This is a genomic window from Streptomyces sp. NBC_01410 (assembly GCF_045040195.1).
Taxonomy (GTDB): Bacteria; Actinomycetota; Actinomycetes; order Streptomycetales; family Streptomycetaceae; genus Streptomyces.
Genome location: NZ_CP109530.1, coordinates 6,702,692 through 6,760,362, shown reverse-complemented (window position 1 = coordinate 6,760,362; position 57,671 = coordinate 6,702,692). Strand labels below are relative to the sequence as shown.

Below are 57,671 nucleotides of genomic sequence, written 5' to 3'. Positions count from 1 at the left end.
CCGGTCCGATGCGTGGAGGACCAGACCGGCGCTCTGGTGGTGCGGGATGTGCTGCGCGCCGGGCCGGGCGGCCGATGGGCCCTGCGCCACCCGCTGGTGCGGGCACTGGTCTACGAGAACGTCGCCCCGCACCGCCGTGCCGAGGTCCATCGCCGCGCCGCGCAGGAACTGGCTCGCAGCGGTGCTCCCGCCACCGAGCGGGCCCACCATGTCGAACGGTCGCTGACCGACTGGGATCCCACGGCCGCGGCCGTACTGAGCGAGGCCGCCGCGCAGTTCGCGTCGACCGCACCGGCCACCGCCGCCCACCTGCTGGACGTCGTCCTCAGGGTCATGCCGGACACACCCGCCCACACCCGGCGGCGCGGCGAACTCGTCCTGGCCCGCGCCCGTGCGCTCGGCGTCAGCGGGAACCCCCGGGAGAGCCGGAACCTGCTGCACACCCTGATCGAGGCATCGGGCAAGGACCATCCCGAACTGCGGACGCAGGCCATCGCCCAGTGCGCCGTCATGGAACGGCACCTCGGCCATTCCCCCGAGGCCACCGCCCTGCTGCGCCGGGAGCTGGCCAGCCAGCCGGGCCCGTCACCCGGCCAAGCGGTCTCCCTGAGGCTCGCCCTCGGCATGTCCGCCCTGCTGACCGCGTCCTACCCCGACGCACGCGCGGACGTCGCAGAAGCCGTCGCGGTCGCGCGCTCCGACGACGACCCCACGGGCGAAGCGGCGGCCCTGGCCCTCGCGGCCCTGGGAGAGGCCTACGAGGGCGAGACGGAAGCGGCCACCCGGTTCGCCGACGCCGCCTGCCGACTCGCGGACGCGCTGACGGACCCCGGCCTGACGGATCTGTGCGAGTCACTGGTCTGGCTGGGCTGGGCGGAAGTCGTGCTGGAGCGCTACACCGACGCCGAACGGCACATCACCCGGGGCCTCGACATCGCCCGCCGCAGTGGACAACTCCATGTCCTGCCGCACCTGCTGACGAGCAGGGCCTTCCTCCACCTCAACACCTGCCGCCTGCCGTCCGCGCTGGAGGCGGCCGAGGAAGCGGAGTCCATCGCGCGGGCCGCGGGCAGCCGTGACCTCCTGGCGTTCACCCTCGCCATCAAGACGCTGGTGCTGCTGCTGGCCCGTCCGCTGGGGGACAACAGCGCCCTGACCACCGGTGAGGAGGCCGTCGCCGCAACCAGCGGGAGCAAGGGCTGGTGGTCCGCCCTGGCCTGGTGCATGCTCGGGCACGCGACGTTCGTGAGCGGCGACCCGCACCGCGCCCAGGAGGCCATCATGACGGCCGGCGGGGGCACTGAACTGCCCCTGCTGCAACCGTCGGTCCGTCCGGGCCAGCTGGACAGCCTCGCGGGCGCGGCCCTCGCCGCCGGGAACATCGACCAGGCCGAACGCTGGGCCGCACAGGCGGAGCGCGAGGCCGACCGGCTCGGCCTCGGCGGTCAGCGCGCAGCCGCGCTGCGCGCCGGTGCCGCGCTGGCCGAGCACCGCGGCGACACCGGCAAGGCCGTACGCCTCCTCGACGCGGCCACAGAGGAATACGTCCGCTGCGGCCAGCCCCTGTGGGAGGCGTACTCCCTGCTGCGTGCGGCGCCCTTGGTGCAGCGCGCCGGTCAGGGCCCACGCGCCGCCGCGATGTGGCACCGCGCCCACCGGATCGCCGTCGGCGGCGGCGCACAACTGCTTGTGGACCTGGCCGAGTTGATCCGAGCTCAGGTGATGGCGGAGGCGACGGCGATACCGGCGGCGCTGGCGGAACTGACGCCGCGTGAGCTGGAGGTGGCGGGACTGGTGGCGGAAGGCCTGAGCAACCAGGACATCGCCGCCCGGCTCCACCTCAGCCGGCGCACCGTCGAAACGCACCTGTCGTCGATCTACCGCAAGGCTTCCCTACCGTCCCGCTCGGCGCTGGCCGGCCTCATGACCCGCATAGGGCTGGACTCGCAGAGGAATACGTAGCCGGTTACGTGTTTCCACTGAGGCTGCTTCCCTCGCAGCCGTCTACGTTCGGGGAGTCGGACGACGCGAGCGGTTTCGGGGGGCTGCGTGAAGAGCAACGCCGTGGGCGTGCTGGGGAGTTGGGTGGCCGTCCTGGTGGCGGGGAGTCTGCTGGGCGGCTGTGCGGGCGGTTCGGAGGGGTCGGCGAAAGGGGCGAACGAGCGGGCGTCACGGAAGACCGGGTCGCCCTCGCACAGCGCCTCGCCCGCAAGCGGGGCGACCCCTTCGGACGGCTCGAGCGCTGCTTCCGGCTTCACGCCCGACGCCGCGCTTGTCCCCAGGACCTCGAAGGACGCGCGAAGACTGGTCGACTCCGTCGTGTTCGCCCCGGGCGACTGGGGCCGGGGCTTCGTCGCGCAGAATCCGGCCAAGAGCACTCCGAATACCTGGGCCGTGCTGGACAGCAGCTGCCGCTGGCAGCGGGAGAAGCTCCCCCACGGGGTACTGGCCGGCGTGTCCCGGTACAGCCGACTGCCAGGTGCCGGAGGCAAGGGCACTGTCAAGGTGTCAGCCACGGTCACCGCGCACGCCTCCGTCCTCGGCGCCGACGAACAGCTGAGCACCACCCTCGAGGAAGTTCTCCGCTGCCCTGAACAGCAGCCCCGGACCGACGAGCGGATCACGGGCCTGATGTCGCTCGGCACCCCCTTCGGCAACCGCGAGCAGCAGTACGCCGACGACTACGTAATCGAGGAAGGCAAGTACGTCGAGAAAGGCGGCGGCACCCAGCCGTACCGGTGGACGGTCGCCCGGCTCGGCACGGTCGTCGTGGCCGTCTCCGTGACGGGCGCGAAAGGGCGCCCTCAGGCGGAACTCAATCAACTGGGCGCCACCGCCGTGGCACAGATGCTGACGCGCATCCAGCGGCAGTTGAAGGAGAAGTGATGGAACCGCTCCGTACGTCCGACCCGGCCAAGCTGGCGGACTATCGGCTGCTCGGGCGGCTCGGCGCGGGCGGCATGGGTGTGGTGTACCTGGCACGCTCGGTGGGCGGATCGCTGGTCGCGCTGAAGGTGATCCAGGCCGAGTACGCCGAGGACGCCGACTTCCGGGAGCGGTTCCGGCGAGAGGCGGACACGGCGCGCCGGATGACCAGTCCGTGGGTGGCATCCCTCGTGGACGCGGACCCCGGGGCGGCGGCACCCTGGCTGGCCACCACCTTCGTGCCGGGGCCTTCGCTCGGTGAGGCGGTCGCCGCGCACGGGCCGTTGCCCGCGCGGAGCCTGCGGGTGCTGGGCGCCCGGCTCGCTCAGGCGCTGCGGGACCTCCACGGCGTCGGTCTCGTGCACCGGGACGTCAAGCCCGGCAATGTGCTGCTGGCGCTCGACGGACCACGGCTGATCGACTTCGGTGTGGCCCGCGATCCGGAGGACACCGCGCTCACGTCGACCGGCATCGTGGTCGGCACTCCCGGCTTCCTGTCACCGGAACAGGCCCAGGGCGGGCGGGAGTTGGGACCGGCCGCCGACATCTTCTCGTTGGGCTGCGTGCTCGCCTACGCTGCCACCGGCCGCCCTCCGTTCGGTACCGGCACACTCGACGCGCTGCTGTTCCGCGCGGTGCACGACGCGCCGGATCTGGAGGGTGTTCCGCAGGAGCTCGCCGAGGTGGTGGGCGGCTGCCTGGAGAAGGACCCGTCCCTACGGCCCACGGCCGAGGCGCTGTCGGGGACCCTCGCGGCCGCCGCACCCAGGCCGGGCGTTTCGCCTCCCGACCCACGGGAGGCCCTGCGGGTGCGTTCTCAGTCCTGGGACGCGCCTGCGAGCCACGTCTCCGGCGACGAAGCCGACTGGTTGCCCGAGCCGTTGATCCGGCTGATCGCCGAACGGTCGGCTGCCGGGCTCGCGCTGCCCGGCATCGACGACACCGAGGTCGTCCCCGGGGCAGACGCTTCCGGTGCGGCAGGAGCCCTTCCGCAGAGCCGCGCCGTCGGCAGACGCCGCTTCCTCCTTCTGGCCGGTGGCGCGACGGCTGTCACGGTCGGAGGCGGCCTGGCCGCCTGGGCGACGCTTTCCGGTGACGGCAAGGACAGGGGCGACGGTTCCGGCTCGGCCCCGACGGCCGCCCGGCCCGTGTACACCATCGGGCTGCACGCCGACCTGACCGGTGATCAGAAGCTGGTCGGCCGGGCTCAGGAGAGGGGACTGCGGCTCGCGGTCGACGAGTTCAACTCCCTTGGGGCCAAGCCCTTCACGCTCGACGTGAAGACCGTGGACGACGGCGGCGATCCGGCAAAGTCGCCCGCTGTGGCCAAGAAACTGGTCGCCGACCGTTCCGTCCTGGCCGTGATCGGTCCCACCACGGATGCCACCGCCCAGGCCTCGCTCGCGGCGTACGACGCCGCGCTGCTGCCCGTGATCGCGGTGTCGCCCGGCGCCACCGTGCTGGGGGTGATGGGCAGCCGGTCCTTCCTCCACGCCCGCGTGACGGACACGATCCTGCCCTTGTATCTCAGCGTGTATCTGCGTGGCACCGCGAAATCGCGCACGGTCGGGATCGTCGACGACCGGGCGGCGGACGCGTACGCCTGGGAGATCAGCAGCACTCTCAGCCATATCCTGAGGCAGGGGAGACAGCCGGCCGTGCCGAAGGTGGTCAGCGCATTGCGGACCGACTTCGGGCCGACCCTCGACGCTCTTCTCGACGGCGGCGCGGACTCCCTGGTCTTCGCCGGCCACCACGACCGCGCCGCGCTGCTGGCCAGGGAGCTGAGGAACCGTGACTTCCCCGGGGCCAGGGCCGCCGCCCAGGGGGTGCTCGACACACGCTTCCTGTCCGCTGCCGGGGACGCGGCCGAGGGCTGGGTGATCGTCGCCCCCGTCATGGACTCCTCCGTGGCTCCCGAGGCCAAGGCGTTCGCGGCCGCGTACCGCAAGCGTTTCGGTGCCGAGCCGGAGCGGTATGCCGTCGAGGCCTACGACGTGGCCCGTCTGGCAGCGCAGACCCTCAGCACGCTGCCCGCCAAGAGCGTCACCCGCAAGAACCTGACGACGGCGCTCCGTTCGGCGACGTACAAGGGGATCACAAAGAACTTCGCGTTCAACAAGCAGACCGGGGCCCTGGTCATCGACGGCAGCGGGGTCTTCCTGTGGAAGGTCACCGGCGGCCGGTTCCGGTACCAGGGCGTGGCGCCGTACCAGGTGTCCACCTGATGGGGCGCTGATGGAGCCGCTGCGCGGCGCCGACCCTGCCAGGATCGCGGGCTACCGGCTGCTTCGCAGACTGGGCGCGGGCGGCATGGGTGTGGTGTATCTGGCCCGCTCCAGCGGAGGTTCGCTCGCCGCGCTGAAGGTCATTCGCGCCGCGCATTCGGGCGACGCGGGCTTCCGGGCCCGTTTCCGCCGAGAGGTGGAGACAGCGGGCCGGGTCTCCAGCCCCTGGGTGGTGCCACTACTGGAGGCGGACCCGGACGCGGAGTCCCCGTGGCTCGCCACGGCATTCGTGCCGGGCCCCTCGTTGGCGGAGGCGGTGGAGGAGTGCGGGCCGCTGCCGTACGGCTCGGTCCGGTTCCTGGGAGCCCGCATCGCCGAGGCGCTGGAGGCCGTACACGGGGCGGGACTTGTGCACCGGGACGTCAAGCCCGGCAATGTGCTGCTCGCGGTCGACGGACCGCGAATGATCGACTTCGGTATCGCCCGCATGCCGGAGGACACCGCGCTCACCGCCAGCGGGATGGTGGTCGGTTCCCCCGGGTTCCTCTCCCCCGAACAGGCCCAGGGAAGGGGCAGGGAGATCGGGCCGGCCAGTGACGTCTTCTCGCTCGGCTGTCTGCTGGCGTACGCCGTGACGGGCGAACGCCCCTTCGGCCGGGGCTCGGCGGCCGAAGTGCTGGTGCGTACGGTCCACGACGAGCCGGACCTGGACGGCGTTCCGGAGAACTTGCTGCCGCTGCTGCGGGACTGTCTGATCAAGGACTCCGGCTCCCGCCCCACGGTGGCCGAGATACGGCGGACCCTCGACGAGGCGGAGCCCCACGGCCCGGACGGCGGGGGCGAGGGCTGGTTGCCGGAGTCGCTCACCCGCTTGATCGCGCGCGGTTCGACGGCCGTCCTTTCCCTGCCCGCCGTCGATGCGACGGAGGTTTCCGGGGTGACGACGGCCGGTGCGCTGCCCGGCGACGAGACCGTACCCGTTCCGGAGGGGGCGCCGAAGGGCTCCACGCGTCGCCGCTTCCTGGTGCTGGGCTCGGCCGCCGCGGTGCTGGCGGCGGGCGGAACGGCGGCCTGGTGGACCGCGGATCGTTCGGGCCGCGGCCCGACACAGACCCGCACACGGCTTCCGCAGCTCGTCGTCGCCCTGCACGCCGACCTGAGCGGAAGCCATCGGACGGTGGGCCGCGCCCAGGAGAACGGCGTCCGGCTGGCCGTCGAACACCTCAACTCCCGCACCGGCCGCGGCTTCGAGCTGGCGCTCCAGGTGCACGACGACGCGGGCAGCACGACCCGGGCGGAACGGGTGGCACGGCAACTGGCGGCCGACGACCGGGTCCGCGCGGTCATCGGGCCGACCACCGACGCCTGCGCGAAGGCCGCCCTCGACCGGTACCAGCAGGCGCTGCTCCCCATGGTCTCCGTGTCGGTCGGACTCGACGACGTGTCCGCCTTCACCTACCGGGTGTACGCGGCCACCCGCCCCACCGACGGCACCCTGGCGGCGCCTCTGGTCGCCCATCTCGTCCGCACCGCGCGGGCACGCAGGACGGTGCTGGTCGACGACACGGCCGAGGGCGACTTCAGCTGGGAGATCTGCACACGCGTCAGTGAGGCCATGCGCTCCGGGCAGCACACCACGACCCGGCGCACCCTCGCCGCGAAGGACGACGCAGCCGACGACTTCCGTGCCCTCGCCGAGACGCTGACCGACTCGGGAGCGGATGCCGTGGTGTTCGCGGGAGGGTATGCGCGCGCCGCGAAGCTGGCCCGTGAGCTGCGGTCCGCCGGCTACTCCGGTACGCGGTTGGCCACTCAGCGGGCCCTCGACCCCCGCTTCCTCACCTCTGCGGGCGACGCGGCCGAGGGTTGGGTCTTCTCCACCGCATTCCTCGATCCGACCCGCGTGGCGGCCGCGAAGCCGTTCGTCGCCGCCTACCGCAAACGCTTCAACGGCGCCGCCCCGCCCTGGTACTCCGCCGAGGCATACGACGCGACGCTCTTCGTCGCCCGCGCCATGACGACGCTGGGCGCATCCCGCGCAGAACGGGGTGCGATCGTGGACCGGCTGCGCGACACCGACTACCGGGGGATCGCCAAGCGGCTGCACTACACGGCATCGAGCAGGTGCTACACCGTGGACGGGCTGTATCTCTTCCAGTCGTCCGGTGGCCGCTTCCGCTGTCTGGGCCAGTACGAGAACGCCACGGCCTGAACCCGGGCAGAACCTAGCCGCGAGGCGGGGTCTCGTGGACCGTACGCCGCGACGGGTACCACTCACTGCCCGCCGGGCGGCCCTCCATGTTCCAGCTCCAGGAGACCGTCGGCGTGATGCGCATGTAGAGGCCCGGGCCGACCAACCCGACGCGCTCGACCGGATCTTCGGCGCGGCCGTAGACCCGTACGCCCCGTGCGACGAACGGCTCGAGGGACACCAGATCGTCGATGACGAGGGCCACCTCGTGGTGGCCTGCCCGGACGTTACGGAACTTGCGGGTCCCGGCGACCGCCGCGCCCGTCCCTCCGACCCAGAAGTACGTTCCGTCGTACTCGAAGGCGAGCGGGACCACGTCGGGCTGCCGGCCGTCGGGAGACAGCGTCGCGACGCGGGCGAGCGGCTGTGAGCCCATGTAGGCGATCTCTTCGTCGGTGAACGACATGGCATTCCTCCGGGTCTGCGTGAAGGGTCCTCCACCTTCCCTACGGACGGCGTCCCTCCGGATCGACACCGAACCGACACGCCTTGAGGTGAACCCCGACGGCCGACGCCGGTGCGCCGGTGACCTGAGTACGGGTCAGTGTCCTTGGTGCGTGAATGCCGCCCAGATCTGCGGGGTGTCGAGGGGTAGTTCGGGGTTCGCCTTCACCAGGTGGGCGATGGCGGGCGGCACGATCCGGTTCGGGTCGAGCATCCACAGTTGGGCGGCACGCAGGGCGTCGGCGGGTGATCCGGCCGTCTCCGGGTGTGCGGGCAGCCCCCGGCCGGTGAGGTAGTGGTGGAACATGTACATCACCAGCGATGTACGAACGTCGTCGGAGATCGCCCAGAGGGAGCCGACCACCGACGCCGCACCCGCGGTGAGGAACGCCGTGGACAGGGTCAGTGCCTCGTCGTAGTCGGCCAGGGTCAGATCGCTGGTGCAGTTGGCGAGCACCAACAGGCCGCCCGGGGCCCGGGCGTCGCGGCCGTGGGCGAGCGCCTGGATCTCCGCGACGGTCAACGTCTGGGGCGGCGCCGCGGCGGGGTGCAGGTCGAGACTCGACCTGGCGGGTGTCGCCCGCGCGGTGGCATGGCAGTTGATGTGGCAGACGGCTGCGCTGGACCCGCCGCGGCCCGGCAGGAACGGGCCAACTGCGGCCGCCGTGGCTGCCCGGGAGGGCGGACGGGTACCCGGGCCGGCGGGCTCGGGCACATCGTCGACCGGTCCGAGGACGGTGGCCTTCGGATACTGTGCCGCGATCAGCCGCGCCTCGTCGTGCATCACCCGTGTGCCTCCCGGGTCGGCGACGACGACCTGCGTACCGTCCCACGGCAGCCGGGAGCGGGCCGCCACGTCCACGAGCTGCCGCAGTGTGGAGCAGTACGAGATCACTGCCTCCTGGCAGGCATAGACGGGGCCGCCCGGACCGTCGGGCAGCCGTGCCGCGTGCCAGGGCACCATCCCCAGCATGCCCACCGGCGACAGGACCAGCCGCGGCAGCCGGTGGGGCCGGCTCGACCGGAAGTGTTCGATCAATGGGGTCATGGCCACCTCACCGGCCCATGAGCAGAGCGGCTCCAGAGCCTTGCGCCACCGGTCCGACGCCCTGCGCACGCGCTTCCTGCTGCGCCGGTGGAGTTCCCACATGACGGGCGGATCGTTCTCCGCCGGGAGCACGCCCGGCTCGCGGGTGGCCGCGCTGAACTCCAGGAGCGCCTCGCCGTAGGCGGCCGCCGGCCCGTCGTCCGGGACGGACAGTCCCGGCAGTCGCACCCGCTCCACCCGGCCGGTGGCCGTCACGACGAGCGCGTCGCCCGTGCCGTCCGCGCCCGGTATCAGGTGGACCAGGGCGTCGGCACGGACGGCGCGCAGGGCACGGCCGATCTCGGACGGCGTGGGGGCGGAGTGGATGCGCCGTTCGGCCGGGCCTCCCTCCAGCGCCTGCAGTACGCGCAGCCGCAGTCCGTCGGGAACGGCAAAGGGGGCACCGGACGGCGTTCCGGGGGTTCGCCCGTGGTCTGACGTGCGCCATTCCTCGGCGAGTTCGGCCCGGCCCGCCTGCTCCAGCAGGTCGGGCACGGTGGCGGCGACGGTCGCCGCGTTCTGTACGAGTCCGCGCCCCAACTCCAGTGCGTCCAGGGCTGCTTCGGTACAGCCGTCGGTGAGGCACCAGTCGACCAGGCGCATCATGTCGGTGCCGGCCGCGCGGGCCGAGTCGAGGGCGGCTTCGGTGCCGGTCTGGAGCAGAACCGCCCGTCCGTGCGCGGCCAGCACCGACTTGGCCGCCTCACGCGACTGTGCGCGCCGGTCCGTGTCCTGCGGACCGTACGCCCGCAACGCCTCGGCCAGGGCGCGGGTGAGGAGCACGGTGAAGGGGTCACCGGGCCGGGAGTGCACGGCCGTACGCGCATCCTGCAGGAGCCCGACCGCCCGCTGAAGGTCCGCCTTGTCGTGTGTCCGTCGGAAGCGGGCGAGCAGCAGGCGTCCGAGGCCGTACCGGCAGCGGGCGCGGGCCCCGTGGAAACCCTGGCCCGCCTCATCAACGGCTGCGGCCAGCAGGTCGATTCCCCGGTCGAGGGAGGTCCGAGCGGGAGAGCCGGCGGCGGCCGGGCCGCGTCCGTCCAGCGCGTGGGAGTGCGCGCAGAGCACGGCGGCCGCTCGGAGCAGCAGCGGCGCCCGGTGCGCGCTGCTGGGTGAGCAGAGCGAGGCCGCGCGGACGACATCCTCGACCGCCGCGCGTAGCGCCGTGACGTCGCCGTCGTGGGCCGCTCGGGTGGCGAGGAACAGGCCCGACTCGCTGACCACCGCGGGCAGCAGCGGGTGGTCGGCGGGCAGCGCGGAGGCTGCTTCCGTGAGTGCCCGCACAGCCCGGTCCGCCTCGTCGCCCGCGGGTACCGCCTGAGCCGTACCTCCGTCCCTCCGGGCGGCGAGCAGACCGACCAGCCCCGAGGCCGCGAGCAGTTCGGCGGAGAAGGTGCCGGGCGGAGCCGGTCGGCCCGGCCGCAGCAGGGCCCCGAGATCAGGCTGTCCCACGGCGGACCCGGCGGCGGGCCGGGCCAGCAGAGTGACGAGTTCGGGGTGGGCGTCGCGGGGGTCCGAACGGTCACGCAGCCGCCCATAGGCTTCGCGAGCGGCGGCGAGATCCATCCGGTCGCCGAGCAGCAGGTGGCGGTCGAGCAGCATGCCCGCGAGGAGCATGGCCAGCCGGTCGGCGAGGGGTCTGTCGCTGCCGTCCAGGGTCGCGATCGCCTGCTGGGTCAGGGCGATGGCGTCGGTCAGGTCCGAGGTCCCGCTCTCGTGCAGCCAGCGCCGGTGTAGCGCCAGAGCGTGCACGGCGATGACGGCGGCCGGCCGGTGGCCGTCATCGTGGCCGCCTCGCCGTGTCGGCTGTGTGACGATCTCGATGATTCGGCCGACCGGTTCGGTGAAGGGATAGCCGCTCCCGTCGCCCGGCAGGATCGCGGCGGCGGACAGCGGAATGTCCTCCGGCTCGGCGTCAGGCACAAAAGCAGGCACGAAAGCAGGCGTTGGGGCAGGCGCAGGGTCAGGGGTCGTTCGCTCGTGGCCCGGGGCACGTGCAGGGGAGCCTACGGATGCGTCTTCGCCGTGCACCACTCCCCCACCGGCAGCCCCAGCGCCCCCTGCGAAGGCGCCCAACAGCCCCTGGAGCAGGCCTGCGTAGCCGGCCGGCCGCAGTCGCTCGGACCACGGGGTGATGTCGCTGTCCGGCGGCATGTACCGCAGGCCCTCGCGCAACAGCCGGTCGGCCGACGCGATCTCGGCCGGGTCTGCCGACCCGCGCCGCCCGAGCTCGTGACCGAGTGCCCCTGCCGCTATCAGCAGGAACCCTTTCAGCGGCTGCTCGGTCGAATCGGTGTGCGCCGATGCCCGGTGGAGCCGGTCCCGCCAGTGCCGGCATGCCCCGTCGTCCAGCTCGCCCCGGCTGCGTACGAAGGTGACCAGGAGCAGCAGTAGTTCGTACGCGGGCACGGGCTGTTCTCGCCGCTTCGCCGACGTTTCGAGCAGGTGCCTGAGGGTCTGGAGGTCGTCCTCGACGCTGGGGTGGCGGGAGACGTCGGGGCCCCATGTCGGCTCTCCCCAGGAGGTGAAGTGCGCCGGGTCGAAGGGGTCGCTGGTCCAGATGCTGTTGGCGAGTGCCCCGATGAAAAGTGCGTCGAAGTCCGGATCCGGGGCGAAGCTGTCTCCGTTCTCGTGCGCGCGATCGAGCACGATACGGAACCAGCGCACCGATTCCTGGATGAGCGCGCGGTCCCGCACCGGCAGCCGGATCGCGTAGCCGATGAGAAGGCTGATCGCCAGCGCACACGCTGCCGCTTCGTACAGGTCGTCCTCGTAGCCGTAGAGGCCGACGCCGGTCCGCAGCAGGCTGATCGTCAGCTCGTTGTCCTCCCGTACGCCGGGGGCGCCGGCCGCCAGGGCGATCTCGGGGTCCGCCCGGCCCGGCGTCATCGCCCGGAGCAGCAGCTCGTGCAGATGCGGCAGGGCGCGACGGTGTGTCCGTTCGAACAGGGCAAGGGCGAGCCGGAGGCAGGCATCACCGCGGTCGGTGTCGGCGTCGGGGATGACGTCGATCAGCTCCTGCCCCCGCCGGACCAGGCGGTCGAGCCGCGCATCGTCGGTGCTGCCGGGCAGGAGCATGCTCAGCACGGTCACCAGCGCCAGGAGGATGTTGAGCCGTTCCTGGGCGCGGTCCTCGTCGGTCTCGGGTGGTTCGCCGGTCTCCGGCCACTCGCCGGGCCCGGACCGCAGGGCCAGCCCCTCCAGTGCCAGGTCGAGGTGCTCGGCGGCTTCGCCGAGGTCACTGTGCCGGGCGGGATTCCCGGGCGTGGGCGCGGTGGTGTTGCGTTCGGCCCGGTCGATGAGCAGGAGCGCCAGGTCGACCCGGTTGGCGCGTACTTGGCGGCGCGTAGTGCCCGGATGGTCGATCGCCCTGCGGTGCCACGCGATGAGGGCTTCCTCGGCGGCCCGTCCGTTGTCGTGTTCGTACAGGTGACGGGCGACCATGACGGCCAGTTCCGTCGCGTCGCCCCCGTCGGTCGACGGGTCTCGGGTGAGCGGCGCCAACAGGTCCAGCACGGGGCCGAGTTCATGGGCCGGCCGCGAGCGCGCGCCCTGGTCGCCGGGCCCGCCGGTCGGGTCGCAGCCGTCGTCGTGCTGGAAAAACTGGAGCAGCGCCAGTTGGAAGGTGACCTCGGGCAGGGGCCCGGCGTCCGAAGCGGCGGCGCGGGCTGCCCCGAGCCGGGTGATGGCCCGGCCCCGGTCGGCCTGCCGTGCCGCGGGGGGCGAGCTTGGGGCGCGCGAGCGGTCGGCGAGCGCCAACCCCAGGCAGGCGAGCGCCAGTTCGGGGTCGTGGACGAGTCCTGCCTCCTGGCCGTCCACGACAGGTGTCAGGAGCGTAATGACCCGGTCCAGTTCCCCGCTTCGGCGCTCGCCCGGAAGGGTGCGACTGCGGTGGAACAGTGCCAGGGCCAGATCGCACCGTGCGTTCGCGGCCGCACCCGGCGGCCACCATTCCGCCTCCCCCACAAGCGGCGGGAAGACGGCGTGCCCGTGCGGGGGTAACGGCGCGATCGCGGTCTCGAAGAGTTCGATCGCCGTGTCCAGCGCGTCCGGGTCGCCGGTCAGGTCGGTCTCGAACTGGGCGCACCGCGCGGCCAGCAGACAGGCCCAGTGGTAGGAGGCGGTGCCGGTGCGGTGCCCGGCCCGCAGGCGGTCGAGCAGGGCGCGCGACTGGACGAGGCCGTCCGGGAGTTCCCCGGCCGGCGCCGGCGAGAGGTCGACGGTCTCCATGGCGTGCAGAAGCAGCAGTTCGGCGATGTCGGCCTCGGTGTTCCAGCGATCCTGACCGCCGGGCTGCAGTACGGCGGCCCGCTCGCGCAACCGGGCGATCTCCGCCTCCAGCGCTGCGAGGTCGTCGCTCATCGCGGACCAACTCCTCGGCGCGGGCGGAGCGGCAGCGCGCCGCGGACGTCATTCGGTGGTGCAGCCATGGTGTCCCCCGTTCTCCTGCCGCAGCACCATCACGCAGCCGGAATTCCGTTCCGGTGAAGACCTGGCGCCGCCGGCGGCAGTTTTCCCGCAGCACTGCGCGGCACTGCGATGTCGTGATTCTGCCCGGTGACGTACGAGCCTGGCAATGCATTACGCACCCCGGGGCCACTCCGGTGCATTTCCAGTACGCTCGCGGGGAGAACTTCCGCTGCCTTGAACCGTGAGGGGAGACGATGCATGGACGATATTGATCTTTCGATTCTGACCGACCTCGAATCACATCCCGATGAATTACGCGAACGTTTGACGGAAGCTGATCGCGTACAGCTCGACCTGCTGCTGGGGCTGTTCGCGAATGTTTCGGACGAGGAAGGGCTCCGGGCGATCGGCCTGGCGGTGGCGTCCCATGTACGCAGCCATCTCCCGGCCGACGACCCGGCACTGAGGCAGTGGCGCTCGACCATGGCACCCGACCGGGCCGGGGCGCCCGGACTGCTTCGCCGGATGGCCGTACGCCACGGTCACCGCCCCGCGGCGGCCCGGCCCGCGACCGCACGGCGGGCGGCCCCCCGGCCAGGACCGGAGCAGCAGGGGTCGCTCACGCCGTCCCCGTGGGACCTCATCCGCGACCGGCTGCTGTCCGCCACGTCCCTCTCCGAGGCCCAGGTCAGGGACGTCCTCGGGCAGGATCCCCGGCATCCGCACCTGATCCGGCTGACCCGGAAGGGCGGGGAAGTACGGCTGCCGTCGTTCCAGTTCCAGGAGGACTGCACGCCGGTGCCGCTGGTCCTGGCCATCAACGAAGTACTCAGGGCTTCCAAGGACCCGTGGGGTGCTGCGGACTGGTGGCTGGGCCGCAACTACTGGCTGGGCACCGCGCCGGCAGAGGTCCTGGGCAGCGTCCCGGACGACGAGTTGATGGCAGCGGCGCGAGCCGTGGGCGAGGGGGACTGACGTGGCACGTCCGGCGAAACTCCCCGACAAACTCGCGGGCACGGCGCACCAGGTGATCTGGCCCGCCGGGACCAGGCTCTACCGGGTGCACAGGAAGACCCGCACGGGAGCCACCTTCAACCCGACCGTGGTCGATCATCACTTCGGCGGCACCCGGTTCGACAGCACCAACAACGACGTCTACTCCTACCTGTACGTGGCGCCCACCGCTCAAACGGCCCTCGTCGAGAGTCTGCTGAAGGAACTGCCGATCGACGACGGCGTGCCGCGCACCGTGTCGTACAGCGCCATCGAAGGCCGGTGCCTGTCCCAGCTGGAGCTGCTCACCGATGTCACGCTCCTGTCGCTGCTCGACCGCCGCGCGATGAGCGCGGCCGGCCAGGGCACCTGGCTCATCCAGGCGGATACACCCGACTATCCGTTCACCCGCCGCTGGGCGCACTGGCTGCGGCAGCAGGCCGACTGGGCACAGGGGTTGATCTGGACCTCCAAGCAGGATCACCCGGAGCCGACCGCCGTGCTCTTCGGTGACCGCTTCGGTCCGCTGCTCGGCGACAACGTGAACAAGGTCGTGGCTCCTGTCCCGAACACGACGATCGATCTCGACGACAGCGCGGGGATGCGCTGGCTCGACAGGACACTGTCCGACTACTGCGTACGCGTCGGCGCACCCCCGGACTGAGCGGCGGACGGGCTGCCCCCGCTCCGTACGGGCGGACCGGCATGCACCGGCATGCACCGGCCTGGCTGGTCAGACCCGGGCGTCACCCGGGCCCGACCGGTCAGACCCGGGCGTCATCCGGGCACAACCTGGGCGAAGTTCGGGCCACGTCCGGGAATTATCGCGCAAGTAGGCAAAAATGAGCCGGACGCACCTCCCGGTCGTGCATAGTCGAGCGAAGCGCCTTCGAAAGAGATAATCGGGGGACTCCGGGGGATGCGGAGCCGCAGGGCACAGAATTCGTGGTTTCGCGCGAATCGGCCGGCCTCATGAACCCGTTGCCCATCGCTCTGCGTTTCGATTCGCGCTCGTTTCTCCGTCCGCTTTCCCTGCGATTCTCTCGCGCCCGAAAACTCTGGGGGTTCTCGTGTCTCAATTCGCCGAATCCGAACGACCTGCGATCTTTCCCGTCTGTCTTGTCATCGATGTGTCCGGCTCGATGTCGGGCGGCCCGATGGCAGCGATGAACACGGCCCTGCCCGCCATGCAGAGAGCGATCCTGGACGACCCGACGACCGGTGAGATCGCCCGCGTCGCGGTGGTCACGTTCTCCGACTCGGCCGCCTGCGTTCTGCCGCTCAGCGACATGGCCCATGCGCAGATGCCCGCCCTCTCGCCCCAGGGCGGCACCAACTTCGCCGAGGGGTTCAGGGTCGCCCGTGAGGCTCTCGTGGACGGCATCGGGGCGCTGGGCCGGGGGGCGAGGTACCACCGGCCGGTGGTCTTCTTCCTCAGCGACGGTCAGCACAACGCCGGGCAGAGCTGGAAGGACGACTTCGACCGGCTGCGGAGCAGGGAGGACAAGTACGGCGCGGAGGTGGTCAGTTTCGGATTCGGTCAGGCGAACCGGGACGTGATCGCGCAGGTGTCCACCCAGCACGCCTTCTTCGCCACCGACATGGATCCGGCAGTGGCGGTGAAGGAGATCCTGCACACCGTGCTCCTGAGCATCAAGACGACCTCCGGCTCGTTCCGGGCGGGTGGCGCGGCGGGGCTGAGCGTTCCACAGTCCACGGGTCTGACGCCGCTGCCGGTCCTCTCGAACTGACGGGCGCGACGATGGTTTCCAAGTGGTGGCCCAGGGGCAACCGGCAGGAGCCGGTTGCCCCCGCCGGCGCGGCCTCCTCGGCGGATCGGCCCGGGGCCACCCCGGAGTCGTCCGGCGTGACGGGCGCCCGGGCGGCCTCCGCCGCCCGGCCGGGCCCGGCACAGCCACCGGGTGCGCTGCTGCCCGCCCAGACGTCGGCGGATGCGCCCGCTACGGACGGAACACCGGCGCTACAGCACGAACAGGGCTACGAGTACCAGGAGTTGCCCACTTCCGCCCCTCGGACGGGACAGCTGGCGAGCCTGCCCGTGCCCCGTCTCACCGACGTGCCCACCAGCCTGCCCGGCATGCGCGCGGACGGCGGAGTTCTGCGGGGCTGCTGGATCGCCGCGGCCAGCATGACCGGCACCTCGCATCTGGTGCACGGCACATCGGGCCAGGACGTCTACCGGTACACCGTCACCAAGGACGGTTCCGGGCTGATTCTCGTCGTCTGCGACGGCCTCGGCTCCCGGCCGGCCACCGCGCAGACCGGCGCGGAGCTGCTCGCCTCGTATCTCTGTGAGGCCGCCTCGCACATCACCGGGCGGCAGATGGCCCTGGCACCGCAGGACGTTCTCCGCGATGTCCTCGCGGCGGGCAGTGTCGCGGTGCAGCGTCATCGTGTCGCGGTCCTGGGGTCTTTGACGGACTCGGACCTCGCGTCCACCGTCGCCGTGTGCTGGCTCCCGCTGCCCGCCGACGACGACGAAGCCGCCGGCGACGGAGTTCAGGGGACCGATCCGGGCGGGGAATCTGCGGGCAGCGGTCAGGGACATGCCGTACGGGTGGGTGACTGCAACGTCTTCACCCTCTCCAGCGGCAGGTACGAAACCGCCTTCCCGGCGGACGAGGGGCCGGCCAACCTCGTCACGGGGTATCTGCCGGACGACGACGCGCACCGGCTGGCCGAGTACGCCCCGGTCGTGCTGGACGGGGTGGAAGCCGTGATCCTCACCACCGACGGTCTTGCCATCGACCTGTTCGACTCGCCCTCGGTACGGACGTGGCTGGCGTCGTGCTGGTCGGTGCCCTGCAGCGCCGCCCGCATGCTCGACTCGCTGCGTTACCGCCGCCAGGGCTCCCACGACGACCGGACAGCGCTGGTCGCCTGGCCCACGGCATCGGCTTCGGCGCCGCCTGCGTCCGAGACACGCGTGCCCGGCCAGGCCGATCCCTCGGCCGCGCATCCCCGTCCCAAGCCCTGAGGTACGGTCATGCGCCATGTCATGGGCGGCTCCGGCCGCCAGTACGCCGTGGAAGACACCGAGTTGAACAGCGGTGGCCAGGCAAAGCTCTATCGCTGCCGTGACGGCAAAGGCCTGGTACGGGTCTACAAGGATTACCTGAAACCGCTGCACGACAGCGCCGACATCGCCCAACTGAGCCGCCTCCAGCGGATGGGCCACGACATCGTGGCCCGCGCCGAGGCCCAGCGCTCGCTCGCCGGGACGGCGTCCTCCTCGGTGAACTGGCCCATCGACCTCGTCCGTTCCGGACACGAAGTCAAGGGCGTCGTCCTGCCCCTGATACCGGGCGAGTTCATGCGCGACGGCAAGAGCCCCCGCACGCTCGACTTCCTCTCGCTCGCCCGCGCGAACCCGCCGCAGGCATCGGTCCGGGTGGGTGTGCTGATCCGGGTCTGCGACATCTTCGCGTACCTCGAATCCGAGCAGTTGGTGCACGGCGATGTCTCCGCGAAGAATGTGGTCTGGCGGCCGTCACCCTCGCATGCGTACCTGATCGACAGCGACGGCATGCGCTCCTTCTCACCCACCCCGACGAACGGTGTCTGTACTCCCGGGTGGGAGGACCCGCGTCTGCAGGCCGGGAAGATCAAAGCCCACGACCGTTACAGCGACCGGTACGCGCTGGCGCTGGCCATGTACAAGGGCCTCTTCCTCAACCCCGGCGCTCCCTTCTATGACAACGGAACCTGGACCGGGGCCTCCGGCTTTCCGCGCCGGCTCGACCCGCGGCTGCGGGACTTGTTCACCCGCGCGCTGGGCAAGCCGCTCGCCACGGACGGACGGCCCACGGCGGCGGAGTGGCGGCAGACCCTCACCTCCGTCTTCCTGGACGGCACAGGCAACTTCCAGCGCCAGCCTCTCGACGTGCTGGACGCATACGCGAAGCAGCACCGGGACGCGCACACCCAGAAGTTCCGGGCCGGGGCCGCGGGCAGAGCTACGGCGACCCCTACGCCTGCGCCCGCCCCCGTGGTCGCCGCTCCGCCCGCCGCACCGCGCCCGGTCCCCGCGCGCCAGACGCCCGTTCGACAGCTGATCGCCGCACCGGTCCGGGCCACGCCGGTACTCGCCACACCGATTCGGGCCACACCGGTCCGCGCGGCCTCGAACAGCACCTCCCCCTGGTGGGCGGTCATGCTGATCCTGGTGCTCGCCGCGGGAGGAGGCGTCGCCTACAAGGCAATGAACGAGCAGCAAGAACAGGCGCAGGGGGACCTGAGGTCGGACACCGCCGCGGCTCCGTGCCCGGCCGAGATCGCGGCGGACATCCCTGACGGCGACGGCGCGGTACTGCTCCACCACTACGTCACCGACTGGCATGACATCACCCTGTGCCGCACGGCGGGCGACACCGTGTACTACCACGGGGCGCTGCTGAAGAGTCCCGACGCAGACACGATCACCATCCCCGCCACCGAGACGAGCACCGGTTACCGGGCCCCCAAAGGGGACTATCTCTACGAGATCGACGGGTCACAGGTCCTGGTCACTCTGCCGTCCGGCAAGACGAAGACGTACCGCCTGACGGAAGTGATCGATCCGGGCTGAAGCCGTGAGGGCGGTTCAGTCGGCCAGATCCGCTCTCAACCCGGCGCGCAGTTCGCCGAGTTCGTTCCAGAGTCCGGCGATGCGGAGCCGTGCGCCCTCGACCGTCTCACCCGTGCGGGCCATGCCGTGGGTGAGCCGTATCAGCACACCGTAGGTGGCGTTCAGCGAGCGGTTCATCGTCCGCACATCCGCCAACAGCGGTTCGGGCAAGGTCAGCTGAAGCTCCGCGTAGCAGTCCCGGTAAGCCGCCCGGGCATGCTCCAGCTGCGACGCCTCCCGTGCGGTGTGCTCGCCCGCGGACCCCCGGCCCAGCGCGTGCGCGTAGTCGGAGAGCGCCGTCAGGTACTGACGGGCGGAGGTGTTGAGTACGGCGTACTGAGACCGGCGGGCGCCGAGAGCCTCGTGGCGCTCCTGGAGGAACCGTTCGTCCAGCAGGCGCCGTTCCTCCTCACGCCGACCCTCACGGCGGGAGCGGTCGATCCGGCTCTGGGTGATCAGGGCGGTCATGGTCGTCGTCGCGGCCCCGACCACCGTCACGAGCAGTGCTGTCGCCGTGGCGTCCACGCCGCCTCCCGCCGTCGCATGGTTGAGCGCCCCCTTCCATTCAAGCCCGTCGGCCGTCCGCCGCCGGGGCGGGAGCGGGCTGTCCCCCGGGTCTGTGCGGGGTGTTGGCCGGGCGGTGCTCCGCCAGAACGTCGAGCACGGCCCTGGCCACCGCCGGACGACGCACCGCGAGATGCACCTCCCAGCAAGGCCGGTCCGCCAGCGCAGGGCCGATCGCGGTGAGCATCGCACGCAGGCTCGCCGCCGGTTCCAGACCACCGCGGCCCGCGCCCAGCAGCGGCAGGCACACCGACCGCAGGGGCGGGCCGAAGCTGTCCCGTTCCGCCGCGGCCGCCTCGAAGACCTGCCGGACCGCCTTGGTGACGACGGCGGGTGTGGTGTCGTAGCCGCCGTCCGTCCTGGGCATCACCACGGCCGCGTGGTAGATCCTGCGGACGCCCTGGGAGGCGAGTTCCCCGGCGGAGGTGGCCGCGACGGTTCCCGGGGCGACGGGCAGGCCCGGCGAGGCGAACCGCACCAGCCAGTCGTGCAGTTCACGGGCCAGTACGTCGTCCAGGATGGCGCCGGCTTCGCTCTGCCGGGCCGCGGCACGGCGCAGTGCGCCGGATGTGGTCGGCCGGTAGGTCCGCGACATCTCCAGATAGGTGTTCTCGGACGACACCAGGATGTCGACGCCTGAGACGAATTCGATGGGGCTGGTGTGCACGATGATGCGCGCCGTCGTGCCACCGAGTGCGACGGGCAGAGAAAGCGGGCCGAGGGGCAGCGGCCGGGCGTCCGGTGAGCCGGTGCGCCGCGTCTGCTCCACCGCACGGACCGTGCTCTGCGTGCTCTCCGCGGTCGCCCCGGACGCCTCCGCCACGGCTCCGTTGCCGGCCGCCTCTCCCCCGGTTGCCGGTGAGCGGGCCAGGCACAACGCCAGTACGGCTTCCGCCGTCTCCTGAAGCACCAGCTTCTCGTGGTGCTTGCGGAACCGGTCGATGCTCACCCGGAAGACATCTGCCGCCCGGCGTCGCCGGTCCTGGGCCGCCCACTCCCGTGCACCCCGCGTCAAACCGAACGTGTACTGCGCGGCGGTCTGCAGATCACCGCCCCCGAGCGTCTCGACGGCGTCCCGTAACAGCGCCTCCACGGCGCCCGGCCGCAGATCCCCCTCGCCGCCGGCACTGTGTACGGCCGACGCCGCGTGCAGCAACGGGAGTTCCAGTCTCCGCAGGCCCAGCAGCCCATTGGCTCGCACCAGGCCCAACTCGGCAACTATGTCGGCAAGTGCGACCGTGGTGGGAGAGAAAACCATGGGTTCAGCATGCTGGTGCGCGGTCCGCGCCAGCAACCGGAATGGACCGATGAATCCGTATCCGCCCGTCCCTGCCCGAGGCCTACATCACCGGGGCTTCGGAAGGGTCGTGCTCGGCCCAGATGATCTTTCCCTCGGCGGTGTACCGGGTGCCCCAGCGCTTGGCCAGCTGGGCCACCAGGAACAGCCCGCGGCCACCCTCGTCGGTGGTGCGCGCATGGCGCAGCCGCGGGGAGGTGTTGCTCGTGTCGAAGACCTCGCAGATCAGTACGTCCTGCCTGATCAGACGCAACCGGATGGGCCCCGACGCGTAGCGGATGGCGTTGGTGACCAGCTCGCTCACGATCAGTTCCATCGTGAAGCCCAGCTCGCCGAGCCCCCATGCGTCGAGGCAGCGCAGGGTCCGGGCGCGGGCTTCGGCCACCACCGCCGGATCGGACGGCAGGTCCCAGGAGGCGACCTGATCGCTGCCGAGGGCGTGCGTACGGGCGAGTAGAAGTGCGACGTCATCGTCGGGAGGGCCGTTGAGCATGTGGGTCAGGACGCTCGCGCACAATTCGTCCAGGGGCGTGCCGGGGCTGGCCAGGGCGGTGCCCAGCCGGGACATCCCGACTTCCACGTCCCGTTCGCGGGCGATCAGCCCGTTGGTGTAGAGGGCGAGGACGCTCCCCTCCGCCACCTCGAAATCGGCCGACTCGAACGGCAGACCTCCCAGGCCCAGCGGCGGTCCCGGCGGAAGGTCGAGGAAGGCCACGGAACCGTCCGGGGAGACGAGCGCGGGTGGCGGGTGTCCGGCACGGGCCATGCTGCATCTGCGGCTGGCCGGGTCGTAGACGGCGTACAGGCAGGTGGCACCGAGGACGGCGGAGGCCGGACTCTCGTGGTGCGCCACGTCCTCGCCGATGAGACCGAGCAGCTGGTCGTCCAGGTGGGCCAGCAGTTCCTCCGGAGGAAGGTCCAGGTCGGCCAGCGTACGGACGGCGGTGCGCAGCCTTCCCATGGAGGCGGCGGCGCGGATCCCGTGGCCGACCACGTCACCGACGACCAGGGCCACCCGCGCCCCGGACAGCCGGATAACGTCGAACCAGTCGCCGCCCACCCCGTCGCTGGCTTCCGCGGGAAGGTAGCGCGACTCCACTTCCAGGGAGCTCTGCGTCGTCACTCTCTGGGGCAGCAGAAAGCGCTGAAGAGCCAGCGCGGTGTTGTGCTCCCGGGTGAACTGGCGGGCGTTGTCGATGTTGACGGCCGCTCGCGCGACAAGATCCTCGGCGAGGAGGAGATCGGCCTGCTCGAAGGGGCCGCGGCTCTCGCGGCGGATGAAGGTGGCGACGCCCAGAGCGTTGCCGCGGGCGCCGACTCTGACCAGCATCAGGGAACACCGGCCAAGGCCCTGGTTGTCCTCGGCACGGTGCGGCTCGGCGGCGAGCCACCCGCCGGCCTCGTCGTCCAGGACGGGGCGGAGGTATGACGAGCCGTCAAGCAGGCACCGCTCGCCCGGTGAGGACGGCGGGAAGACCACGCTCTGCCCGGTCTCCGCGATCGGCTCCCGCAGGTCCGAGGTGGCGGAGCGCAGACCCGCGCGGCGCAGTTGCTGCGTACTGGGCAGAGGTCCGGGGCGCGGGGCCTCACCGAGCAGCACCGGGTCCAGCAGATCCACGGCGACGAAGTCGGCGAGGTCGGGGACGCAGGACTCCGCCAGCCCCTGCGCGATGTGCATGAGGTTCAGGCTCTTGCCGGTCCGCGCGCCGACCTCGTTCAGCAGGGCGAGCCGCGACCCGGCGCGCCAGCGGTCGGTGACGTCGATGACCATGTAGCAGACGCCCCGCACCCTGCCCAGCGTGTCGTCGAGCCGGAAGAACGAGGTCGAGTAGGCGTGCTCGCGTTCCGGATCGGCCTGAGTGCGGCCCCGGTACTCGATGTCGACCGCGGGCTCCCCCGTCTCCAGGACTCGGCGCATGGTCGCCTCGATCTCCTCGGCGTCCAGTTTCGGCAGTACGTCGCCGAGCCGCTTCCCCAGCCGATCCTCCCGAGAGACGCCACCGAGGCGTTCCAGGGCGTCGTTGATCCAGATGTAGCGCAGTTCCGGGGTCATCACGGCCATGCCCACCGGTGAACGGGCGAGAAACTGGCCCACGAGCGACCGGTCCATCTCCCATCCCTGCCCCGTGCCGCTCTCGGTGCCCAGGTCGTTGAACGATGCGGCCAGGGGATCATTCCGGGCGCTGCCGTCGGAGGTGTCCATCGCGCTACCTCACCCATGAGAGGCCGGGATCTCGGCGCATGACCGGCGCCCGCATGGCTCCTTCCAGTGCTGCCTCCAGCATGGCACCGAGCCGCCGTCCGGGGGTGCTGGGATGCAGTCCCCAGGTCCTGTCCGGTCGATCAGGCCGGATCAGTGAGCGGGGTCTGGCGATGGGGGTACCTCCCGTGCCCGAAGGGCTACGGGGGAGAGGTGCCGTGCCAGGGCACGCGAGCCCGGCAAGATCGGCCGGGCAGGACCTTGGGTGGGTTCAGTGCCGCTTGCGTGCCACGAAGTACGCGTTGAGGATGTCGCCCTCCACCCGGCGTACCTCGACATCGTCGAATCCGGCCTCGGCGAGCATGCGCCGAGCCGTCTGCGTACCCCATACCGTGCCCAGTCCGGCGCCGCCCTCGGCGAGGGACACGGTCATGCAGTAGAAGACGGAGAAGGCGTACAGCACGGGGCCCAGGGGATGGTCGACGTTCTCCTCCAGCTTGCTGGAGGCGTCCACGTCCACCATCAGGAACACTCCGTCGTCCCGCAGCGCGCCGGCCACGGCGGACAGCGTGCGGGCGGGGCGGGCCAGGTCGTGGATCACGTCGAAGGCGGTGATCAGGTCGTACTCGCCGGTCAGCTCGGCCGTGTCCGCCACATCGAAGCGAGCGTTCTCCAGGCCCGTCTCCTCGGCTTCGCGGCGGGCCGCGGCGATGCCCGTCTCCGAGATGTCCACGCCACGGAAGCGGCTCGCCGGGAAGGCCTTGGCCAGCAGATTGACCGCGCGTCCCTGTCCGGTGCCGATGTCGAGGGCGTCGATTCCCTCTCGCAGCCGTTCCGGGAGGCCGGACACCAGCGGGACGACGACATCGACCAGGTCGCGGTCGTACACCCTCGCCGTCTCCTCGGCCTGGAGTTCCTGGAAGCGGGGATACGCGGAGTAGGGCACGCCGCCGCCCCGCTCGAACGCCTCGAGCACCTGGTCCTCGACGGTGCCAAAAAGCGCCAAGTACTGCATGAAGGAGCCCATGTTGTCGGGGCCCGAGGCACGGACCAGCGAGGCCGCGTGCTCGGGCGGCAGCCGGTAGGTGCCGTCCTCGGCGGTGTACTCGATGATGCCGCCCACGGTCATCCCGCCGAGCCACTCCCGCACATAGCGCTCGTTCAGGCCGGCGGCCCGGGCGATCTGCTCAGTGGTCGACGGGGGCAGCCCCGCCATGGTGTCGAACAGTCCGGTCCGGTGCCCCAGGCTGCACAGAAAGCCCAGACAGGAGTCGCTGAATATCTGCACCGCACGGCCGGCGAACTCTTCCTTCTTCGCGGCGTCCATCGCCTGCGTGGTCATCACATCTCGCTCCTTCGTCATCGCAGGTCGGAGAGCGATTCGGAGAAGATCAGGAGACGTCGAGCCGCAGACCGGCCGGGGATCTCGTCGATGTTTCCGATGCTACGCGGGGGGCCTGCGGCTCGCCGCCGGGAAGGGTCCGGCGTCACGGTTTCGTCAGAGGCGGCCCAGGCCCGCCCGCCCCGCACGACGCCCCACTACCCCTTGATCAGTGATCCGCATCACATGCCGGCCCGGAGCCGTGATGTTTTGACGGCCCGGTGCGCTGGGTAGTCCAGGCCGCCCAAGTGACGGGTGCGCCTCAAGTGAACGTATCGGAGAGGTGGGGCACTTGAGCCCGCGTAGGTCGCACGCGTACAAACCCCTGAGCATGAAGCGCCGAGCCTGGCTGACCCTGGGCGCGGTTGTCCTCGGCGGGGCGGGGGTGGTCACGATCGCCACGGCCAACCCGTCCGACTCGCCCAAGAATCCGCATCAGCAGGAGCGGCCGGCCAAGCTCCGCACGCTGGGGCTCACCAAGGGCGGAGCCAAGGACCGGGCGCTGGCGGCGACCGACACCGAGCCGTTCTCCGTCGTCGGAATCGGCTGGGACAGCTCCACGGCCAAGGTCGACGGCACGGCAGAGGTGCGTACGCGCAGCGCCGAGGACGGCAAGTGGTCCGGCTGGCAGGCGGTGGACCTGGAAGCACACCGGCCGGACGGTGCCGAGGGCACCGACCACGGCGCGTCCGAGCCGCTGTGGGTCGGGCCTTCCACCGCCGTGCAGGTGCGCGTCGGCTCGGGCAAGGCACTGCCCAAGGACCTGAAGCTGCACATGGTCGACCCCGGTGTGAGCAAGGCCGAGGCCGAGAACCCGGCCGGCACGGACATGGACAACTCCGCCTTCGTGGTGGACGAGACCCCCTCCGCCTCCCCGAGCGACCCTGCCGCCCCGACGGATCCGGCATCGCCGTCCGACAGCGCCGTACCGACGGACACCGCGACGCCCACGGACCCGGCCACGCCGACCCCGACGGACTCGCCGGCCGACACCGCGTCCCCGAGCGCGTCCCCGAGCCCGACGCCCACCAAGCCGACCGCGCCGCCGTCCACGGTGAAGCGGCCGCCGATCGTCGACCGCGCCCACTGGGGCGCCGACGAGTCGCTGGTCGACGACCCCGCCGAGTACATCGACAAGGTGCAGGCGGTCTACATCCACCACACCGTCGGCTCGAACAACTACAGCTGCGCCGAGTCGGCCGCCCTGGTCCGGGGCATCATGACGTACCACATCCAGTCCGAGGGCTGGAACGACCTGGGCTACAACTTCCTGGTCGACAAGTGCGGCCAGATCTTCGAGGGCCGGGCCGGCGGCGTCGACCTGCCGGTCAAGGGCGCGCACACCTACGGCTTCAACAGCTACTCCACCGGCATCGCGCTGCTCGGTGACTTCGAGGGCGACGCCGCCACCGGCAAGCCGGCCGGACGGCCGACCACGGCCGCCATGCAGTCGGCCGCCCGTATCGCCGCCTGGAAGCTCGGCCAGTACGGCGGCAACCCCAAGGGCACCGTCACGCTGACCTCCATGGGCAACACCGGCAAGTGGACCCTTGGCCAGCAGGCCACGATGAACGTGATCTCCGGCCACCGCGACGCCTTCGCCACCGCCTGCCCGGGCAAGAACCTGTACGCCAAGCTCTCCTCGATCCGTGACTTCGCCGCGGGCGCCGGGCGCAACTCCGCGATTCCCACCTCCGACTTCGACCGGAACGGCATCAACGACCTGGCCGTCGGCCTGCCGAAGATCGCGGCCAACGGCGGCACCGTGACCGTCCTGCCCGGCGGCACGAGCGGCCCGGTCTCCACCACCCGGCGCACCCTCACCCAGGCCTCCCCCGGCATCCCCGGTGAGAACGAGACCAGCGACAACTTCGGCTCCTCGTCGGCGTACGGCGACGTCAACGGCGACGGCTACGCCGACCTCGCCATCGGCGCGCTCGGCGAGGACGACGACTCCGGCCACGGCGACACCGGCTCGGTCACCGTCGCATACGGCCCGGGGCTGGGCAGCGGGAAGCAGTACCTGACCTCGGCCGCCTACCGGCTGACCGGCGAGAAGCTCGGCTCCTCCGTCACCGTCGGCGACTTCAACGCGGACGGCAAGGCGGACATTCTCTCCATCGCCCCGGGCAAGCCGGGCCGCTGGTGGGTGTTCGAGGACAAGTCCGCCCTCCCCACCAAGGCCGGCTTCCTCAACACGACCGCGTACACCGCCGCCGTCTCCTACGCCGCAGCCGTCACCGGCGACTTCAACAAGGACGGCTACGCCGACGCCGCGATCAACTTCCGTGACCCGAGCGGGGTTTCGCGGCTGCTGTGGCTCAAGGGCTCCGCGACCGGCCTGGTCCGCGTCGGCATCCTGGACGCGCGCGGCGGCCGTTCGCTCGCCGCGGGCGACCTGAACGGCGACGGCTACACCGACCTCGCCGTCGGCCAGCCGATCACCACGGAGTCGGGCCACGCCCTCACCGGCGGTGCGGTCACCGCGGTCTTCGGCTCGTCGACCGGGCTGACCTCGACCGGCCGCAAGACCTTCGGCCAGAACACCACGGGCGTCCCGGACACCGGCGAGAGCGGTGACGACATGGGCGCGTCCGTCTCCGTCGGCGACGTCAATCTCGACGGCTACGACGACATCCTCACCGGCCTGCCGGGCGAGGACCTCACCCGCGACGGTGTCTCGCAGGGCAACGCGGGCCAGGTCATCCTGCTGCGCGGCTCCTCCACGGGACCGACGGCCACCGGCTCGGTCGCGTACCACCAGGACACCACCGGGGTGCCTGGCTTCAGCGAGCCCAACGACCGCCTGGGCTCAGCCGTCTCGCTCACCGACCTGTCGGGCTACGGCCGGGCGGATCTCGCCGTCGGAGCCGACGGTGAGGACGCGAACAACGGCACGATCCTCCAGCTCGACAACAGCAGCACGAGCGGGATCGTCGCCGGCTCCGCCGTGTACTACGGCACGACGGCCCTGGGGGCACCCACCGGCGCCCGCATCGGCATCGTGCTGACGCCGTAGTCCGGCTGCCGCCGACGAACTGCGGCCGGGGTCCCACGAGTTGGGGCCCCGGCCGTTTCGTGTGTCCGCGGGTCAGTCGGTTGGTCCGGGTCCCCCGGTCAGCCGGTCGGGGAGGTGAGGGGCTTCTGCCCGGGAGCCGCGCTGGACTCGTCGACCTTCCCGTCCCTGGACGGGCGTTCCTTCGACGGCTGCGGGAGAGGCTGCTCGGCCAACAGGCCCGCGCAGTACGCGGCGACGGCGTCGGGACCGCCGGCGGCGTCCTCCAGCCGCTGCCAGGCCGGGCTGTCCGGACTTCCGGGGCGTCCCTGCCGCGCCTCGTACGCACGGCACTGCGCCAGCTGGTCCTTGGCGGTCGGCGGTCGCTCGTCGCCCGTGGGTCCGGTCGGTCCGACCTTCGGGGGGACGGGGACAAAGGGGCGCGGCGGGGCCGCGGGCCCCCCGCTCCGGGAGGGCGAAGCGCTCGGCACCGGCCCGGGCCCGTCCGGCGCGTCCCCGAAGGGCGCCGGGATCGCGCCCGCCGCCACCGCCACGCCGCCCAGCGTCAGCGCGGCCACGAAGCTGCCCAGGCCCACCTTGATCCAGCCGGCCCCGGCCCGCGGCCGCGCGGGCCGCCAGTCGTCCCTGCGCCGGATGGGCACGGCGGGCGCCCCCGCGTCTCGTGCGGCCCGGAAGGCGGCGACGGCGCGCTGCTCGGCCTGCGGTGCCGCGGGCGCCGTGCGCGCCGCGGCGGCAAGCAGATCGTCGAGCGTCACAGCCGCCGTCACAGTCGGCGCCGCCGCCCGCATCGGAGTCCACGTCGGGGTCCACGTCGGCGTGCGCGGCTCGTCACCGGGGTCCATGGCACCTCTGGATCGGTTCTCGGTCATCTCCTTCTCCCAGCGCACGGGAGTCCGAATCTGTCACGCGGCTTCGCCCGAGCGTCGCCAGATGTTTCTCCAGACGTCTCAGCCCGCGGTGCGTGGCGGCGCGTACCGCGCCGGGCCGCTTGCCCAGCACCCGTGCCGTCGTGGGTCCGTCGAGACCGATGACGGTCTGCAGCAGGACCGCTTCCGCCTGTCCTCGGGGCAGGGTGGCGATCAGCGCGAGGGCCTGCGCGGTGGAGATGGTTTCAAAGGCTTCTGAGGCCGTGTCCTGCCTCGCGGGCAGCTCCATCAGATCCTGTTCGAGAAGCGTGCCGCGCGGGCGGCTCCCGAGCCGGCGCAGATGGTCGATGGCCCGGTTGCGCGCGATGCTCGCGGTCCAGGCACGGAAACCTGCCCCGTCCCCCCGGAAGCGTCCCAGGTCACGCGCGATCTCCAGCCACGCGTCGGACGCGACGTCCTCGGCGTCGTCCCCGACCAGACCGCGCAGAAAGCCGAGCAGGCGCGGCTGGAGAAGCCGGAAGGCGGCCGCGAAGGCCGCCTCGTCCCCCTGCTGTGCCCGCGCGACGTCCTCACCGAGCTTCGCGTCGTACATCTCCGCACGGCGGCCGCCCCGCACCTTGCCCACTCGTTCCTCTTCGTCGCCCCGCGTCACGGCACACCCGTACTGATGCCCCCTACACATGACTGCGCCGCGCCCCGCGGAAATGTCACATGCGTTCGAGCGGCCGCAGGGCTCGCGAGCCCTCCTGCGGCGGGCGAGGATGGAGGGTGATGGAGACAACGAGCACGGCACCCGGCGTGACGTCGAGCCATGAGGTCTTCGGCGCACCGTGCTGGATCAGCCTGATGGCACGCGACCTTCAGGCCGCGCAGTCCTTCTACGGTGCGGTCCTCGGCTGGACCTTCCGGCGTGCCCGGCTCGGTGCCGCATTCCGGATCGCACATTTCGAGGGCACGCCCGTCGCCGGTATCGGCGCGCTCGGCCGCGCCCTGCGGGCCCCCGTCACATGGACGCCCTATTTCGCCGTCGCCGACGTGGACGAGACGGCGGCCCGGATCCGGGAGCGCAGCGCCACCGTCGCGGTGGGCCCGCTGCGCTTCCCGGTGGGCCGCGGCGCCCTGGCGGCGGACCGGGACGGTGCCGTGTTCGGCATCTGGGAGGGGCAGCTGGTCTCCAACTGGCAGGCCTGGCGCCAGAACGCGCCCGCCTGGCTGCGGCTGCGCACGCGCGACGCGTTCGAGGCGGCGATCTTCTACGGGGAGGTCCTCGACTGGGCCTCGGAGCGCCCCGGCTGCTGCCAGGTCGACTACCAGGAGGGCGAGGTGGTCCTGCACCAGCACGGTCAGGTGCTCGCCCGGCTCAGTTCGGGCGCGATCGGCACGACACCCGACCCGCTGTTCCAGCCGCGCTGGCACGTCCACTTCCCCGTGGGCGATGTGCAGGCCACGGTCGAGGCCGCGCTGCTCCACGGCGGCTCGGTCCTCGGGCAGGGCCCGGCCCCCTACGGGGTGGAGGCGACGCTGCGCGATCCCGACGGCGCCCTGTTCACCGTCACGAGCCGCCCGGCGTCCAGCGCGTCGCGGTAGGGACCATCACGTCGCAGCAGGGACCCTCACTTGGAGCCGAGCGGCCGCACCGTCATCGGCGTCCCGAGCACCTGATGGCCGCCACTGGCCAGCATGCGTACCTCTCCCCGGTCGCTGATCTCCGCGCGCACGATTCCCGTCTCGTCCTCGTAGATCGGATATCCCCCCGCGCCCGCCTGCGCGGTGCGGTGGACGATCACCGCGTCGTCCTCCACGGCGGACGCCTGAAACACCAGCTCGTAGGTTTCCGGGTAATCCATGAGTGCCTCCCGACATCGTCCATCGTCGCGCAGACCGGCCCCCGGCGCCTATCGGAAGATCGCCATCGCCTGTACTTCGAGTACCGCGTCCTCGGCGTTCCAGTCCTGGACCTTGCCGAGGCAGCGGGCCGAGAAGGTGCCCTGCGGGACCTCGTTGCGCAGTCCTTCCGTGGCGCAGGCGACCCGGACGCGAGGCCCCGCCGCGGGATCGGCCGGATCCGGCGCCGCCTGCCCGTTGGACAGCGCGGCATTGCGTCCGATGCCGATCACCGATATCGGTTCTGCCACTTGGGTGATGGTCACTGAGCTTTCCCCGTCCCGGTTGAGCGCGATGATCTGCGGCTGGGCTACGAACTGACCGGCCGGGTAGAGCAGCACCCGCTCGGTGTCCAGCTTGTTGGACTCCGCCCGCCTGGAACTGCGCCTGGTAGTTGACTCCTCGCCTCCCTGGGGGAGGGGATTCCTGGCTCACGTTGGCTGTGGACCCGCGGTCCGCCAGCTCTTACACGATCAGCACCAGCCGGGTTGAGACCAGCCCGGACGAGCATCACGCGGGCGGAGTTCTTATCCCTGGGGGATACGGTTCCGCACGCGGTGCAGGCATAGGTTCGTTCGGAAAGAGGTAGTGCGTGCTTGGTTCTCGCTCCGCACTACGCGCAGTCCATCGTGGTGTGCGCGGGATGTACGAGGTGCACGGCACGTCCGTGCTTGCGGCCCATTTCGATCAGGGCCGCTTTGACGGCACCGATTGCGGCGTCGGCGGCCTTGTTGGCCATGGTCGATTTGGGGAGGAACCTCGGCCGGAAGTCCTCGACGGCGAGGGCGTCATGGTCGCGGACCACGCGCTTGGCCCACTTGCGGGCGGTGTCCTGCCGCTGCCGGGCGACCTTCCGGTACAGCTTGGCCCGCAGTCGCTTGGCCTCACGGTAGCCCTTCGATCCGGGCTGCCCTTTCTTCGGCCTGCGCCGGGCCATCATCCGGTCGTACCGGGTCAGCTTCGCCTGGGCTTTCCTCCCATGCCCCGCATGGGGCAGGTCGTGCATGTCGGACGTGGTGGTGGCGGTCTTCCGCCCCCAAGGCTCGGGCAACCTCGGAGATACCCGAACAACTGCACTGTCTGGCAGGGAAGTTGGGGACGCAGGGCTACGCGCGCGGGGCAAGCTCGGCGGCGCCGAAGGAGACGTCGAAGCGGTCGCACCAGATGCTGACGCTGGTGTATCCGGTCAGATCGAGGTCCCGGGGCAGGGCGTAGTTCTGGTCACCCTTGTTGCCCTTGAGCTTGCCGAGGCTGACGTGCTTGCCGTCGTCGAAGACCCGCCAGCCCGCCGTGCCCTGCTTCACGGGGGCGTCCGTGAGCAACACCCGCAGATCAGGACCGTTGCTGGTGTCCAGGTTCTCCAGCCGCAGAATGCGGGAGCCGTCGGGCAGCTCGACGATCCGGGCCGAGCCCGAGGTGTCGTGCTCGTGGCTGATGAGCGTGCCGGACGCGAGGACCCGCGGGTCGGCGGCAGCCGGCTCCCCGGCCGCCGGACTCGCGGCGGCGGGGAGTGCGTCCCGTACCGTCTCGTCGACAAACAGCTTCCACGGCTGGAACCAGTAGACCCCCAGGCTCAGCCCCAGCGCACAGACCACCAGCACCGAGATGACCACAGGCCTCTTCAGCCACAACCGCACGCGTCCCACGACGTCCTCCCGATATCCGCCGGGCGCTGTGCCCTGGCCTGTCCATTCAACGGGACTTCGCGCCGTGACGGGCGGCCGGGGGGATGACGGAAGTCTTACGTCAGAAGCGGGCGTGCGCGGTGATGTCCGTGACTGGACCGCTCACCGCAGATGCGAGCGGGAACTCACGCCCCCGCGATCAGACGGTCGACCGCCGCCGTGCCCGAGCTGTAGCCGGGTGCCATCGGCTGGGGCTGCTCCGCGGCCACCGGGACGGCGCGCTGCGCACGGGCCGGGACGAGCCCCCGCGCCGAGACCGGCTCCTGTGCCAGGGCCAGCATCGGCACCGCCGCCTGCACCTGACCCTGCTCCGGAGGCAGCGGCTGCCCCGAGGGCACCTGGGACAGCATCGGGGCCATCGGCTGCGGAGGCGGCTCCGGAGCCTGGATGCGCCGCCCGTACAGCACCTGTTCCATTGCCTGCATGAGCCGCAGCACATCCTCCTGCGGTCTCACCACCAGCCGCAGGAACCGGCTCGAACTGCCGACCTTGTTGCTGCACTCGCGCACCAGCACGCCGTGCTCGGCGAGCAGCCGGTCCCGCAGGACCGAGCCGTCCACGCCCTCGGGGAGGCGTACGTACAGGAAGTTGCCCTGCGAGGGGTAGACGGTCATACCCGGCAGCTGGGAGAGCCGCCAGGTCATCTCCTGCCGGTCGCGGCGGGCCTGCTGAAGGCTGTCGGCGTACTCCTGACGGTGCTCCTTGAGCATGAACACCACAGTCTCGGCAAAGGAGTTGAGGTTCCACTTCGGCAGGGCGGAGCGCACCTTCCCGGCGAGGGTGGGATTCGAGACGAGATAGCCGAAGCGCACGCCGTGCAGACCGAAGTTCTTGCCGAGGCTGCGCAGCACGATCACGTTCGTCCGCAGCACGGCCTCCGAGGCGACGCTCGGCTCGGGCTCGGCGTCCGCGAACTCCAGGAAGGACTCGTCGACGACGACCAGATCCAGATCCTGGAGCTCGTCGAGGAGCGCGATGACCCGCTGCTTGGGCAGGAAGCCGCCGTCGGGGTTGTTGGGGTTGCAGATGACCGCGGCGCGCGAGCCGCGGCTCCGGATGAACTGCACGAAGGACGCCGTGTCCAGGCCGAACCCGTGCGCCTCGGGCAGCAGGAGCATGTCGACGCGCTTGCCGGTCTCCATCGGCTGGTCGGTCCACCGCCCGAAGGTGGGCACGGGCACGGCCAGCGACTCGCGGACCAGCAAGTGGTCGATCCAGGTGATCAGTTCGGTGGATCCGTTGCCCATGGCGACGGTCTGCGGATTGAGTGCGAGCACCTGGCACAGCTCGGCGGTGATGGTGTCGGCCGAGCTCGGATAGTAGGTGAGGATCTCGCGCAGGCGGCTGCCGAGCATGTCGAACATCTCGGGGGTGGGGAAGTACGGATTGCACGGGATGCAGAAGTCGGTGATCTCTCCTGCCTGTCCACCGCCTGCCCTGTTCAAGGTGAAGTACGAAGGGCTGTGCGCGGTGGACGCGCGGAAGAGTGCCGTGACGTTGCCGCCGGCCATGGATCTGCCTCCCCTGCCTGCCAATGGCCCGTACGGATGCGCAGGGACCCTCCCGGAATACGGATGGGCCTGGGGTGATGTTCAACGGCTACTGTGGACGGTGATGTTCACTCCGTCGGGCCCCACGTTCCGAGAGCTCGCCGTACAGGCGCTCTCGTCGATCGAGCACGGCTATGACCTGCTCGCCCCGAAATTCGACGAGACGCCGTTCCGTACCCCCGACCGGATCCTCGATCCGTTGGTACGAGCGCTCCGCCCGCTCGGGCCGTTCGGTTCCGGGCTCGACGTCTGCTGCGGTACGGGCGCGGGAGTGCGGGTGCTGCGAGACCTGTGCGAGGACGAGGTCACGGGGGTCGACTTCAGCGCGGGCATGCTGGCCGAGGCGAAGGCCACCTACCCCTGGGCAACGTGGGTACGGGCGGACGCGCTCGCGCTCCCCTTCACCGAGGCCTTCGACCTGGCGGTGAGCTTCGGAGCCTTCGGCCATTTCCTGCCGAGTGAGCGCCCGGCGCTTTTCGCGCAGATTCACCGGTCGCTGCGTCCCGGCGGCAGATTCGTCTTCCCGCTCCCGGCTCCGGCCCGGGTCGGATCACGGCTGTACTGGGCGCTGTGGGCCTTCGACGCGGCGATGCGTGTACGCAACCTGCTGTGGCGGCCGACGTTCGTCATGTACTACCGCACCTTCCGGCTCTCCGACGTCACGTCCGAACTGGGCCGGGCGGGGTTCATGGTGGAGCTGCGGCCGCTCGAAGAGCTGGGGCGCCTGAAGGACGGCAGCCCGCGGTGCCGGCTGGTGGTGGCCACGCGCCTGGGCTGAGCCCCGGCGCGGGGGCTCGCAGGACGGTCAGTCGCGCGGGCGCGGAGAGGGCATACGTGGCCCGATCCGGGCGAGCAGCAGGGCCCGGTCCGCGGCGAAAACGGGGTCCGCCTGGTAGTCGTCATGGCTGAGGATGGGCGCGTACAGCGGATGCTTGGCAGTGCGGCCGAAGGCGAGCGGGTCGCGCAAGGGGCTGCTGTCCACCGCGCTGAGCTCAGTGTCGATCGCGATCGGCCCCCCGATCGGGTCGGTACGCCGCCACAGATTCCGCCAGATCGCTACCCCCTCTTCCATCATGCGCAGTTGGGACGGACCGAAGTAGGCGGGGAAATAGCGTCCGTAGATTCGCGCCAAAGGTGATCCGTACGTGAGAAGCGAGATACGACGGCGGTACTCCGGCGCCAGTTGAAACGCGGCCGCCGCCGCGAGGACCGACCCCTGCCCGTGGCCGGAGAGCAGCAAGCGTCCCCCGGTGCTGCGCAGCCAGGTCAGCATGCGCCACTGAAGATCGGGCACGGCTCGCTCCGCCAGACAGGGCGGAGCGAAGGGGTGGGCGGCGCGCGGCCAGAACGTACTGATGTCCCACAGCAGTCCGACCGAGCGACGGGAGGCGGGCCATGCGTACGCCGCCCACCCGGCCAGGAACACCAGGGCATAGAGCAGCGGGCCCAGCCAGGTACCGAGCCCGGCCAGCGCATCCACGAAGCGGCGGCTGTAGGTGAAGGCGTCCGTCGCACCGATCGCGATCTGAGCGAAGTGCAGAGCCGCCATGACGCCGGACGCGGCCAGCAGCACCGGAACGGTCTCGGTGAGGGCAGCCGAGCTGTGGGCGCGGGCGATCTCGTCGCTGCGCAGCAGATCCGGCGCTTCGCCCTGGTAGTCGTGCTCCACGACGAAGCGCAGATGACGGACCCTTCGTGCGTGATGGACGCTGACGGCCACGGCGAAAACGACGGCAAGCAGCACCAGCAGCACCGGGCCCCACGCCGCGACCTCGATGAGCGGCAGCGGCCCCGCGATGGAGCCCATTCCGGGTGTACGGCCTCCTTCCAGGATGTCCGCGACCACGAGGACCAGGACCGCCGAGAAGATGGTGGCCAGCCAGCATGCGAGCAGCGCCACGACCGGTCCGCCGAGGCCGCGCAGCGCGACCCTGCCGTGCATGCGCCTCGCCGCGAACGGCACACAGCAGGCGAAGAGCCCCGCGGCCAGCGCCATCTCGCCCACGAGGAGTCCGGCGAGCAGCGCTTCGATGCCCGGGAGCCGGCCGGTGGCGACCCAGCCCGGCCGCGCAAGGAAAGCGTCGGCGAACGTGAGCACGAGCAGACACATCGAGAGTCTCGGGGAGTACGCCGCGATCCGGCTCCGTCCTGCGGCGAGGTAGCGCTCGCTGCGGCCCGCTCGGACGACCTCCGACACGGCGACGGTGGCGGCCAGCAGCACCAGGCCGATGAGAGCCCACTCGAAGCCGGTGAACAGAGCGCTGCCGTCCTTCCGGCCGGGCCCTGCCAGCGCGGCCAGGAGCAGCAGGGACAACGTGGAGCTCGCCAGCGTGGTGTGCGCGGACCGCAGCCGCAGGACCTGCCTGCGGCCGTACCAGAACCCCGGCCGGGAAAGGGCGGGGCCGAAGGGTCCTTCGTCGTATTCCGGTCGGAGACCCGAGAGCGCCGGCCGCAGCGCCTCGGTCCGCGCCCAGGTGCGCTGACCCAGCCGCGCCATCAGGACGATGACGAACAGCGGAAGGAGCGCACCGAGTGCCAGCGACGGACCCGGCCGCGCCCACCAACTGCCGTTCGCCGGACTGAGGAAGAGCAGCCAGGTGTTCTCCTCCACGCAGGACCGGCTGGCCGCCGCGCACTGCCACACCATCAGATCCATGCTGATCTCGGCGAGGTACGCGACGAGCTGAACGGTGAGGGCGGCCGCGAGCAGCCGCATCATCACGGCGTAGCTTCGGGCGACGTACGACCGGCCGCGCCCGTCGGTGCCGTCGGCCCGGGGCAGCATCCAGGAAGCCAGATTCATCAGCAGAAAGGGCCCCAGGAACAGCCACACCCCACGCATCCAGCCGCCCCCCACCCGCGACCCCCAGGTGTACGTCTCCGGGATGGGGCGGCCTCGGTACTCGTCGGGGCGCTGCTCGCCGTCGACATCGTCCGCGCGCCGGTGCAGCCGGGTCCTGCGGTCGCCGCCGATCTGGATCATCCGGGGGTCGCCGAGCAGATGCTGCGGGTCGGCGGGTTGTGTACCGGGGACGATCAGCTCAAGGGTCATGGGCTCGTCGGCCGCAGCCGGACGGATCGCGCCCCAAGCTTCACTCACTGTCCCCCCTCGGACACTCTGTGCCCGCTACTCTGCCGCACAGGGACGGAACGCGGGTAGGGGGACCTGATGGCCGGTGAGGAAGTGCTGACAGCGGTCGAACTCCCGGACGGGACACGGCTGATGCTGCAGGCGGTCAATGTCGCGCCGGAGAGGGCGGGGGCCGGGCCCGAGGACGGTGAGGGCGAGCCTCTGGAGGAGGAGATCGGCCTTCTCTCCTTCAATCTCGACGAGGTCACCGAGGCGCTCGGCACCTTCGCGCAAGGTGTCACGGGCGCGCTGCGCCGGGCCAAACCCCATCGCCTCACTGTGGAGTTCGGCTGCCAGGTCGGTGTCGAGACCAGCGGTCTTGTCGCTCTCATCACCAAGGGTTCGGTGGACGCGAACCTGACGGTCACGATGGAGTGGGACTGGACGGCACAGCAACCGGAGGGGTCCGCCGGCTCGGGCGGCTCCAGCGCCTCGGGCGGCACCGGCGGCGGCAACTGAGCCCGCCGGGCGGCGCGATGGACCCGGCACAGGCGTGGGAGCGCCTCAAGTCGACACTCAACGGCACGACCGTGGCTCTGCACAGCTCCCGGCAGGGTGCGAAGGAGCACGGCACCGGCTTCTTCGTCGGCCCCGGGCTCGTCCTGACCTGCGCCCATGTCGTACTGCCGGGCGAGCGGGCCGCGGAGCACGTGGAAGGGTTCTGGCGCCGGGGCACGGAGCAGGTCTCGCTCGCCTTCGCCGTGGACGACATCGACGTGAGGCCGTTCGACGGCGGACGCGGTCCCGATCTGGCGCTGCTGCGGGTGACCGGCGGCCCGCCGCGGGACCAGCCGTGCGTGGCGCTGTCCCGCGGTTCCGGCCTCCCGCCCGGCGGCCAGAAGCTGTACGCGCACGGGCACCCGGGCCATGACTACTCCGGAGGCGACAGCTTCACTCTGGAGATCGTCGGCGGCTCCTGGCACAAGAGCGGGGCCACGCTCCTCAAGGTGGGCGGATCCGAGCTGTGGGCAGGGGCCAGCGGCTCGCCGGTGATCGACGAGAAGTCCGGCTGTGTCATCGGAGTCGTACGCGCCAAACAGCGCAGAACGGTCCCCACGGCGGACCACGAGTCCCGGCTGGTGCCGGCTCATGTCGTCTGGGACACCTTTCCGCTGCTCGGTCAGGAGCAGCGGATCGGCTACGGCCCGCTCGACGACTGGGTCGGGCTGCTCGATGACGGGCAGCTGCGGGAGGGCAACTGGAAGTGGACCGGGCCGGATCTGACGGGCTATCTCACCCTGTTGCGCGAGGCCACCGGACGCCACGGTTATGTGGACGTCCTGCAGCGGGTGCTGCGCGGCGGGGCCGGAGGGTCCGGCGGCCCACAGCTGTCGACGGCCGGCTTCCGGGTGCCGGTCCGCGCCAAGCCGGGGCACGACGGGGAGAAGATCGGTGGTGCCGACTGCCGTCCGCTGGACGCGGCCGCGCTGCTGCCCGGTGCGCACATCGTCGGCGAGGCAGGCACCGGAAAGTCGACTCTGTTACGCGCGGTTGCCCGCGACTCGGCACAGGAATGGCTCGCCGGCACGGTCGGCGACTATGTGCCCGTGTATGCCCCGGCACCCCTTCTGGCCGACGGAATCGGCACCGAGTCCTGGGATCCGCATCGCTGGCTGTCGCGTGCCGTGAGCTGGGACCTGAGCGATGCGGCCGCCAAGCGGTCGGGCGACATACGGTTCCAACAGGTGCTGCCCCAGCCGGCGGCCTTCGAGGAGCCCCCCTTCCCGGCCAGGAAGTGGCTGGTACTGATCGACGGTGTGGACGAGGTGGACCGGGGGCGCCGGAAACAGGTGCAGGGTGCGCTCGCCGCTTTCGCCAATGCCCCGCAGTTCACGCTTGTGGTGGCCAGCCGCGACCCGTTCCGGGACGGTGACGACATCGAGCTGCCGAGTCTGGAGACTCTGCGGCTGTGCCGGCTCAGTGGGCAGGTGCGGCGTCAACTGGCCGAGAACTACCTCGCCACCTTCGGCGCCGAGACCGCCACCGTCGACATCTTCCTCGGCGAGCTCGAACGCCTCGGCCTCTCGGAGCTGGCGATGCGGCCGTTGTTCTGCGTCGTCCTGTGCGCGGTGTATGTGACGAGCGGTGCCGACGGCCTTGAGGGCGGCCGGTTCAAGCTCTTGGAACGGCTGACGGAGATCCTCCTGACCGGTGCCGAACAGCAGAGGGCAGGGGCCGCTCCCCTCTCCCGAAAGGAGCTCCGCCGGGTGCTCGCGGCTCATGCGGGCGAGCTGCGTGATCCGCGGCTCGCGCTGCGGCCGAGCCTGGAAGAACTTCTCCATCAAGTGCCGTCGGAGCTGCGGGTGCAGTCGGGGAGCAGGCCCTGGATCGAGGACGTCCAGATATTTCTGTACGCGACGGGCCTGGTCGCGTCCGATGCCCCCGAGGACCAGCCCTTCAGCCATGAGCTGCTCGTCGACTATTTCGCCGCATGCCGGTGGGCGAGCACGACGCCCCTGGACAGCAAGGCGGTACGGCAGGTCGCCGAGGACTGCATGAAGCGCGACAAGGAGTCGTACGCGCTCTTCCGCGCGGCCCATCTGCTGACGACCGCTCCCGGTCTGATCGCCGACGAGCTCGGCGCCTGGTCCGCGCGCCGTCGCCATCAGGCGGCGGTGATGATCACCAAGCTGGCGGCGGAGGCGGCACCGGTGCCGCCTCAGCTGGCGCGGGCCGCCGTGCGTGCGCTGGAGCGCTGGGCCCGCAAGGCGAAGCCGGGCGTGCCGCCGCCTCTGCGCTCGCCGGATCTGCCGACGGCCCCGGGATGGCCGGAGTGGGCGGCGGCCAGGGTCGCCGCCGCTCCCGTTGCCCAGCTCCGGCACAAGGGCCTGGAGTTGACGGATCCCGGACGGTGAGAGTCCGGGATCCGTCCTGCCTCACAGAGCGGTGAGCCGCTCCAGCGGGAACGGCGGCTGCGCCAGGGGACGCACCGCCAGCCGGGTCAGCGGCAGGGCGTTGTCGTCGCCCGCCGTGCGATTGGCATGGAGCACTCCGCAGCCGGTGCAGCGGTGGACGAGTACCCACTCGCCGTCACCGCGGACCGAGATGGCGAGAGGCTCCATCCGGGCACCGCAGTCGGCCGCCCGGTCGCCCGGGGTGTCGTCGAGGTGACGGCTCCACAGGCAGTTGGGGCAGTGGTTGCGGTGGCCCGTGCCCGCGGCGGTCATCGACACGTCGAGGCCGCAGTGCAGGCAGCGGAAGGACTCGGCGCGGGCTTCGGTGCGGGCGCGCCTGGAGGTGTTGCGGGACATCGTGGACACGACTCCTGGTGTGATGCGTGGGATGGGCGTCAGCTCTGAACGCCGTCTCGCATCAAGGGAGTTCATACCGCGAAAGCGGGTGGCCTTCCTCGATCGCGAGAACGGTTCCGCTGGGCCCTGGGCATACACGCACCACCTCGGCATCGACATCCGGTCACCCGATGAGACCGCGGCGGCGGGGCACGGGGCAACCGAATTATTCCGGCCCCGGGACCGCGCACCGGCTAGGTCCTGTCCGGTCGATCAGGCCGGATCAGTGAGCGGGGTCTGGCGATGGGGGCACCTCCCGTGCCCGAAGGGCTACGGGGGAGCATCGCAAGGCGGAGGAAGGAGCCCACGCGGAGCGTAGGCGAGAGCCACCACTGGATCTGGTGCGTGCCGGTCATGATCTGGCTGGCCCCACGGCCCCGCCCGGCAGCGGCTGCTGAGCCGGATCACGCTCGCGGCATGGACCCTCGCCACCGTTTCCCGCGTGGTGCCCCAGCTCACCCGCATCCAGGAGCACCTGGCCTCCGATGCCGGATACCCGGTCCAACTGGCCCTGTTCGGCTGGGTCTACGCACTGTGCTCGGTCCTGACGCTCATCGCCGTCGGCGCGGGGGCGTCTTCCGCGGCCGTCCGGGACCGGGGGCTGCACGGCCGTTCCCCGGGCGGTGTGGGAGCGGGCAGGGGCTGACGTCCCCGTACCTCCTCAGGCCACGGAACCTATCCGGCCCGCCGGAACCGCCGTGCCGTCGTGGTGGATGGGCGTGTGCGCGCCCGTCAGGGAGACTCCGCTGCCGCCACGCCGGTTCGCCACGATCTCCGCCGCGATCGACAGCGCCGTCTCCTCCGGCGTACGCGCGCCGAGGTCCAGGCCGATGGGGCTGCGCAGGCGGGCCAGTTCGAGTTCCGTGACGCCGACCTCGCGCAGGCGCTTATTGCGGTCCTCGTGCGTGCGGCGTGAGCCCATCGCGCCGACGTACGCGACGGGAAGCCTGAGGGCCAGTCCTAGCAGAGGCACGTCGAACTTGGCGTCGTGGGTGAGGACGCAGAGGACCGTACGCCCGTCCACCTCCGTCGACTCCAGATAGCGGTGCGGCCAGTCGACCACGATCTCGTCCGCCTCCGGGAAACGCGCGGCGGTCGCGAAGACAGGGCGCGCGTCGCAGACCGTGACGTGGTAACCGAGGAACTTTCCGACCCGTACCAGCGCCGACGCGAAGTCGATCGCGCCGAAGACGATCATCCGCGGCGCGGGCACCGAGGACTCGACGAGAAGGGTCAGCGGGCGGCCGCAGCGCACGCCGTCCTCGCCGATCGTGACGGAGGCCGTGCGGCCCGCGTCAAGGAGGGCCAGTGCCTCGCCCGCAGCCGTACGGTCGAGTTCCGGGTGGCCGCCGAGGGAACCTTCGTACGAGCCGTCGGGCCGCACCAGCAGCGCCCGGCCCATCAGTTCGGACGGTCCGTCGGTGATACGGGCGAGCGCCGCCGCCTCCCCTTGGGCGGCGGCCGCGAGTGCCGCGGGGAAGACCCCGCCGCGTACCGGGGTGACCAGGATGTCGATGATGCCGCCGCAGGTCAGACCGACGGCGAAGGCGTCCTCGTCGCTGTAGCCGAACCGCTCGAGGACGGTGCGACCGTCCTCGAGCGACTGCTGGCACAACTCGTACACCGCGCCTTCGACACACCCTCCGGAGACCGACCCGATCGCCGTGCCGTCGCTGTCCACGGCGAGTGCCGCGCCGGGCTGCCGGGGGGCGCTGCCGCCGACGGCCACCACGGTGGCGACGGCGAACTCGCGTCCCTGCTCGACCCACCGGTTCAGCTCGTCGGCGATGTCCAGCATGTCGGTCTCCTCAAGGGTGTGTGTGAGGGCGGAGGGGAGCTAGGCCGTGTTTTGGAACTCCCGCCTGGCCCGCGACGCCTGGCACGCACACTCGCTGCGTTGTCGGAGTCATCCAAGTACGTCCAGTACGAGGATGATCCTCCGCCTTGCGATTGCACGCACCAGACGCCGCGAGCCCCGCCCTACGGGCGGACGGCGCTAGTTCTAAAACACGGCCTAGTTGACTCCCAGCCAGCCCTCGATCGGGTGAAGGGCGAAGTACGCCAGGAAGACGGCGGACAGCACCCACATCAGCCAGCCGACGTCGCGGGACCGGCCCTGAACGGTCTTGATCAGGACGTGGGCGATGACGCCCGCCGCGATGCCCGCGGTGATCGAGTACGTGAAGGGCATCAGCACGGTCGTGAGGAAGACCGGGATCGAGGTCGCCTGGTCGTTCCAGTCGATGTGCTTGGCGTTCGTCAGCATCATCGAGCCGATGACGACGAGTGCGGCGGCGGCCACCTGGGTGGGGATGACCTGGGCCAGCGGGGTGAAGAACAGGCAGAGCGTGAAGGCGAGACCGGTGATGACACTGGCGAGGCCGGTGCGCGCACCGTCGCCGACGCCCGCGGTGGACTCGACGAACACCGTCTGGCCGGAGGCACCGGCGACACCGCCCAGCGCGCCACCCGCACCGTCGATGGCGAGCGCCTTGTTGAGACCGGGCATCTTGCCCTTGTCGTCGGCGAGGCCCGCCTGCTGGCCGATGCCGATGATGGTGCCCATGGCGTCGAAGAAGCCGGCCAGCACCAGGGTGAAGACGATGACGCCGACGGTGATACCACCGACGCTGCCGATTCCGCTGAACGAAACACTGCCGAAGAGGCCGAAGTCAGGGGTGCTGACGATGGAGCCGGTGATCTCGGGCGCGTTCAGTCCGCCCCAGGCCTTCTTGTCGAGGCCGGCGAACTGGTGGACCAACGCCGCGAAAACGGTACCGCCGACGATGCCGATGAGGATCGCACCGGGGACCTTGCGGACCTGGAGCAGAAAGATCAGCAGGACGGTGACGGAGAAACAGAGCACCGGCCAGCCGGTGAGCATGTCACTCGTACCGAGCTGGATCGGCTTCGCGCCGGAGAGGCCGCCGGGGCCGGGCATGGAGGTGACGAAGCCCGCCTGGACCAGGCCGATGAGGCAGACGAAGAGGCCGATGCCCATGGTGATGGCGTGCTTGAGCGCCAGGGGGATGGCGTTCATGATCAGCTCGCGCAGACCGGTGACAACGAGCAGGACGATCACGAGACCGTAGATGACGCACATGCCCATCGCGTTTTCCCAGGTCATCTCCGGAGCGACCTGGAATGCCATGACGGCGGAGACGCTGAGTCCCGCGGCGAGGGCGAGCGGCACATTGCCGATGAAGCCCATCACGATGGTGGTTGCGGCGGCGGCGAATACGGTCGCGGTGGTCAGCTGATCACCGTCGAGCTTGTGACCGGCCGCATCGGGCACCGACAGAATCACCGGGTTGAGAAGGATGATGTACGCCATCGCCATGAAGGTGGTGACGCCGCCACGCACCTCCCGGCCGATGGTCGAACCGCGCTGGGTTATGTGGAAGTACCGGTCGAGCCAGGACCGCCCGGCGGGCTGGCGCGTTCCCGCGCCGGCGTCCTCCGCCGTGGTCCTGGTTTCAAGGGACTGCTGGGTCATGGTGCCTACTCCCAAGGTTCACAGGGGCACCCGCATGGGGACTCGAGATTGCGGGATTTGGGATGGTGCGTGGGCTGCACGACCCGGGGGACGGCCCGAGGCGAACTTGGTTGGTGCTGCATCACTGCTGGGTTACCGCTGGTTTACTGCGGGGGTTTCCAGAGACCGCGAGCGGTGCGGTACTGGGGTTCTCCGGGCGGCGCGACGGGGCGTGGGGTTCCCCATGCCGAAGGCCAGGGGACGTGACGTTCCCGAAGTCCTCGGCGGAGCCCATGGCGCACCGCCCGGAGAGTTCAGGGATCAGGTACCGGTGAGGTGCTCGGGGCGGACCGGTGTCCTGTTCAGCTCCAGACCCGTCGCGTTCCGGATCGCCGCGAGGACGGCCGGAGTTGACGAGAGGGTCGGGGCCTCGCCGACGCCGCGCAGCCCGTAGGGCGCGTGGTCGTCGGCCAGTTCGAGTACGTCGACGGGGATGGTCGGCGTGTCGAGGATGGTGGGGATCAGATAGTCCGTGAAGGAGGGGTTCTTCACCTTCGCGGTCTTCGGGTCGACGATGATCTCCTCCATGACCGCCACGCCCAGGCCCTGGGTGGTGCCACCCTGGATCTGGCCGACGACGGACAGCGGGTTGAGTGCCTTGCCGACGTCCTGGGCGCAGGCCAGTTCGATGACCTTGACCAGGCCGAGCTCGGTGTCCACCTCCACCACGGCGCGGTGCGCGGCGAAGGAGTACTGGACGTGGCCGTGGCCCTGGCCGGTGACGAGGTCGAAGGCCTCGGTGGGGCGGTGCCGCCACTCGAGCTCCAGGTCGACCGCCTCGCCCTCGAGGACGTCCACCAGGTCGGCGAGGACCTCGCCGCCGTCGGTGACGACCTTGCCGCCTTCGAGCAGCAGCTCGGCGGTGGCCCACGCGGGGTGGTACGAGCCGAACTTGCGGCGGCCGATCTCCAGGACCTTCTCGCGGACGTTCTCGCAGGTGTGCTTCACCGCGCCGCCCGTCACGTACGTCTGGCGGGATGCCGACGTCGAACCGGCGGAGCCGACCTGGGTGTCGGCCGGGTGGATCGTCACCTGCGTGACGCCGAGCTCGGTGCGGGCGATCTGCGCGTGGACGGTGACACCGCCCTGGCCGACCTCCGCCATCGCGGTGTGCACGGTCGCGACCGGCTCGCCGCCCACAACCTCCATGCGCACGCGCGCCGTTGAGTAGTCGTCGAAGCCCTCGGAGAAACCCACGTTCTTGATGCCGACCGCGTAGCCGATGCCGCGGACGACGCCCTCGCCGTGCGTGGTGTTGGACAGACCGCCCGGCAGGGCGCGTACGTCCGCCTCCTCGCCGGCGGCGAGCCACTGCTGCTCGGGCGGCAGCGGCATGGCCTTGACACGGCGCAGCAGCTCGGCGACCGGGGCCGGGGAGTCGACCGGCTGGCCGGTCGGCATGATCGTGCCCTGCTCCATGGCGTTCAGCTGTCGGAATTCGACCGGGTCCATGCCCAGCTTCGCCGCGAGCTTGTCCATCTGCGCCTCGTACGCGAAGCACGCCTGGACCGCGCCGAAGCCGCGCATGGCGCCGCAGGGCGGGTTGTTGGAGTAGAGCGCGAGCGCCTCGATGTCGACGTCGTCGACGACGTACGGGCCGACGCTCAGTGAAGCGGCGTTGCCGACGACCGCCGGGGAGGCCGAGGCGTACGCGCCGCCGTCCAGGACGATCCTGCACTTCAGGTGCGTGAGCTTGCCGTCCTTGGTGGCGCCGTGCTCGTAGGAGAGCTTCGCCGGGTGCCGGTGCACGTGTCCGAAGAAGGACTCGAACCGGTTGTAGACGATCTTGACGGGCTTTCCGGTGCGCAGGGCGAGCAGGCAGGCGTGGATCTGCATCGACAGGTCCTCGCGGCCGCCGAACGCGCCGCCGACGCCGGAGAGCGTCATCCGCACCTTGTCCTCGGGCAGGCCGAGGACGGGGGCGATCTGGCGGAGGTCGGAGTGCAGCCACTGGGTGGCGACGTACAGCTCGACGCCGCCGTCCTCGGACGGCACGGCGAGGCCGGACTCGGGGCCGAGGAAGGCCTGGTCCTGCATGCCGAAGGTGTACTCGCCCTTGACGATCACGTCGGCGCGCTTCGCGGCCTCGTCGGCGTTGCCGCGGACGATGGGCTGGCGGTGAACGATGTTCGGGTGCGGGACATGGCCGATGTGGTGGTCGTCGCGGCCCTCGTGGACCAGGATCGCGCCGGGCGCGGTCGCGGACGCCTCGTCCGTGATGAGCGGCAGCTCGGCGTACTCGATCTTGATCTTGGCGGCGGCGCGGCGCGCGGTCTCCGGGTGGTCGGCGGCGACCAGGGCCACCGGCTCGCCGTGGTGACGGACCTTGCCGTGGGCGAGAACCGGGGTGTCCTGGATCTCCAGGCCGTAGTTCTTCACCGCGGTGGGCAGGTCGTCGTAGGTCAGCACGGCGTAGACGCCGGGCATCGCGACGGCCTCGCCGATGTCGATCGACTTGATCTCGGCGTGCGCGACGGTGCTGCGGAGCGTGTGGCCCCAGAGCATGTCCTCGTGCCACATGTCCGAGGAGTACGCGAACTCGCCGGTGACCTTGAGGGTGCCGTCGGGCCGCAGCGTCGACTCGCCGATGCCGCCCTTGGTCTGCGAGCCCTGGGTGAGGTTCGTGGGGGTTCCGGTGGTGGCCATGGCTGTCAGACCGCCTCTTCCTGGCGGGCGGCCGCGAGGCGGACCGCGTCGAGGATCTTCTCGTAACCGGTGCAGCGGCAGAGGTTGCCGGAGAGCGCCTCGCGGATGTCCGCGTCGGACGGCTCGGCGTTGCGCTCCAGCAGCTCGTCGGCGGCGACCAGCAGACCGGGGGTGCAGAAACCGCACTGCACGGCGCCGGCGTCGATGAACGCCTGCTGGATCGGGGAGAGTTCGCCCTGTTCGCCGGCCTGACCGTCGGACGGCCTGGCCTCCCAGCTCTTGGCGGCGTCCAGCGAGGTGCCGCAGGCGCCGGTGGCGCAGCCGCCGTGCTCGGCGCGCTGCTTGGCGTAGTCCGCCAGGCCCTCTACGGTGACGACCTCGCGGCCCTCGACCTGACCTGCGGCGACGAGGCAGGAACAGACCGGCACGCCGTCCAGGCGGACCGTGCAGGAGCCGCACTCGCCCTGCTCGCACGCGTTCTTGGAGCCCGGCAGGCCCATGCGCTCGCGCAGTACGTAGAGAAGGCTCTCGCCCTCCCACACGTCGTCGGCTTCCTGCTGACGACCGTTGACCGTGAAGTTCACGCGCATTATGCGACTCCCTCAATGCTGCGGCCCTTGCCGCGGTAGGACTCCCACGTCCAGCCGAGCGTGCGGCGGGCCATGATGCCCACCGCGTGGCGGCGGTAGCTGGCGGTGCCGCGCACATCGTCGATGGGGCTGCAGCCGGCGGAAGCGAGCTCCGCGAACTGCTTGGCGATCGACGGGGTGATGATCTTCTTGCTGTCCCAGAAACCGCCCTCTTCGAGCGCGGCGTTCAGGAACTCCTCGGCCGCCTTCGCCCGTACCGGGGTCGGGGCGGCGGAGCCGATGCCGGTGCGCACCGTACGGGTCTCGGGGTGCAGGGCCAGGCCGAAGGCGCAGACGGCGATGACCATCGCGTTGCGGGTGCCGACCTTGGAGAACTGCTGGGGGCCGTCGGCCTTCTTGATGTGTACGGCGCGGATGAGCTCGTCCGGGGCCAGTGCGTTGCGCTTCACGCCGGTGTAGAACTCGTCGATCGGGATCAGGCGGCTGCCGCGCACCGACTCGGCCTCGACCTCGGCGCCCGCCGCGAGCAGCGCCGGGTGGGCGTCGCCGGCCGGGGACGCGGTGCCGAGGTTGCCGCCGACACCGCCGCGGTTGCGGATCTGCGGGGAGGCCACGGTGTGCGACGCCAGTGCCAGACCGGGCAGCTCGGCCCGGAGGTGGTCCATGATCCCGGTGTACGGCACGGAGGCGCCCAGGCGGACGGTGTCCTCGCCGACCTCCCATTCGCGCAGCTCGCCGATGCGGTTCAGGTCCATGAGGTACTCGGGCCGGCGGTGGTCGAAGTTGATCTCGACCATCACATCGGTGCCACCCGCGATGGGGACAGCGGTGGGGTGCTCGGCCTTGGCGGCGAGCGCCTCCTCCCAGCTGGCGGGGCGAAGGAAGTCCATGAGTGGCTCTCTTCTTCTTAATCGGGGTCGTTCGTCGCAACGGGCCCGGGACGGCCGGCCCTCGACTGGTTATTCATGTGCCGTTAACGCTGTGTGGCCCCAGTACACAAGGCGTGCCCCGCCCGGTGCAGTCACCGAAACCATGAAGGAGTTGGCTGGTCGCCTGTCTCGTCTTGTAGATTCGAACGAAAGGCGAGGCTCGGCAACCTCACTGTTTTCCCATGAAAACCGTGGCCAGGGGCCACCGGCAACAACGAGACAGATCGGCGGCGACGAGATGCGGCTGCGCGCACTTCTGGAGACCGAAGCGCTGGGACTGCGGCTGCTCGGCGGCGAGGACGAACTCGACCGCGGCGTACGTGGCGTGATGACGACCGACCTGCGGGACCCGAGCCGGTATCTCTCGGGCGGCGAACTGGTGCTTACGGGGCTCGCCTGGCGGCATTCGGCCGAGGACTCGGAGCCGTTCGTCCGGATCCTGGCGGGCGCCGGGGTGGCCGGTCTGGCGGCCGGCGAGGCCGAACTGGGGAACATTCCCGGTGATCTCGTGAAGGCGTGTTCTCGCCATCGGCTGCCACTCTTTGCAGTTAATGAATCTGTTGCATTCGCGACGATCACAGAGTATGTCGTGCGCCAGGTCTCCGGCGAGCGCGCCGGTGACCTCGCGGCAGTCGTCGACAGGCACAGAAGGCTGATGACCTCGGGTCCCGCGGGCGGCGGCCCCGACGTGGTCCTGGACCTCCTCGGCTCCGACCTGGACCTTCGCGCCTGGGTGCTCTCCCCCACCGGCCGCCAGATCGCGGGCGCGGGCGACCCGCTGCCCGGCCCGGTGAGCGCCACGCTGGCGGGCGAGCATCTGGCCGCGACCCGTACGGGCCGCCGCGGCCCGCACCGCGCGAACGTCGGAGGAGCGACGTACTCCCTCTTCCCGATCCGCAACACCGGACGCGGAGCCGCCCCCGCGTCCCGCGACGTACGCGAGAGTGTCCTGTCGGACTGGCTGCTGGCGGTCGAGGCCGACGCGGGCGACTGGCCGGCCGCCCGGCTGGACCTGCTGCAGGGCGTGACCCAGCTGATCGCCGTCGAGCGGGACCGGCGCGAGGCGGCCCGTACGGTACGGCGCCGGCTCGCCCAGGAAGTACTCGAACTGGTCCAGACGGGTGCCGCGCCCGCCGAGATCGCGGCCAGGCTGCGGGTGGCCGCCCCCGTACTGCTGCCCGGCCTCGGGACCGCGCCGCACTGGCAGGTCGTGGTGGCCCGGGTGGAGTGGGAGCAGGACGAGCCGGCGGGGGCCGCGATCGAGGCCGGTCCCGTCGCCCAGTCCCTGCTGGAGGAGATCCTGGTCGACCCGACGGCCGAGGGCGCCGACTCCGGCGACCGGATCGCGGTCGCCCACACCGGCGACGAGGCGATCGCGCTGGTCCCGCTGCCCGCCCTCCCCGTCGACCCGGAGGGCCCCGACGTCGAGTCCACGGAGGCCGGACTGCACGCGGACGCGCTGCTCGGCTCCGTACGCGACCCGCTCTCGGCCGGTCTCGACGGCGACGGGCGGCTCACGCTGGGCGTCAGCGCGGCCGTCAGCTCGGCGGAGGGCCTGCGCGGCGCGCTGGAGGAGGCCCGGCACGCCCGCCGGGTGGCCGCGGCCCGCCCCGGCCGGGTCTGCGCGGCCGGCCACCACGAGCTGGCCTCGCACGTCCTGCTGCTGCCGTTCGTCCCGGACGACGTGCGCCGCGCCTTCACGGCCCGGCTGCTGGACCCGCTGCGCGATTACGACCGGCGGCACCGGGCGGAGCTGATCCCGACGCTGGAGGCGTTCCTGGACTGCGACGGGTCCTGGACGCGGTGTGCGACGCGGCTGCATCTGCATGTGAACACCCTGCGGTACAGGGTGGGCCGGATCGAGCAACTGACGAGCCGTGATCTGTCGCGCCTGGAGGACAAGCTGGACTTCTTCCTGGCGCTGCGGATGAGCTGACTCGCGGTCCGCCGAGCCGGGGGCCGGAAACTCACCCCGCCCCGGCTCGCCACCGTCACCCACACGAGGGACGGCGCAAGCCATTGAGTTGACGCTCCACCCATCTCTCACCACACGATTGTGAATTCATTCACCTGACCCCTTGGCCAGGCATGCCTATCCATGCTGAGATGCGGGCAGACTCAACAGCTCAATGGCGTGCTCGGGGAGGGCAAGTGGCGCATACCGCCATGTCTGGTTCCGGAACCACTGCAGGTGACGATCCACTCCAGACCGCGGTATGGCGGCTGCGCTCGCGCGGCTGTTGGACCGACGCAGCGGCTCTGCTCACCGCCCACGCGGCCGATCCGGCCGCGGCGCTCGAACGGGCCGGACTGCTCGTCGAGCGCTGCCTGTTCACCGGCGAGGGCTGGGCCGACGCGGAGGACGCGCTGCGTACGGCGGAGGCGGTGGCCGGGGACGACGAGGAGCGCGGTGGCGCGGCGTGCGAGCGCGGGCGGCTGGCGTACGCGGCGACCCGTCTCGGCGTACGCGACCGCGCCGACGAGGCCCGCGCGGCACTCGGCCGGGCCGCGGCGCTGCTCGCCCCCACCTCGCCGGGACGACCGCTGCTGGACTTCCGCCGCGGCCTGGTCGCCGAGCACATCGCCGACTCCCCACAGGCGGCCCGCGCCGCCTATCAGCGGGCGCACGCCGGAGCGGCCGCGCACGGGGACACACTGCTGCTCTCGTTCACCTGGCGCCATCAGGCCGGACTCGCCCTGCGCGAGGGGGAGTTGGCACAGGCGCGGCACGGCTTCGCCGAGTCGCTGCGGATCCGCGAGGAGCTCGGCTATCTGATCGGCACGGCCCCGGCGCTGGCCGCGCTCGCCGACTGCGAGCCGGAACCGGAGGCGAGCCGGCTACGGGCGGAGGCGGGGCGGCTGTTCCGTCTCCTGGGCGGCGTACCGGTGTGGCTCGGCGCCCAACTGGCCCCGACGGTGCCGGTCCAGTCCCCTCCCGTCCAGTCCTCCCCTCCGCAGCCCGAGCCCGCCGCATGACCGGCGGCATGACCGGCGCGAGGAGCCACCGGTGAGCGCCCGCCGGGCGGACGGCCCCGTCCCGGAACCCCAGTCGCCCTGGGACGAGATCACCACCGGCCTGTGGATGGGCGGCCATGTCTGGGCCGACGCGGACGGCCGCCATCTGGACGCCGTCGTCGACCGTGAATTCGACCTGGTGATCAGCCTGTTCACCCGCCAGGGCCACGGCCCGCCCGCCGGCATCGAGCACCATGTCGTCCCGATCCCGGACGACTGGCTGACCTCGGAGCAGATCGACGAGGTCGTCCGTCTGGCGCTCATCACCGCCGACGCCGTACGCTCCGGCCGCACCGCGCTCGTACGCTGCTACTCCGGCTACAACCGCTCCGGCCTGGTGGTGGCCCAGACCCTGATCGAACTGGGCCACGACGGCGCGGGAGCGATCGACCTGGTCCGGCGCAGGCGTTCGCCGTGGGCCCTGCACAACGTCGCCTTCGAGCAGTACCTCATGACCGGCCTGGACATCGCCTCACTGCTGACGGGCCTGGAGTCACCGTCCTGACCATCCGGCTCACACCAGCCAGGCGAGGGCCCTGACGGGATTCATGACCAGCAGTACGAGGACGACGGCCACGACGACCCAGAGAACTCCCCGCCCACGGCGCCGCCGCGCCTGCCGCCGCCGATCGGGCCACGCCCGCCACGCCTCGGGCTCGGCCCGTACCTGCGCCCTGCCGCGCTTCCCCAGCCGCCGCACCCTGCCCTGCTGCCGGGCGGCCTCCTCGTCCTCGCGCCGCAACCGCTCGGCCACCATCCGCGCTCGCGCGGACGGCTCCTTCGGCGCGGCGAGCCGTGCGGGTCCTTCGCTCTCGCGCTGGAACTCCTCCCAGGCCTCGTCGGGTATGGACGACTCCGGCAGCTCCGCGGTCATGAATGGCCCCCCGTTCGTACGGACTTCGGCAACGGCGGCACAGATTAATGCAGCCATGGCCAAGGGTCATCGGTGGGTGGGCAGGGGATGGCGCGACCGGATGGGGCCGTCAGGCCTCCGCGCCCGTGAAGTGCTCCCTCACCAGCGACTGCACCACCGTCAGGTCCTCGGCCACCAGTGCCTCCAGCAGTGCCATGTGCTCCGCCGCGTCCGCCACCAGGTCCGCGCGGCGGGTGACCGGGGCCCTCGTCAGGGGCCATTGGGAGCGGCGGTGGAGGTCGTCCGCGACCGCCACGAGTTGCTGGTTGCCCGACAGGGCGAGCAGCGCCCGGTGGAAGGCGCGGTCCGTTTCCGCGTAGGCCGCACGGTCGCCCGTTGCCGCCGCCGCTGCCGTCGCGTCGGCCAGGGGGCGCAGTGCCGACCACCGGGCGGCCGGGATCGTGCGGGCCAGGCGGAGCACGACCGGGATTTCGATCAGGGCGCGGACCTCGGCGAGTTCGGCCAGTTCGCGGGCGCTGCGAACGGTGACGCGGAAGCCGCGGTTGGGGACGACCTCGACCGCGCCCTCGATGGCGAGCTGCTGCATCGCCTCGCGTACGGGTGTGGCCGAGACGCCGAAGCGTTCGCCGAGGACGGGCGCGGAGTAGACCTCGCCGGGGGCCAGCTCGCCGTCGACGAGAGCTGTGCGCAGGGCTTCGAGGATCTGGCCGCGGACCGAGTGGCGCTGGACCGTGCGGGGGGCCGTGCCCGGCGCGGGGGGCTCGCTGTGGGTGTGCTCGCCGCGGGCATGTGCCGGGACGACGCGGGCCTGTTCCGGGACAAGGGGACGGGCGGGCCGGAAGTCCGCCGGACCTGCCTGTTCGGGGACGTGCGGGGACGCGAAAAGCTGCGGCGTCGCGGCGTCGCGCGCTCGGGCCTGCTCCACTCGGGTCCTCCTCCGGACGGCGGTCTGGCCCGGCTCGCGTACGCATGGGCCCTTGTGCACCATAGGCGGACAAGACGACAGTTCAAACATCGATCGCGTCGGGTAAGGTAAGGCTAACCTCCTAACGATCGCGATTCGGTGGTCCCCGGCATGACCCGTCCCGCGCTGCTGCCCGCCCTTGCCTCGCCCGTCCAGGACGCCTACGCACGCCTGGCCGAGGTCTTCTCCGGGCTGCGGATACGGGAGCTCTCGGAGGGCGAGCAGGCCCCCGTGGGCGGCGGCTGGGTGAGTGCCGCGGAGCTCGCTGCCGGTGGGCCCGCCCTCGACGCCTTTCTCGCCTGGGACGACGCGCAGATCCTTCGGGACTACGGACAGCAGGCCCGGCCCGACGTCATCGCCGGCTTCGGCCTGCACCGCTACGCCTGGCCCGCCTGTCTGCTGATCACGGTCCCCTGGTTTCTCCACCGCCGCGTGCCGCGCCTGCCCGTCGAGGACGTCGCCTTCCAGCGGACGCTCGGCCGCATGACGGTCCGCGTGAGGGAATTCACCTGTCTGCCGGGCGACCGGGCCGCGCGGCTGCCCGGCGCCCGCGTGGTCCCGGACGAGGAGGCCCTGTGCGCCGCGGTGCGTCACGCCGTCGCCGAGCACATCGGCCCCGTACTGGACGGCTTCGCTCCGCGGATGCGACGCGGCAGGCGCGCGCTGTGGGGCATGGCGACCGACGAGATCGTCGAGAGCCTGTGGTACGTCGGGCAGTTGCTCGGCGAGGAGCGGCGCGCGGTGGCCGAGCTGGAGCGGCTGCTGCCGGGCGCCACGAAGCCGTACGTCGGGACCGCCGGCTTCCGCGAGCTCACCGGCCCGGGCGGCGAACTGCTGCCGACCCGGGACCGGGCCGGCTGCTGCCTCTTCTACACCCTGCGGCCCGAGGACACGTGCGCCACCTGTCCGCGCACGTGTGACGCGGACCGCGTGGAGCGGCTGCGGCCGAGCTCTGATCTCCCGTATGCCGGTTGACACGCCATCCGACCGGGTGACGTAAATCGAACCAACTCCCCTTGTTCATACGGCAGTTCGAGTGAAACGCACCTATCTGTATGCCCTGGTGCCCCATTGGCGTTCTCTTGCCCCGAAACCCCTTGGGGGCGCTGGGACTTCGGCCACTATGGCGGCCGAAACGCTCTACCGCGATGCAAGGGACACCGCCCATGAGACTGACCGACATATCACTGTGGCTGCTTCCCGGCGGCGTGATGCTCCTGGGGTGCCTGGGCGCGGTGACGGTGTTCACACGCGGCAAGCGCGCCAGTGACAAGGCCTCTGACGACTCCTGGGAACGCAGCGAGGAGCGCCGACGGCGCAAGGAGGCGATCTACGGCACGGCCTCCTATGTGCTCCTGTTCTGCTGTGCCGCCGTCGCCGCCGCACTCTCCTTCCACGGCCTGGTCGGCTTCGGCCAGCAGAATCTCAATCTCACCGGGGGCTGGGAGTATCTCGTCCCCTTCGGCCTCGACGGCGCCGCCATGTTCTGCTCGGTGCTGGCCGTGCGCGAGGCCAGCCACGGTGACGCGGCGCTCGGCTCGCGGCTGCTGGTGTGGCTGTTCGCGGGCGCGGCCGCCTGGTTCAACTGGGTACACGCACCAAGGGGGTTCGGCCACGACGGGGCCCCTCAGTTCTTCTCCGGGATGTCGCTCTCGGCAGCCGTCCTGTTCGACCGGGCGCTCAAGCAGACCCGCCGGGCGGCGCTGCGCGAGCAGGGCCTGGTGCCCCGCCCGCTGCCGCAGATCCGCGTCGTGCGCTGGCTGCGCGCTCCCCGGGAGACCTTCGGCGCCTGGTCGCTGATGCTTCTGGAGGGCGTACGCACCCTGGACGAGGCGGTCGAGGAAGTCCGCGAGGACCGGCAGCTGAAGGAGCAGAACCGCCTGCGGAGGCGGGACCGGGAGAAGATGGAACGGGCGCAGATAAGGGCACTCAACCGGCAGCACCGGGCCTGGGGGCGCGGCCGCCACCGCCTGTCCGAACTGCGCTCGGAGCTTCCCGCCCTGGGCTCCGCAACCGGTTCGGCACAGACCGCCTCGGGCGGCGTCGGGTCCGTCGCGGAGCCTGCCATATCCGAGCCGGGACAGCTGCCGTATCGTTCCCGGCCCTCCCTCCAGGCCGTGAAACCGGCCAACGGCGCTGAGCCGCGCACGATCGACCTCACGGCCGAGGACGACACCCAGGCGCTGCCGCGTCTCGACTCCCTGGAGCGGAAGCTCACGGATCTCGAGCGGCAGTTCGGCTAGGTCCTGTCCGGTCGATCAGGCCGGATCAGGGAGCGGGGTCTGGTGCGGTGCATCGCAAGGCGGAGGAAGGAGCCCACGCGGAGCGTAGGCGACTGACGACAACGCAGCGAGGTGCCGTGCCAGGGCACGCGAGCCCGGCAAGATCGGCCGGACAAGACCTAAGCGCAGCGCACCCCGTACGAAGGCCGGTCTGCGAGGGTCAGACCGGCCTTCCGTGCAGCTCGAACCAGACCACCTTGCCCACGCCGTGCGTATGGACGCCCCACGCGTCGGCCAGGCTCTGCACCAGCACAAGCCCGCGGCCGTGGGTGTCCAGGTGCGCCGCCGGTGCACGGGGAACCGGCAGTCCCGCCATGAAGTCCCGTACCTCCACGCGGAGGGTGGAGGCCGCGACGGTCGCCGTGACGACCGCGCCGTGATCGGTGTGGACGAGCGCGTTGGTCACCAGCTCGCTGGCCAGCAGCTCCGCCACGTCCTTCGTGTCCTGCCCCCTCCAGTGCCGTAACAACTCCCGTAAAGCACGTCGCACTTCGGGCACGGCCGTGAGATCCGCACAGCCCAGCCTGCGATGCAGCAGACCGCGCCCTTCTCTCTGCGCCCCGGATTCCCGGCCGCACCCGCTCGCCGTCTGCCCGGCCTCTCCCTGACGCCCCGTCATCATCCCCACCCGCACGTCGGAACAGCCCCTTCTCCGGAACGACTCCCTTTGTCGCACACGCTCACGGACATGCATTCCCCGCGCGGAGAGCACCACTCATGTCGATTCATCAACCACAGGCTGGGACGGACTCAGGGCCTCGGTACGTTTCGGAGGTTGGAGCGAGCCAGCTGCACCATCCGGCCCACGCCGCCGTCCAGCACGATCTTGCTGGCGGAGAGCGCGAAGCCCGTGACCATGTCGGCGCTGATCTTCGGCGGGATGGACAGCGCGTTCGGGTCGGTGACCACATCCACCAGGGCCGGGCCCTTGTGCCGGAAGGCGTCCTTGAGTGCGCCCGCCAGCTGCCTGGGCTTCTCGACCCGGACGCCGTACGCACCGGCCGCCCGCGCGATCGCCGCGAAGTCGGGATTGCGGTTGGCGGTCCCGTACGAGGGAAGTCCCGCGACCAGCATCTCCAGCTCGACCATGCCGAGCGAGGAGTTGTTGAAGAGCACGATCTTCACCGGCAGGTCGTACTGGACGAGGGTGAGGAAGTCGCCCATCAGCATGGTGAATCCGCCGTCGCCCGACATCGAGACGACCTGGCGGCCGCGGTCGGTGAACTGAGCGCCGATCGCCTGCGGCAGGGCGTTGGCCATCGAGCCGTGGCTGAAGGAACCGATGATCCGGCGGCGGCCGTTGGGTGAGAGATAGCGCGCGGCCCACACATTGCACATGCCGGTGTCCACGGTGAACACGGCGTCGTCGTCGGCGAGTTCGTCCAGTACGGAGGCGACGTACTCGGGATGGATCGGGACGTGCTTGTCCACCTTGCGGGTGTAGGCCCTGATGACGCCCTCAAGGGCGTCGGCGTGCTTCTTCAGCATCTTGTCGAGGAACCTGCGGTCCGTCTTGGCGCGCACGCGCGGTGTGAGGCAGCGCAGCGTCTCGCGTACGTCGCCCCAGACGGCCAGATCCAGCTTGGAGCGGCGGCCGAGATGCTCGGGCCTGACGTCGACCTGGGCGATCTTGACGTCGTCTGGGAGGAAGGCGTTGTACGGGAAGTCCGTGCCCAGCAGGATCAGCAGGTCGCACTCGTGGGTGGCCTCGTAGGCCGCTCCGTAGCCGAGCAGACCGCTCATGCCCACGTCGAACCTGTTCTCGTACTGAATCCACTCCTTGCCGCGCAGCGCGTGCCCGACCGGCGACTTGACGCGCTCGGCGAACTCCATCACCTCGGCGTGCGCGCCCGCCGTGCCGCTGCCGCAGAAGAGCGTGACCCGGTCCGCCTCGTCGATCATGCGGACCAGCTTGTCGATCTCCGAGTCCCCGGGCCGCACGGTGGGGCGGGAGGTGACCAGCGCGTGCTCGACGGACTTCTCGGGGGCCGCCTGTGAGGCGATGTCCCCGGGCAGGGATACGACACTGACGCCGCCGCGGCCGATCGCGTGCTGGATCGCCGTCTGGAGCAGCCGGGGCATCTGCCGCGGGTTGGAGATCATCTCGTTGTAGTGGCTGCACTCGCGGAACAGCTGGTCGGGATGTGTCTCCTGGAAGTAGCCGAGGCCGATCTCGCTGGAGGGGATGTGCGAGGCGAGAGCCAGCACGGGGGCCATGGAGCGGTGGGCGTCGTACAGCCCGTTGATGAGGTGCAGATTGCCGGGGCCGCAGGATCCCGCGCAGGCCGCGAGCTTCCCGGTGATCTGGGCCTCGGCACCGGCCGCGAAGGCGGCGGTCTCCTCGTGCCTGACCTGGATCCAGTCGATGGCGGACGTGCGCCGGATGGCGTCGACGACCGGGTTGAGGCTGTCGCCGACGACTCCGTACATCCGCTGAACTCCGGCCCGGACGAGGATGTCGACGAACTGCTCCGCCACATTCTGCTTGGCCATGGGATGCGTACCCTTCTCCGCTCAATGGGCCTGAACGTTCATCAACCCATGGAGGGAGCGGTTACGCCTCCCAGATGGCGACAGCCGTACGGTCGTCGGCGTACCCCTTCACCCTCAGCTGGGTGTCGGCGAGGAACGCCGCAAGGCCGGGCGGCTCGGCGGGGGTCCAGCGCACGGCCAGCTCCTCGGCGAGGGCGGGCTCGCAGCGCAGCGGCTCGGCCAGGCCCGTGCTGCACAGCAGCAGTGTGTCGCCCGGACGGGCCACGGAGGCACGGAATCGGAAGGGTTCGGCCGGTGGCGGGGGCGGTGCCTCGATGTACGGAGAGGGCGGCGTCGCGATCCCCAGGTCCATGGTGAGCCGGTCGCCCTCGGGGGTCTCGGCGGGCGGTGACCCGAATCCGACGACGGGGTCGCCGGTGACGGCCGCGCGCTCGGGGACCGAGGGCTCGATGTCCTGCCAGGCGCCGTCACGCAGACGGAACAGACCGCCCCCGCCGACGCCGAAGAACACCCGGGTA

The 57,671-nt window shown here is 71.1% G+C and carries 44 protein-coding genes and 1 pseudogene (2 of these 45 running past the window's edge); 20 read left to right on the top strand and 25 right to left on the bottom strand.

The window, feature by feature from the left end; genetic code table 11:
- The 4 genes from OG741_RS30975 to OG741_RS30960 form a co-directional block, all read left to right on the top strand.
- Positions 1-1,962, top strand: partial view of an ATP-binding protein gene (locus OG741_RS30975; RefSeq protein ID WP_405603279.1) — the 3' portion only. 927 nt of this gene lie to the left of the window's left edge; only the last 1,962 of its 2,889 coding nucleotides appear in the window; the start codon falls outside the window, past its left edge; it ends in the stop codon at positions 1,960-1,962.
- 87 nt (positions 1,963-2,049) lie between these two features.
- Entirely contained in the window at positions 2,050-2,886 is an 837-nt protein-coding gene (locus OG741_RS30970; protein WP_405603278.1) for a hypothetical protein, read from the top strand.
- The gene (locus tag OG741_RS30965; protein WP_405603276.1) at positions 2,886-5,153 is read left to right on the top strand and encodes a bifunctional serine/threonine-protein kinase/ABC transporter substrate-binding protein; all 2,268 of its coding nucleotides are present in this window, start codon (positions 2,886-2,888) and stop codon (positions 5,151-5,153) included. The genes OG741_RS30970 and OG741_RS30965 overlap by 1 nt, the downstream gene beginning before the upstream one ends.
- 10 nt (positions 5,154-5,163) lie before the next feature.
- Positions 5,164-7,365: a bifunctional serine/threonine-protein kinase/ABC transporter substrate-binding protein gene (locus tag OG741_RS30960; RefSeq protein WP_405603275.1), complete on the top strand. Its 2,202-nt coding sequence runs from the start codon at positions 5,164-5,166 to the stop codon at positions 7,363-7,365.
- Positions 7,366-7,378: 13 nt separating this feature from the next.
- Here OG741_RS30960 and OG741_RS30955 read toward each other — a convergent pair whose 3' ends face one another.
- The gene (locus tag OG741_RS30955) at positions 7,379-7,810 is read right to left on the bottom strand and encodes a PPOX class F420-dependent oxidoreductase (RefSeq protein WP_405603274.1); all 432 of its coding nucleotides are present in this window, start codon (positions 7,808-7,810) and stop codon (positions 7,379-7,381) included.
- A gap of 135 nt (positions 7,811-7,945) precedes the next feature.
- On the bottom strand, positions 7,946-13,294 hold the full coding sequence (locus tag OG741_RS30950; RefSeq protein ID WP_405603273.1) for a CHAT domain-containing protein: 5,349 nt from the start codon (positions 13,292-13,294) through the stop codon (positions 7,946-7,948).
- 372 nt (positions 13,295-13,666) lie between these two features.
- On the opposite strand from OG741_RS30950, the gene OG741_RS30945 reads away from it, so the two are divergent.
- The 5 genes from OG741_RS30945 to OG741_RS30925 all read left to right on the top strand — a co-directional run bounded on the left by OG741_RS30945 (position 13,667) and on the right by OG741_RS30925 (position 18,923).
- The gene (locus tag OG741_RS30945; protein WP_405603272.1) at positions 13,667-14,317 is read left to right on the top strand and encodes a DUF3168 domain-containing protein; all 651 of its coding nucleotides are present in this window, start codon (positions 13,667-13,669) and stop codon (positions 14,315-14,317) included.
- A gap of 1 nt (position 14,318) precedes the next feature.
- Positions 14,319-14,999 carry an RES family NAD+ phosphorylase gene (locus OG741_RS30940; protein WP_405603270.1) on the top strand — a complete coding sequence of 227 codons (681 nt, stop codon included), beginning with the start codon at positions 14,319-14,321 and terminating at the stop codon, positions 14,997-14,999.
- A gap of 406 nt (positions 15,000-15,405) precedes the next feature.
- Complete coding sequence (locus OG741_RS30935) at positions 15,406-16,086, top strand: vWA domain-containing protein (RefSeq protein WP_405603269.1); 681 nt, start codon at positions 15,406-15,408, stop codon at positions 16,084-16,086.
- Positions 16,087-16,202: 116 nt separating this feature from the next.
- Complete coding sequence (locus tag OG741_RS30930; RefSeq protein WP_405603268.1) at positions 16,203-17,333, top strand: protein phosphatase 2C domain-containing protein; 1,131 nt, start codon at positions 16,203-16,205, stop codon at positions 17,331-17,333.
- 9 nt (positions 17,334-17,342) lie between these two features.
- Entirely contained in the window at positions 17,343-18,923 is a 1,581-nt protein-coding gene (locus OG741_RS30925) for a hypothetical protein (RefSeq protein WP_405603267.1), read from the top strand.
- 15 nt (positions 18,924-18,938) lie between these two features.
- Here the strand turns inward: OG741_RS30925 and OG741_RS30920 are convergent, their stop codons facing one another.
- The 4 genes from OG741_RS30920 to OG741_RS30905 form a co-directional block, all read right to left on the bottom strand.
- The gene (locus OG741_RS30920; RefSeq protein WP_405603266.1) at positions 18,939-19,487 is read right to left on the bottom strand and encodes a hypothetical protein; all 549 of its coding nucleotides are present in this window, start codon (positions 19,485-19,487) and stop codon (positions 18,939-18,941) included.
- 40 nt (positions 19,488-19,527) lie between these two features.
- Positions 19,528-20,784 carry a macro domain-containing protein gene (locus OG741_RS30915; protein ID WP_405603264.1) on the bottom strand — a complete coding sequence of 419 codons (1,257 nt, stop codon included), beginning with the start codon at positions 20,782-20,784 and terminating at the stop codon, positions 19,528-19,530.
- Between the two features lie 82 nt (positions 20,785-20,866).
- Positions 20,867-23,026, bottom strand: coding sequence for a SpoIIE family protein phosphatase (locus OG741_RS30910; RefSeq protein ID WP_405603262.1), 2,160 nt, complete (start codon positions 23,024-23,026; stop codon positions 20,867-20,869).
- A 268-nt stretch (positions 23,027-23,294) separates the two neighbouring features.
- Positions 23,295-24,365 carry a class I SAM-dependent methyltransferase gene (locus tag OG741_RS30905; protein ID WP_405603261.1) on the bottom strand — a complete coding sequence of 357 codons (1,071 nt, stop codon included), beginning with the start codon at positions 24,363-24,365 and terminating at the stop codon, positions 23,295-23,297.
- Between the two features lie 370 nt (positions 24,366-24,735).
- Here OG741_RS30905 and OG741_RS30900 point away from each other — a divergent pair, with 370 nt between their 5' ends.
- Positions 24,736-27,423: an FG-GAP-like repeat-containing protein gene (locus OG741_RS30900; protein ID WP_405603259.1), complete on the top strand. Its 2,688-nt coding sequence runs from the start codon at positions 24,736-24,738 to the stop codon at positions 27,421-27,423.
- Between the two features lie 98 nt (positions 27,424-27,521).
- Here OG741_RS30900 and OG741_RS30895 read toward each other — a convergent pair whose 3' ends face one another.
- Both OG741_RS30895 and OG741_RS30890 read right to left on the bottom strand, forming a co-directional pair.
- Positions 27,522-28,289: a hypothetical protein gene (locus OG741_RS30895; protein WP_405603258.1), complete on the bottom strand. Its 768-nt coding sequence runs from the start codon at positions 28,287-28,289 to the stop codon at positions 27,522-27,524.
- Positions 28,249-28,911 carry an RNA polymerase sigma factor gene (locus tag OG741_RS30890; protein WP_405605852.1) on the bottom strand — a complete coding sequence of 221 codons (663 nt, stop codon included), beginning with the start codon at positions 28,909-28,911 and terminating at the stop codon, positions 28,249-28,251. Before OG741_RS30890 ends, OG741_RS30895 begins: the two co-directional genes overlap by 41 nt.
- Positions 28,912-29,057: 146 nt before the next feature.
- Between OG741_RS30890 and OG741_RS30885 the strand changes: the two genes are divergently transcribed.
- Positions 29,058-29,873, top strand: coding sequence for a VOC family protein (locus OG741_RS30885; protein WP_405603257.1), 816 nt, complete (start codon positions 29,058-29,060; stop codon positions 29,871-29,873).
- A 26-nt stretch (positions 29,874-29,899) separates the two neighbouring features.
- Here the strand turns inward: OG741_RS30885 and OG741_RS30880 are convergent, their stop codons facing one another.
- The 5 genes and pseudogenes from OG741_RS30880 to OG741_RS30860 form a co-directional block, all read right to left on the bottom strand.
- Positions 29,900-30,133 carry a DUF6296 family protein gene (locus OG741_RS30880; protein ID WP_142213014.1) on the bottom strand — a complete coding sequence of 78 codons (234 nt, stop codon included), beginning with the start codon at positions 30,131-30,133 and terminating at the stop codon, positions 29,900-29,902.
- A gap of 48 nt (positions 30,134-30,181) precedes the next feature.
- Positions 30,182-30,421, bottom strand: a complete 240-nt coding sequence (locus OG741_RS30875; RefSeq protein WP_405603256.1) for a hypothetical protein — start codon at positions 30,419-30,421, stop codon at positions 30,182-30,184.
- 59 nt (positions 30,422-30,480) lie between these two features.
- Positions 30,481-31,209: pseudogene (locus OG741_RS30870) on the bottom strand (RNA-guided endonuclease InsQ/TnpB family protein); the annotation flags it as partial.
- A gap of 67 nt (positions 31,210-31,276) precedes the next feature.
- Positions 31,277-31,816 carry a DM13 domain-containing protein gene (locus tag OG741_RS30865; protein WP_405603255.1) on the bottom strand — a complete coding sequence of 180 codons (540 nt, stop codon included), beginning with the start codon at positions 31,814-31,816 and terminating at the stop codon, positions 31,277-31,279.
- A gap of 164 nt (positions 31,817-31,980) precedes the next feature.
- Positions 31,981-33,366: a pyridoxal phosphate-dependent aminotransferase gene (locus tag OG741_RS30860; protein ID WP_405603254.1), complete on the bottom strand. Its 1,386-nt coding sequence runs from the start codon at positions 33,364-33,366 to the stop codon at positions 31,981-31,983.
- Positions 33,367-33,469: 103 nt separating this feature from the next.
- Between OG741_RS30860 and OG741_RS30855 the strand changes: the two genes are divergently transcribed.
- Positions 33,470-34,183, top strand: a complete 714-nt coding sequence (locus OG741_RS30855) for a class I SAM-dependent methyltransferase (protein WP_405603252.1) — start codon at positions 33,470-33,472, stop codon at positions 34,181-34,183.
- A gap of 27 nt (positions 34,184-34,210) precedes the next feature.
- Here the strand turns inward: OG741_RS30855 and OG741_RS30850 are convergent, their stop codons facing one another.
- Positions 34,211-36,505 carry a hypothetical protein gene (locus OG741_RS30850; RefSeq protein ID WP_405603250.1) on the bottom strand — a complete coding sequence of 765 codons (2,295 nt, stop codon included), beginning with the start codon at positions 36,503-36,505 and terminating at the stop codon, positions 34,211-34,213.
- Between the two features lie 69 nt (positions 36,506-36,574).
- On the opposite strand from OG741_RS30850, the gene OG741_RS30845 reads away from it, so the two are divergent.
- Together OG741_RS30845 and OG741_RS30840 are read left to right on the top strand one after the other, a co-directional pair.
- On the top strand, positions 36,575-36,994 hold the full coding sequence (locus tag OG741_RS30845; RefSeq protein ID WP_405603249.1) for a CU044_2847 family protein: 420 nt from the start codon (positions 36,575-36,577) through the stop codon (positions 36,992-36,994).
- Positions 36,995-37,011: 17 nt separating this feature from the next.
- A complete protein-coding gene (locus OG741_RS30840; protein ID WP_405603248.1) occupies positions 37,012-39,390 on the top strand; it encodes a trypsin-like peptidase domain-containing protein in 2,379 nt (792 codons plus the stop codon).
- Positions 39,391-39,411: 21 nt separating this feature from the next.
- On the opposite strand, the gene OG741_RS30835 is transcribed toward OG741_RS30840, so the two are convergent.
- Positions 39,412-39,786 carry an RNHCP domain-containing protein gene (locus OG741_RS30835; RefSeq protein WP_361904049.1) on the bottom strand — a complete coding sequence of 125 codons (375 nt, stop codon included), beginning with the start codon at positions 39,784-39,786 and terminating at the stop codon, positions 39,412-39,414.
- 481 nt (positions 39,787-40,267) lie between these two features.
- Between OG741_RS30835 and OG741_RS30830 the strand changes: the two genes are divergently transcribed.
- Positions 40,268-40,471, top strand: coding sequence for a hypothetical protein (locus OG741_RS30830; protein WP_405603247.1), 204 nt, complete (start codon positions 40,268-40,270; stop codon positions 40,469-40,471).
- A 15-nt stretch (positions 40,472-40,486) separates the two neighbouring features.
- Here the strand turns inward: OG741_RS30830 and OG741_RS30825 are convergent, their stop codons facing one another.
- The 5 genes from OG741_RS30825 to OG741_RS30805 all read right to left on the bottom strand — a co-directional run bounded on the left by OG741_RS30825 (position 40,487) and on the right by OG741_RS30805 (position 47,486).
- A complete protein-coding gene (locus OG741_RS30825; protein WP_405603245.1) occupies positions 40,487-41,623 on the bottom strand; it encodes an XdhC family protein in 1,137 nt (378 codons plus the stop codon).
- Between the two features lie 216 nt (positions 41,624-41,839).
- Entirely contained in the window at positions 41,840-43,321 is a 1,482-nt protein-coding gene (locus OG741_RS30820) for an NCS2 family permease (RefSeq protein ID WP_405603243.1), read from the bottom strand.
- Positions 43,322-43,621: 300 nt separating this feature from the next.
- Positions 43,622-46,006, bottom strand: a complete 2,385-nt coding sequence (locus OG741_RS30815) for a xanthine dehydrogenase family protein molybdopterin-binding subunit (protein WP_405603242.1) — start codon at positions 46,004-46,006, stop codon at positions 43,622-43,624.
- 5 nt (positions 46,007-46,011) lie between these two features.
- Positions 46,012-46,596 (bottom strand): (2Fe-2S)-binding protein, encoded by a 585-nt coding sequence (locus tag OG741_RS30810; protein WP_405603241.1) that lies wholly within the window; start codon positions 46,594-46,596, stop codon positions 46,012-46,014.
- Entirely contained in the window at positions 46,596-47,486 is an 891-nt protein-coding gene (locus OG741_RS30805; RefSeq protein WP_405603240.1) for an FAD binding domain-containing protein, read from the bottom strand. Before OG741_RS30805 ends, OG741_RS30810 begins: the two co-directional genes overlap by 1 nt.
- 277 nt (positions 47,487-47,763) lie before the next feature.
- Here OG741_RS30805 and OG741_RS30800 point away from each other — a divergent pair, with 277 nt between their 5' ends.
- The 3 genes from OG741_RS30800 (at position 47,764) to OG741_RS30790 (ending at position 51,045) form a co-directional block, all read left to right on the top strand.
- Positions 47,764-49,461, top strand: a complete 1,698-nt coding sequence (locus OG741_RS30800) for a PucR family transcriptional regulator (protein ID WP_405603239.1) — start codon at positions 47,764-47,766, stop codon at positions 49,459-49,461.
- 230 nt (positions 49,462-49,691) lie between these two features.
- Positions 49,692-50,501, top strand: coding sequence for a hypothetical protein (locus OG741_RS30795; protein ID WP_405603238.1), 810 nt, complete (start codon positions 49,692-49,694; stop codon positions 50,499-50,501).
- Positions 50,502-50,532: 31 nt separating this feature from the next.
- The gene (locus OG741_RS30790; RefSeq protein WP_405603236.1) at positions 50,533-51,045 is read left to right on the top strand and encodes a protein phosphatase; all 513 of its coding nucleotides are present in this window, start codon (positions 50,533-50,535) and stop codon (positions 51,043-51,045) included.
- 9 nt (positions 51,046-51,054) lie between these two features.
- Here the strand turns inward: OG741_RS30790 and OG741_RS30785 are convergent, their stop codons facing one another.
- Both OG741_RS30785 and OG741_RS30780 read right to left on the bottom strand, forming a co-directional pair.
- The gene (locus OG741_RS30785; RefSeq protein WP_405603235.1) at positions 51,055-51,414 is read right to left on the bottom strand and encodes a hypothetical protein; all 360 of its coding nucleotides are present in this window, start codon (positions 51,412-51,414) and stop codon (positions 51,055-51,057) included.
- A gap of 109 nt (positions 51,415-51,523) precedes the next feature.
- Positions 51,524-52,339, bottom strand: a complete 816-nt coding sequence (locus OG741_RS30780; RefSeq protein ID WP_405603233.1) for a GntR family transcriptional regulator — start codon at positions 52,337-52,339, stop codon at positions 51,524-51,526.
- 150 nt (positions 52,340-52,489) lie between these two features.
- On the opposite strand from OG741_RS30780, the gene OG741_RS30775 reads away from it, so the two are divergent.
- Positions 52,490-53,353, top strand: coding sequence for a (2Fe-2S)-binding protein (locus OG741_RS30775; protein WP_405603232.1), 864 nt, complete (start codon positions 52,490-52,492; stop codon positions 53,351-53,353).
- A gap of 191 nt (positions 53,354-53,544) precedes the next feature.
- Positions 53,545-54,621 (top strand): DUF2637 domain-containing protein, encoded by a 1,077-nt coding sequence (locus OG741_RS30770; protein WP_266482477.1) that lies wholly within the window; start codon positions 53,545-53,547, stop codon positions 54,619-54,621.
- Between the two features lie 199 nt (positions 54,622-54,820).
- Here the strand turns inward: OG741_RS30770 and OG741_RS30765 are convergent, their stop codons facing one another.
- From OG741_RS30765 to OG741_RS30755, 3 genes are all read right to left on the bottom strand, one after another.
- Positions 54,821-55,279 carry an ATP-binding protein gene (locus OG741_RS30765; protein ID WP_405603231.1) on the bottom strand — a complete coding sequence of 153 codons (459 nt, stop codon included), beginning with the start codon at positions 55,277-55,279 and terminating at the stop codon, positions 54,821-54,823.
- 131 nt (positions 55,280-55,410) lie between these two features.
- On the bottom strand, positions 55,411-57,153 hold the full coding sequence (locus OG741_RS30760) for a pyruvate dehydrogenase (RefSeq protein ID WP_405603230.1): 1,743 nt from the start codon (positions 57,151-57,153) through the stop codon (positions 55,411-55,413).
- A gap of 61 nt (positions 57,154-57,214) precedes the next feature.
- Positions 57,215-57,671, bottom strand: partial view of a protein phosphatase 2C domain-containing protein gene (locus tag OG741_RS30755; protein ID WP_405603229.1) — the 3' end only. Its footprint extends 971 nt past the window's final position; the window shows 457 of its 1,428 coding nt (coding positions 972-1,428); the start codon falls outside the window, past its right edge — the gene reads right to left on this strand; its stop codon occupies positions 57,215-57,217.

What these genes read in the sequence shown, in the direction of transcription:
- OG741_RS30965 (WP_405603276.1), top strand. Translation starts at nt 2,886, where the DNA reads ATGGAACCGCTCCGTACGTCCGACCCGGCCAAGCTGGCGGACTATCGG.
- OG741_RS30960 (WP_405603275.1), top strand. Translation starts at nt 5,164, where the DNA reads ATGGAGCCGCTGCGCGGCGCCGACCCTGCCAGGATCGCGGGCTACCGG.
- OG741_RS30955 (WP_405603274.1), bottom strand. Translation starts at nt 7,810, where the DNA reads ATGTCGTTCACCGACGAAGAGATCGCCTACATGGGCTCACAGCCGCTC.
- OG741_RS30950 (WP_405603273.1), bottom strand. Translation starts at nt 13,294, where the DNA reads ATGAGCGACGACCTCGCAGCGCTGGAGGCGGAGATCGCCCGGTTGCGC.
- OG741_RS30925 (WP_405603267.1), top strand. Translation starts at nt 17,343, where the DNA reads ATGCGCCATGTCATGGGCGGCTCCGGCCGCCAGTACGCCGTGGAAGAC.
- OG741_RS30915 (WP_405603264.1), bottom strand. Translation starts at nt 20,784, where the DNA reads ATGGTTTTCTCTCCCACCACGGTCGCACTTGCCGACATAGTTGCCGAG.
- OG741_RS30910 (WP_405603262.1), bottom strand. Translation starts at nt 23,026, where the DNA reads ATGGACACCTCCGACGGCAGCGCCCGGAATGATCCCCTGGCCGCATCG.
- OG741_RS30905 (WP_405603261.1), bottom strand. Translation starts at nt 24,365, where the DNA reads ATGACCACGCAGGCGATGGACGCCGCGAAGAAGGAAGAGTTCGCCGGC.
- OG741_RS30900 (WP_405603259.1), top strand. Translation starts at nt 24,736, where the DNA reads ATGAAGCGCCGAGCCTGGCTGACCCTGGGCGCGGTTGTCCTCGGCGGG.
- OG741_RS30895 (WP_405603258.1), bottom strand. Translation starts at nt 28,289, where the DNA reads ATGACCGAGAACCGATCCAGAGGTGCCATGGACCCCGGTGACGAGCCG.
- OG741_RS30885 (WP_405603257.1), top strand. Translation starts at nt 29,058, where the DNA reads ATGGAGACAACGAGCACGGCACCCGGCGTGACGTCGAGCCATGAGGTC.
- OG741_RS30880 (WP_142213014.1), bottom strand. Translation starts at nt 30,133, where the DNA reads ATGGATTACCCGGAAACCTACGAGCTGGTGTTTCAGGCGTCCGCCGTG.
- OG741_RS30860 (WP_405603254.1), bottom strand. Translation starts at nt 33,366, where the DNA reads ATGGCCGGCGGCAACGTCACGGCACTCTTCCGCGCGTCCACCGCGCAC.
- OG741_RS30855 (WP_405603252.1), top strand. Translation starts at nt 33,470, where the DNA reads ATGTTCACTCCGTCGGGCCCCACGTTCCGAGAGCTCGCCGTACAGGCG.
- OG741_RS30845 (WP_405603249.1), top strand. Translation starts at nt 36,575, where the DNA reads ATGGCCGGTGAGGAAGTGCTGACAGCGGTCGAACTCCCGGACGGGACA.
- OG741_RS30840 (WP_405603248.1), top strand. Translation starts at nt 37,012, where the DNA reads ATGGACCCGGCACAGGCGTGGGAGCGCCTCAAGTCGACACTCAACGGC.
- OG741_RS30835 (WP_361904049.1), bottom strand. Translation starts at nt 39,786, where the DNA reads ATGTCCCGCAACACCTCCAGGCGCGCCCGCACCGAAGCCCGCGCCGAG.
- OG741_RS30825 (WP_405603245.1), bottom strand. Translation starts at nt 41,623, where the DNA reads ATGCTGGACATCGCCGACGAGCTGAACCGGTGGGTCGAGCAGGGACGC.
- OG741_RS30820 (WP_405603243.1), bottom strand. Translation starts at nt 43,321, where the DNA reads ATGACCCAGCAGTCCCTTGAAACCAGGACCACGGCGGAGGACGCCGGC.
- OG741_RS30815 (WP_405603242.1), bottom strand. Translation starts at nt 46,006, where the DNA reads ATGGCCACCACCGGAACCCCCACGAACCTCACCCAGGGCTCGCAGACC.
- OG741_RS30810 (WP_405603241.1), bottom strand. Translation starts at nt 46,596, where the DNA reads ATGCGCGTGAACTTCACGGTCAACGGTCGTCAGCAGGAAGCCGACGAC.
- OG741_RS30805 (WP_405603240.1), bottom strand. Translation starts at nt 47,486, where the DNA reads ATGGACTTCCTTCGCCCCGCCAGCTGGGAGGAGGCGCTCGCCGCCAAG.
- OG741_RS30800 (WP_405603239.1), top strand. Translation starts at nt 47,764, where the DNA reads ATGCGGCTGCGCGCACTTCTGGAGACCGAAGCGCTGGGACTGCGGCTG.
- OG741_RS30795 (WP_405603238.1), top strand. Translation starts at nt 49,692, where the DNA reads ATGTCTGGTTCCGGAACCACTGCAGGTGACGATCCACTCCAGACCGCG.
- OG741_RS30785 (WP_405603235.1), bottom strand. Translation starts at nt 51,414, where the DNA reads ATGACCGCGGAGCTGCCGGAGTCGTCCATACCCGACGAGGCCTGGGAG.
- OG741_RS30775 (WP_405603232.1), top strand. Translation starts at nt 52,490, where the DNA reads ATGACCCGTCCCGCGCTGCTGCCCGCCCTTGCCTCGCCCGTCCAGGAC.
- OG741_RS30770 (WP_266482477.1), top strand. Translation starts at nt 53,545, where the DNA reads ATGAGACTGACCGACATATCACTGTGGCTGCTTCCCGGCGGCGTGATG.
- OG741_RS30765 (WP_405603231.1), bottom strand. Translation starts at nt 55,279, where the DNA reads ATGACGGGGCGTCAGGGAGAGGCCGGGCAGACGGCGAGCGGGTGCGGC.
- OG741_RS30760 (WP_405603230.1), bottom strand. Translation starts at nt 57,153, where the DNA reads ATGGCCAAGCAGAATGTGGCGGAGCAGTTCGTCGACATCCTCGTCCGG.